Source organism: Zhengella mangrovi (assembly GCF_002727065.1).
Lineage (GTDB): Bacteria > Pseudomonadota > Alphaproteobacteria > Rhizobiales > Rhizobiaceae > Zhengella > Zhengella mangrovi.
Genome location: NZ_PDVP01000004.1, coordinates 114462 through 171443 on the forward strand (window position 1 = coordinate 114462; position 56982 = coordinate 171443).

Annotated in this window: 54 protein-coding genes and 1 tRNA gene (2 of these 55 running past the window's edge); 28 read left to right on the top strand and 27 right to left on the bottom strand. The window is 65.8% G+C overall.

Going from position 1 to position 56982, the window contains the following annotated elements; all coding sequences use genetic code 11:
• The 3 genes from odc2 to CSC94_RS09515 all read left to right on the top strand — a co-directional run.
• Positions 1-207, top strand: the 3' end of a protein-coding gene (gene odc2, locus CSC94_RS09505; protein ID WP_099306094.1) for an ornithine/lysine decarboxylase. It extends 927 nt beyond the left edge of the window; only the last 207 of its 1134 coding nucleotides appear in the window; its start codon lies off the left edge, out of view; the stop codon is at positions 205-207.
• Between the two features lie 99 nt (positions 208-306).
• Positions 307-870, top strand: coding sequence for a GNAT family N-acetyltransferase (locus tag CSC94_RS09510; RefSeq protein ID WP_099306095.1), 564 nt, complete (start codon positions 307-309; stop codon positions 868-870).
• Between the two features lie 118 nt (positions 871-988).
• Positions 989-1696, top strand: a complete 708-nt coding sequence (locus CSC94_RS09515; protein WP_099306096.1) for an outer membrane protein — start codon at positions 989-991, stop codon at positions 1694-1696.
• 72 nt (positions 1697-1768) lie between these two features.
• Here CSC94_RS09515 and CSC94_RS09520 read toward each other — a convergent pair whose 3' ends face one another.
• Complete coding sequence (locus tag CSC94_RS09520) at positions 1769-2050, bottom strand: SCP2 sterol-binding domain-containing protein (protein WP_099306097.1); 282 nt, start codon at positions 2048-2050, stop codon at positions 1769-1771.
• Positions 2051-2182: 132 nt separating this feature from the next.
• Between CSC94_RS09520 and CSC94_RS09525 the strand changes: the two genes are divergently transcribed.
• From CSC94_RS09525 to CSC94_RS09535, 3 genes are all read left to right on the top strand, one after another.
• Entirely contained in the window at positions 2183-3340 is a 1158-nt protein-coding gene (locus CSC94_RS09525; protein ID WP_099306098.1) for an acyl-CoA dehydrogenase family protein, read from the top strand.
• Between the two features lie 160 nt (positions 3341-3500).
• Complete coding sequence (locus CSC94_RS09530; protein WP_165784387.1) at positions 3501-4403, top strand: GGDEF domain-containing protein; 903 nt, start codon at positions 3501-3503, stop codon at positions 4401-4403.
• Positions 4404-4563: 160 nt separating this feature from the next.
• Entirely contained in the window at positions 4564-6588 is a 2025-nt protein-coding gene (locus CSC94_RS09535) for a DEAD/DEAH box helicase (RefSeq protein ID WP_099306100.1), read from the top strand.
• 168 nt (positions 6589-6756) lie between these two features.
• On the opposite strand, the gene CSC94_RS09540 is transcribed toward CSC94_RS09535, so the two are convergent.
• Positions 6757-7449, bottom strand: coding sequence for a Crp/Fnr family transcriptional regulator (locus tag CSC94_RS09540; RefSeq protein ID WP_165784388.1), 693 nt, complete (start codon positions 7447-7449; stop codon positions 6757-6759).
• Between the two features lie 296 nt (positions 7450-7745).
• Between CSC94_RS09540 and CSC94_RS09545 the strand changes: the two genes are divergently transcribed.
• Entirely contained in the window at positions 7746-8267 is a 522-nt protein-coding gene (locus CSC94_RS09545; RefSeq protein ID WP_165784389.1) for a MarR family winged helix-turn-helix transcriptional regulator, read from the top strand.
• Positions 8268-8270: 3 nt separating this feature from the next.
• Here the strand turns inward: CSC94_RS09545 and pyrC are convergent, their stop codons facing one another.
• From pyrC to CSC94_RS09585, 8 genes are all read right to left on the bottom strand, one after another.
• A complete protein-coding gene (gene pyrC / locus CSC94_RS09550) occupies positions 8271-9332 on the bottom strand; it encodes a dihydroorotase (RefSeq protein ID WP_099306103.1) in 1062 nt (353 codons plus the stop codon).
• Positions 9333-9471: 139 nt separating this feature from the next.
• A complete protein-coding gene (locus CSC94_RS09555; RefSeq protein ID WP_099306104.1) occupies positions 9472-10134 on the bottom strand; it encodes a YiaD family glycine zipper/OmpA-like lipoprotein in 663 nt (220 codons plus the stop codon).
• A gap of 170 nt (positions 10135-10304) precedes the next feature.
• A complete protein-coding gene (locus tag CSC94_RS09560) occupies positions 10305-12221 on the bottom strand; it encodes a propionyl-CoA synthetase (protein ID WP_099306105.1) in 1917 nt (638 codons plus the stop codon).
• A 50-nt stretch (positions 12222-12271) separates the two neighbouring features.
• Positions 12272-14407 (bottom strand): methylmalonyl-CoA mutase, encoded by a 2136-nt coding sequence (gene scpA / locus CSC94_RS09565; protein ID WP_099306106.1) that lies wholly within the window; start codon positions 14405-14407, stop codon positions 12272-12274.
• Positions 14404-16410 carry an acetyl-CoA carboxylase biotin carboxylase subunit gene (locus CSC94_RS09570; protein WP_099306107.1) on the bottom strand — a complete coding sequence of 669 codons (2007 nt, stop codon included), beginning with the start codon at positions 16408-16410 and terminating at the stop codon, positions 14404-14406. Before CSC94_RS09570 ends, scpA begins: the two co-directional genes overlap by 4 nt.
• 70 nt (positions 16411-16480) lie before the next feature.
• Positions 16481-16858: a hypothetical protein gene (locus CSC94_RS09575; RefSeq protein WP_099306108.1), complete on the bottom strand. Its 378-nt coding sequence runs from the start codon at positions 16856-16858 to the stop codon at positions 16481-16483.
• 25 nt (positions 16859-16883) lie between these two features.
• Positions 16884-18416, bottom strand: coding sequence for an acyl-CoA carboxylase subunit beta (locus CSC94_RS09580; RefSeq protein ID WP_099306109.1), 1533 nt, complete (start codon positions 18414-18416; stop codon positions 16884-16886).
• Entirely contained in the window at positions 18416-18994 is a 579-nt protein-coding gene (locus CSC94_RS09585; RefSeq protein WP_099306110.1) for a biotin transporter BioY, read from the bottom strand. Before CSC94_RS09585 ends, CSC94_RS09580 begins: the two co-directional genes overlap by 1 nt.
• Before the next feature lie 129 nt (positions 18995-19123).
• Between CSC94_RS09585 and CSC94_RS09590 the strand changes: the two genes are divergently transcribed.
• The 7 genes from CSC94_RS09590 (at position 19124) to glgX (ending at position 31826) form a co-directional block, all read left to right on the top strand.
• A complete protein-coding gene (locus CSC94_RS09590) occupies positions 19124-20545 on the top strand; it encodes a helix-turn-helix domain-containing protein (protein WP_099306111.1) in 1422 nt (473 codons plus the stop codon).
• A 204-nt stretch (positions 20546-20749) separates the two neighbouring features.
• Positions 20750-23215, top strand: coding sequence for a glycogen/starch/alpha-glucan phosphorylase (locus tag CSC94_RS09595; protein ID WP_099306112.1), 2466 nt, complete (start codon positions 20750-20752; stop codon positions 23213-23215).
• Positions 23216-23255: 40 nt separating this feature from the next.
• Positions 23256-25460, top strand: a complete 2205-nt coding sequence (gene glgB / locus CSC94_RS09600) for a 1,4-alpha-glucan branching protein GlgB (protein ID WP_099306113.1) — start codon at positions 23256-23258, stop codon at positions 25458-25460.
• Between the two features lie 22 nt (positions 25461-25482).
• Positions 25483-26754: a glucose-1-phosphate adenylyltransferase gene (gene glgC, locus CSC94_RS09605; protein ID WP_099306114.1), complete on the top strand. Its 1272-nt coding sequence runs from the start codon at positions 25483-25485 to the stop codon at positions 26752-26754.
• Positions 26751-28202, top strand: a complete 1452-nt coding sequence (glgA, locus tag CSC94_RS09610) for a glycogen synthase GlgA (protein WP_099306115.1) — start codon at positions 26751-26753, stop codon at positions 28200-28202. The genes glgC and glgA overlap by 4 nt, the downstream gene beginning before the upstream one ends.
• A 1-nt stretch (position 28203) precedes the next feature.
• Positions 28204-29832 (top strand): alpha-D-glucose phosphate-specific phosphoglucomutase, encoded by a 1629-nt coding sequence (locus CSC94_RS09615; RefSeq protein WP_099306116.1) that lies wholly within the window; start codon positions 28204-28206, stop codon positions 29830-29832.
• Positions 29829-31826 carry a glycogen debranching protein GlgX gene (gene glgX, locus CSC94_RS09620; protein WP_099306251.1) on the top strand — a complete coding sequence of 666 codons (1998 nt, stop codon included), beginning with the start codon at positions 29829-29831 and terminating at the stop codon, positions 31824-31826. Before CSC94_RS09615 ends, glgX begins: the two co-directional genes overlap by 4 nt.
• Here glgX and CSC94_RS09625 read toward each other — a convergent pair.
• Positions 31783-31859: transfer RNA gene (locus CSC94_RS09625), tRNA-Met, on the bottom strand. The two genes, glgX and CSC94_RS09625, sit on opposite strands and share 44 nt — an antisense overlap.
• A 246-nt stretch (positions 31860-32105) precedes the next feature.
• On the opposite strand from CSC94_RS09625, the gene CSC94_RS09630 reads away from it, so the two are divergent.
• The 3 genes from CSC94_RS09630 to CSC94_RS09640 all read left to right on the top strand — a co-directional run bounded on the left by CSC94_RS09630 (position 32106) and on the right by CSC94_RS09640 (position 34348).
• Positions 32106-33059: a Gfo/Idh/MocA family protein gene (locus tag CSC94_RS09630; protein ID WP_099306117.1), complete on the top strand. Its 954-nt coding sequence runs from the start codon at positions 32106-32108 to the stop codon at positions 33057-33059.
• Positions 33060-33123: 64 nt separating this feature from the next.
• Complete coding sequence (locus CSC94_RS09635; RefSeq protein WP_099306118.1) at positions 33124-33855, top strand: class I SAM-dependent methyltransferase; 732 nt, start codon at positions 33124-33126, stop codon at positions 33853-33855.
• 73 nt (positions 33856-33928) lie between these two features.
• The gene (locus CSC94_RS09640) at positions 33929-34348 is read left to right on the top strand and encodes a hypothetical protein (RefSeq protein WP_099306119.1); all 420 of its coding nucleotides are present in this window, start codon (positions 33929-33931) and stop codon (positions 34346-34348) included.
• Between the two features lie 17 nt (positions 34349-34365).
• On the opposite strand, the gene CSC94_RS09645 is transcribed toward CSC94_RS09640, so the two are convergent.
• Positions 34366-34965, bottom strand: coding sequence for a TetR/AcrR family transcriptional regulator (locus tag CSC94_RS09645; RefSeq protein ID WP_099306120.1), 600 nt, complete (start codon positions 34963-34965; stop codon positions 34366-34368).
• 99 nt (positions 34966-35064) lie between these two features.
• Here CSC94_RS09645 and CSC94_RS09650 point away from each other — a divergent pair, with 99 nt between their 5' ends.
• Positions 35065-35523 carry an MAPEG family protein gene (locus tag CSC94_RS09650; RefSeq protein WP_099306121.1) on the top strand — a complete coding sequence of 153 codons (459 nt, stop codon included), beginning with the start codon at positions 35065-35067 and terminating at the stop codon, positions 35521-35523.
• 13 nt (positions 35524-35536) lie between these two features.
• On the opposite strand, the gene mnmA is transcribed toward CSC94_RS09650, so the two are convergent.
• Complete coding sequence (gene mnmA, locus CSC94_RS09655; RefSeq protein WP_099306122.1) at positions 35537-36706, bottom strand: tRNA 2-thiouridine(34) synthase MnmA; 1170 nt, start codon at positions 36704-36706, stop codon at positions 35537-35539.
• A gap of 266 nt (positions 36707-36972) precedes the next feature.
• Between mnmA and sciP the strand changes: the two genes are divergently transcribed.
• Positions 36973-37248, top strand: coding sequence for a CtrA inhibitor SciP (sciP, locus tag CSC94_RS09660; RefSeq protein WP_099306123.1), 276 nt, complete (start codon positions 36973-36975; stop codon positions 37246-37248).
• A gap of 72 nt (positions 37249-37320) precedes the next feature.
• Here sciP and CSC94_RS09665 read toward each other — a convergent pair whose 3' ends face one another.
• Positions 37321-37752: a paraquat-inducible protein A gene (locus tag CSC94_RS09665; RefSeq protein WP_099306124.1), complete on the bottom strand. Its 432-nt coding sequence runs from the start codon at positions 37750-37752 to the stop codon at positions 37321-37323.
• A 153-nt stretch (positions 37753-37905) separates the two neighbouring features.
• Positions 37906-38280 carry a flagellar export protein FliJ gene (locus tag CSC94_RS09670; protein WP_099306125.1) on the bottom strand — a complete coding sequence of 125 codons (375 nt, stop codon included), beginning with the start codon at positions 38278-38280 and terminating at the stop codon, positions 37906-37908.
• A 441-nt stretch (positions 38281-38721) separates the two neighbouring features.
• Here CSC94_RS09670 and ctrA point away from each other — a divergent pair, with 441 nt between their 5' ends.
• Entirely contained in the window at positions 38722-39417 is a 696-nt protein-coding gene (gene ctrA / locus CSC94_RS09675; RefSeq protein ID WP_099306126.1) for a response regulator transcription factor CtrA, read from the top strand.
• 224 nt (positions 39418-39641) lie between these two features.
• Here the strand turns inward: ctrA and CSC94_RS09680 are convergent, their stop codons facing one another.
• Positions 39642-40043, bottom strand: coding sequence for a response regulator (locus CSC94_RS09680; RefSeq protein WP_099306127.1), 402 nt, complete (start codon positions 40041-40043; stop codon positions 39642-39644).
• 123 nt (positions 40044-40166) lie between these two features.
• Positions 40167-40796, bottom strand: coding sequence for a histidine phosphotransferase ChpT (chpT, locus tag CSC94_RS09685; RefSeq protein ID WP_099306128.1), 630 nt, complete (start codon positions 40794-40796; stop codon positions 40167-40169).
• A gap of 343 nt (positions 40797-41139) precedes the next feature.
• On the opposite strand from chpT, the gene CSC94_RS09690 reads away from it, so the two are divergent.
• Together CSC94_RS09690 and CSC94_RS09695 are read left to right on the top strand one after the other, a co-directional pair.
• Entirely contained in the window at positions 41140-41670 is a 531-nt protein-coding gene (locus tag CSC94_RS09690) for a DUF1134 domain-containing protein (RefSeq protein WP_245408315.1), read from the top strand.
• A 152-nt stretch (positions 41671-41822) separates the two neighbouring features.
• Positions 41823-43085, top strand: a complete 1263-nt coding sequence (locus CSC94_RS09695; protein WP_099306253.1) for a coiled-coil domain-containing protein — start codon at positions 41823-41825, stop codon at positions 43083-43085.
• A 38-nt stretch (positions 43086-43123) separates the two neighbouring features.
• Here the strand turns inward: CSC94_RS09695 and CSC94_RS09700 are convergent, their stop codons facing one another.
• The 10 genes from CSC94_RS09700 to CSC94_RS09745 form a co-directional block, all read right to left on the bottom strand.
• On the bottom strand, positions 43124-43930 hold the full coding sequence (locus CSC94_RS09700) for a TrmH family RNA methyltransferase (protein WP_099306129.1): 807 nt from the start codon (positions 43928-43930) through the stop codon (positions 43124-43126).
• Entirely contained in the window at positions 43927-46149 is a 2223-nt protein-coding gene (locus CSC94_RS09705) for a heavy metal translocating P-type ATPase (RefSeq protein ID WP_099306130.1), read from the bottom strand. Before CSC94_RS09705 ends, CSC94_RS09700 begins: the two co-directional genes overlap by 4 nt.
• Positions 46150-46152: 3 nt before the next feature.
• Positions 46153-46365 carry a heavy-metal-associated domain-containing protein gene (locus tag CSC94_RS09710; RefSeq protein ID WP_099306131.1) on the bottom strand — a complete coding sequence of 71 codons (213 nt, stop codon included), beginning with the start codon at positions 46363-46365 and terminating at the stop codon, positions 46153-46155.
• 96 nt (positions 46366-46461) lie between these two features.
• Positions 46462-46764: an ArsR/SmtB family transcription factor gene (locus CSC94_RS09715; protein WP_099306132.1), complete on the bottom strand. Its 303-nt coding sequence runs from the start codon at positions 46762-46764 to the stop codon at positions 46462-46464.
• Positions 46765-46997: 233 nt separating this feature from the next.
• Positions 46998-47741: a HugZ family pyridoxamine 5'-phosphate oxidase gene (locus CSC94_RS09720; protein ID WP_099306133.1), complete on the bottom strand. Its 744-nt coding sequence runs from the start codon at positions 47739-47741 to the stop codon at positions 46998-47000.
• 57 nt (positions 47742-47798) lie between these two features.
• Entirely contained in the window at positions 47799-48563 is a 765-nt protein-coding gene (locus CSC94_RS09725; RefSeq protein WP_099306134.1) for an SDR family NAD(P)-dependent oxidoreductase, read from the bottom strand.
• Positions 48564-48742: 179 nt separating this feature from the next.
• On the bottom strand, positions 48743-49036 hold the full coding sequence (locus tag CSC94_RS09730; protein ID WP_099306135.1) for a hypothetical protein: 294 nt from the start codon (positions 49034-49036) through the stop codon (positions 48743-48745).
• 441 nt (positions 49037-49477) lie between these two features.
• Positions 49478-50557: a choline ABC transporter ATP-binding protein gene (gene choV / locus CSC94_RS09735; RefSeq protein WP_099306136.1), complete on the bottom strand. Its 1080-nt coding sequence runs from the start codon at positions 50555-50557 to the stop codon at positions 49478-49480.
• Positions 50554-51390, bottom strand: coding sequence for a choline ABC transporter permease subunit (gene choW, locus CSC94_RS09740; RefSeq protein ID WP_099306137.1), 837 nt, complete (start codon positions 51388-51390; stop codon positions 50554-50556). The genes choV and choW overlap by 4 nt, the downstream gene beginning before the upstream one ends.
• 61 nt (positions 51391-51451) lie before the next feature.
• Entirely contained in the window at positions 51452-52384 is a 933-nt protein-coding gene (locus tag CSC94_RS09745) for a choline ABC transporter substrate-binding protein (RefSeq protein WP_425356515.1), read from the bottom strand.
• 162 nt (positions 52385-52546) lie between these two features.
• Between CSC94_RS09745 and betI the strand changes: the two genes are divergently transcribed.
• From betI to CSC94_RS09775, 6 genes are all read left to right on the top strand, one after another.
• On the top strand, positions 52547-53131 hold the full coding sequence (gene betI, locus CSC94_RS09750; protein ID WP_099306139.1) for a transcriptional regulator BetI: 585 nt from the start codon (positions 52547-52549) through the stop codon (positions 53129-53131).
• The gene (locus CSC94_RS09755) at positions 53131-53748 is read left to right on the top strand and encodes a thymidine kinase (protein WP_099306140.1); all 618 of its coding nucleotides are present in this window, start codon (positions 53131-53133) and stop codon (positions 53746-53748) included. Before betI ends, CSC94_RS09755 begins: the two co-directional genes overlap by 1 nt.
• A gap of 142 nt (positions 53749-53890) precedes the next feature.
• The gene (locus CSC94_RS09760) at positions 53891-54274 is read left to right on the top strand and encodes a c-type cytochrome (RefSeq protein ID WP_099306141.1); all 384 of its coding nucleotides are present in this window, start codon (positions 53891-53893) and stop codon (positions 54272-54274) included.
• Between the two features lie 150 nt (positions 54275-54424).
• On the top strand, positions 54425-55516 hold the full coding sequence (locus CSC94_RS09765; protein WP_099306142.1) for a coiled-coil domain-containing protein: 1092 nt from the start codon (positions 54425-54427) through the stop codon (positions 55514-55516).
• Positions 55517-55538: 22 nt separating this feature from the next.
• The gene (locus tag CSC94_RS09770; RefSeq protein WP_099306143.1) at positions 55539-56687 is read left to right on the top strand and encodes a DNA cytosine methyltransferase; all 1149 of its coding nucleotides are present in this window, start codon (positions 55539-55541) and stop codon (positions 56685-56687) included.
• 14 nt (positions 56688-56701) lie between these two features.
• Positions 56702-56982: the start of an AAA family ATPase gene (locus tag CSC94_RS09775; protein ID WP_099306144.1), read on the top strand. It continues 1633 nt past the right edge of the window; only the first 281 of its 1914 coding nucleotides appear in the window; it begins with the start codon at positions 56702-56704; its stop codon lies off the right edge, out of view.

The following is a 56982-nucleotide window of genomic DNA, read 5'->3' on the forward strand; positions in this document are numbered from 1 at the left end:
CGCGACGGCGACGCGCTGGAGCCCTGCGTGCTCGCCGGTCCGACCTGCGATTCGGCCGACGTGCTCTACGAGAAGACCCCGTATCCGCTGCCGATCTCGCTGACGATCGGCGACGAGGTCCTGATCGAGGGCACGGGTGCCTACACCACCACCTACTCGGCGGTGGCCTTCAACGGCTTCGAGCCGCTGCGATCCTACGTGATCTGAACGGGGCTTCCCGTTCAGGCCTGCCCGGTCCCGGCGATCCATCGCCTGGACGCGGGCGCTTGCATCCTTGTCTTCCGGATCAGGCCCTGGAGTTCCGCCATGACCGACCTTGCCCACCAGGTTCTCTCCCCCGCCTTCGCGATTGCCGTCGAATCGGCGACGGACGTCGCCGCGCGCGACGTTCTGCTCGACTGTGCGATGGGTCCGCGCTGGCGCCGCAAGGCATCGGAAAAGCTGCGCCGTGGGCGCCGGCCGGCCGAAGGCCTGGCGTTCGTCGCCCGCGATGGCGACGGTACGGTGATCGGGACGGTGCGGCTGTGGAACGTGCGGGCGGGTGAGTGCGACGCGCTGCTGCTGGGCCCGCTGGCCGTCGACCCGTCGCTGAAGAGCAGCGGCGTCGGTTCGGCCCTGATGCGTCATGCCATTGCCGAGGCCGGGCGCCTGGGCCACGGTGCGGTGCTGCTTGTCGGCGATCCCGGCTACTACGAGCGATTCGGCTTCTCGTCCGGGCTGACCGGCGGCCTTGCCATGCCCGGTCCCTACGAGCCGCACCGGTTCCTGGCGCTGGAATTCAGGGCCGGCGCGCTGGAGGGTGCATCGGGCGTGCTGCGCGCGAACGGCCGCAGGATCGAGGCTGCCGGTCGTCAGCGCATGGCCGCCTGACACCCGTGTTGCGTCGCTGCAACAGCGTTTGATGTATTTTCAATGCATATATTAAGGATATTGAATATTTTTTTCACTCCCGGGAAAATAGGAGCATGATTTTCTAAAGGGGTGAATCATGAAGTCCTTTCTCAAGAGTGTCGCTCTTCTTGGAGCGCTGAGCCTGCCGGTCGCGGCACAGGCTGCCGACATGGTCGATGATCCGGCGGGTCTGTCCTGGACGGGGTTCTACGCCGGTGTCCATGCCGGTTATGGCTGGGGTCAGTCCGACCTCCGCAATTCCAGCCCGCCCGGACCGCCCTCGCGGACAGCAGCCGTCGATTCGAACGGTTTCCTCGGCGGCGTCCAGATCGGCTACAACTGGCAGTCCAATTCCGCGGTTTTCGGTGTCGTCAGTGACTTCACCTTCTCCGGCGTCGACGGCACGCTGACCAGCGTTCCGCCGCCCGGACCGCCCTACGTGGCGACTTCGGACGTGAACTGGCTGGCGACGCTGCGCGCCCGCGCCGGCGTCCTGGCGACGCCGGAAACGCTGCTCTATGCCCATGGCGGTCTGGCTCTGGCGGATATCGACGGTTCCTGGACGAATGCCGGTGCGCCGGTCGGTCCCGGTCCGTTCCGCGGTATCGGCTCGAACACCCGCGCCGGCTGGACCATCGGTGCCGGCATCGAGCACATGTTCTCGGAGAAGGTCAGCGCCTTTGCCGAATATTCCTACGTGGATTTCGGAACGGCACGGTTTTCCAACATCTCCGGTCCGGCGATCAACTATACGCAGGACGTGAACTTCCACATGATCAAGTTCGGCCTGAACTACCACTTCTGAGTTCCGGCGGAATGCGCATGAAAAAAGGCGAGGCCCGGTGCCTCGCCTTTCTTTTTCCGGCAGCCGGCGAGATCAGAGCAGCGAAGAGAGCTGCATGGCGACGGACATGTCGCCCTCGATCTTGATCTTGCCCTGCATGAAGGCGGCCGTCGGGTCGAGTTCGCCGGCGATCATGTCCTCGAAATCGGACTTGTCCATCTTGATCGTGCAGTCGGCATCACCGTCCGTCGTGGAGACCGTGGTTCCGTCGATGAGGATGACGCCGTCGCTGCCGCAATCGAACTTGACCGAGCTCGGCAGGCCGCCCGACGCCACCTTTTCCTTCATCTGCGCGGCAATTTCTTCCATGGTCATGGTCGCTGATCCTTCCGGTTCTGGTGATTTGCGTGAATTTGGTCTACCCTAGCCAATGTTTGACGTTTACGTCAACGTGATTTTCGCCATCCGATGACGAATCGGGTGCGGTCCGGTCAGGGGAGGAAGACCATGCTTTTCACCGAGGAACACGAGGCCCTGCGCCGCACCGTGGCACGGTTCATTGAAACCGAGATCAATCCGCATGTCGATGCCTGGGAGGCTGCGGAAGAGTTTCCCTCGCATGTCCTCTTCAAGAAACTCGGCGATCTCGGGCTGCTCGGCATCAAGTACGACCCGGCGCATGGCGGGCTCGGTCTCGATTTCTCCTTTTCGATGGTGATGGCGGAAGAGATGGGTCTGGTCGATTGCGGCGGCATTCCCATGGCCATCGGCGTCCAGACCGACATGGCGACGCCGGCGTTGAACCGCTTTGCCACGGAAGAGCTGAAAAAGAGCTGGCTGGCCCCCACGATTGCCGGCGACATGGTCGCCTGTCTCGGGGTTTCGGAACCCGGCGGGGGATCGGATGTCGCCGCGGTGAAGACGACGGCGCGGCGTGACGGCGGCGACTGGGTGATCTCGGGAACGAAGATGTGGATCACCAACGGCATGAAGGCGGACTGGTGCTGCCTCCTGGCGAACACGTCGGACGGGCCGGCCCATCGCAACAAGTCGCTGATCGTCGTGCCGATGGATGCCAAGGGAATCGACCGGCAGAAGATCCACAAGATCGGCATGCATTCCTCGGACACGGCGCAGCTTTTCTTCGATGACGTCCGCGTGCCGGCCGGAAACCTGATCGGCCAGGAAGGCATGGGTTTCACCTACCAGATGCTGCAGTTCCAGGAAGAGCGCCTGTGGGCCGCGGCCAACACGATCAAGGCGCTCGACCGGCTGATCGACCTGACGATCGAGTACACGCGGGAGCGCACGGTTTTCGGCAAGCCGGTTCTCGACAACCAGGTCGTCCATTTCAGGCTGGGCGAACTGCGCACCGAGGTCGAGGCGCTGCGGGCGCTGACTTGGTCCGCCGTCGAGCAGTACGTGGCGGGCAAGGACGTGACGCGGCTGGCATCCATGGCGAAGCTGAAATGCGGGCGGCTGATGCGCGAAGTGGCCGATTCCTGCCTGCAATACTGGGGCGGCATGGGCTATACCCGCGACAACCCGGTCTCGCGGGCCTTCCGGGACGGGCGGCTGGCCTCGATCGGTGGTGGTGCCGACGAGATCATGCTCGGGATCATCGCCAAGCTCGAAGGAACCGCGCCGGGCACATCCAACCGTTGACCGGCGACCGGCGGCAGCGGAAGTTCAAATCTTAACGTTTTCTAAAACAGCTCCTTAGCCCGGAAGTGGTTTACCGGGAATGCCGGCGGCTGCCATGCCGAGACGGGTCGCTCCGATCCCGGCATGTCCGATCCCAGAATGCATTCCGAACGGAGCCCCCATGTCGATCTTCCGCACGCATTTCATTGCGCGGGTTTTCCTGACCAGTTTCATCTGCGTCCACGTTCCGCTGATCTTCGCGGTTTTCTACAATATCGTCCTCGACCACGTCGTCGACTACTACGCGCTCTCGGGCCTGGTGCTGGCGACGCTCGTCGGCACGGTCGGCTCGATCCTCATCCTGCACCGCGAGCTTCGCCCGGTGGTCGCGGTGTCCCATGCGCTCAAGGCCTACGCGGAACGCCGGGAGCGAGTGCCAATCCTGCACCGGTCGGACGACGAGATCGGTGCGCTTTCCGATGCCGCGAACTGGTCCATCGACACGCTCGACACCCTGCTCAAGGACATCGAGCGCCAGGCCAGCACCGATGCACTGACCGGCCTGCCGAACCGGCGCGCGTTTCTCCGCGTCATCGAAACCGAGAAGCCCGCGATGCTGGCGATCCTCGATATCGACCGTTTCAAGGCGATCAACGACACGCTGGGCCATGATACGGGGGACGCCGTGCTGAAGTCGGTCGCCTCGACGATCCGCAATGCGCTGCGCTCGGCCGACGTGGTGGCGCGCTGGGGCGGCGAGGAATTCGTCGTGCTGCTTCGCCGCTCGTCCGCGGTCGAGGCGATCGAGGCGATGGAGCGGGCCCGCAAGGCCGTCGAACGCAAGCTCATCCTGGAGGATCGGGCGGTGACGTTCTCGGGCGGGCTGGTCCAGATGAGCGGCGATTTCGAGCAGGACCTGGTCCAGGCCGACCGTGCGCTCTACAGCGCCAAGGAATCGGGGCGCAACCGTGTCGTGTTCAGCGCCGGTTCGCAGCGGGCGGCGGCCGAGGCCCCGGCGCTTGCCCCTTCCTTGCGCGATGCGGCAAGCAGACAGAACGAAACCATCCTCCAGGGTGCCGGTTGACAGCGCACGCGGGACCGGACGGCGCATTTGCGCCGGGCCGGCCTCATTGATCATTGACGGGAAGGCCCGGGAAGCATAAAGCTGCAAGCAATGTTATGGGCGCCATTCGCCCACGCTGGCTTGCTCAGAAGCGCCAGCCCTGTCCGAAAGCCTTCAATCGATGACCCTACCCGACACCATCGCCGCGCCCTTGCGCGCAGCGCTTGACGCCCGCGGCTATTCCGACCTCACGCCGGTTCAATCGGCGATGCTGGAAGAGCGCGCCCTCGATGCCGACCTGCTCGTTTCCGCGCAGACCGGTTCCGGCAAGACCGTTGCCTTCGGTCTTGCCCTGGCTCCGCTGCTTCTGCCCGACGGGGTGCGGACCGGCTTCGGCGATGCTCCGCAGGCGCTGCTGATCGCGCCGACACGCGAACTGGCCATGCAGGTGCGCCGCGAGCTGGAATGGCTCTATGCCGACACGGGCGCGCGCTTTGCCTCCTGCATCGGCGGCATGGACTACCGGCGCGAATTGCGGGCGCTGGGCGAGGGCGCGCAGATCGTGGTCGGCACGCCGGGCCGGTTGCGCGATCACATCACGCGTGGCTCCCTCGACCTGTCCGATCTCAAGGCCGCCGTGCTGGACGAGGCCGACGAGATGCTGGACCTCGGGTTCCGCGAGGACCTGGAGTTCATCCTCGACGCGGCACCGGAGGAGCGGCGGACGCTGCTGTTCTCTGCCACGGTCGCGCCGCCCATCGAGAAGCTGGCGAAGACCTACCAGCGCGACGCGGTGCGCATCGCGCTCACCTCGCGCAGCGACAGCCATGCCGACATCGAGTATCGCGTCATGCCGGTGCGGCCGAACGAGCGCGATCACGCCGTCGTCAACACGCTGCTGTGGTTCGATTCCAAGAACACGATCATCTTCTGCCAGACCCGCGAGGCCGTTCGTCACCTGGCATCACGGCTGACCAACCGCGGCTTCCCGGTGGTCGCCCTGTCGGGCGAACTGACGCAGGCGGAGCGCAGCAATGCCCTGCAATCCATGCGCGACGGGCGGGCGCGGGTCTGCGTGGCAACCGATGTCGCGGCGCGGGGCATCGACCTTCCCAACCTCGATCTCGTCATCCACGCCGACCTGCCGGGCAACCCGGAAACGCTGTTGCATCGCTCGGGACGGACGGGACGGGCCGGCCGCAAGGGCGTTTCGGTGGTCATCGCGCCGCATCACCGCCGGCGCAGCGCCGAGCGCGTGCTGAATGCCGCGCGGGTGGATGCGTCCTACCTGGCCGTGCCGGATGCGGCGGCCGTCGAGGCGCGGCAGGTGGAGCGCATGCTGGCGGATGCCAGCCTGTCGCTGCCGATCGAGACCGACGAGGTGGACCTGATCGAGCGCCTGCTGGCGGATCACAATCCCCGCCAGATTGCCGCGGCCTGGATCCGGGCGCAGCGGGCGACCATGCCGACTCCGGAGGAGGTGAACGCGGTTCCGGATGCGCCGCCGCGCCGCGAGGTCGGAGAACGGCCGGACACGCGCTTCCAGAACGGCGTGTGGTTCTCGCTGTCGATCGGCCGCAAGCAGTCGGCCGAGCCGCGGTGGATCCTGCCGATCATCTGCAAGGCCGGCGGTGTCACGCGGGCCGCGGTCGGCTCGATCCGCATTCTGGACCACGAGACCCGGTTCGAGATCGAGACGTCGGTGGCCGATGCCTTCGCGGCCGCGGTGGCCAAGGGCGGAGCGCTGGAAAAGGGCGCGCGGATCGTGCCTGCCGATGGCGAAGGGGCGGGCGCGCCTGCTCGCAAGCCGCATCGCAAGGGCACGAAGCCGCCGGAACACAAGGGCGGCCCGGGCAAGGCGGGCGCGAAGGACTGGGGGGACGCAAAGCGTCCGGGCAAGCGCGAACGCCAGGCGGCGCGGACTTCCCTGGCAGCAGAAGGCGAGGCGGCGCTGGGCACCGACCGATTCCGCAAGCGGCCCTACCGGGACGAGGACGGCTCCGGCGGCGAGGGCGGCCGATGGCAGCGTGGCCCGGGCGGCGGCAAGGAACGGCGCGATGGCGACCGCGAGCCGGGCTCCGGCTATCCGAAGTCGGGGCGGGGTGGCAAGCCGCGCGACGCCGGCGGCGGAAAACCACCGGCCCATGCGCGCAAGGGGGCCGGCAAGGCCAAGCCGTTCAAGAAGCCCGGCAAGAAGAAGAGCTGACCTACCGGCGGCGAAACCCGCCGCCGGAGCATTTCCGCTTTTCGCCCGAATTGCCGGGTCGCTGGCCGCAAGTCCGGACGCGAAACCGGTGCCCCTTTCGCTGGACTTGCCGGGTCCCTGGCCGCAATTCCGGACGCGAAACCGGTGTCCACTTTCGCTGGACTTGCGCTAGAGCTGCAGGGTCGCCGATATGCTTCGCGACAGTTCGTCCGGCTGCGTGAGGATGAGCGCGCCGCGGGTACGCTCCAGCAGGCCGTTCTTCGCCAGGCGTGACATTTCCCGCGAGACGGCCTCGCGGCTCGCCCCGATGTGCTCGGCGAGGTCGGAGTGGATGATCGGCGGCGAGATCACGCGCTGGTCCTCGTTCCCCGGCCTCTGCCGCGACAGGCGCAGCAGCGTGTTGTAGAGCCGGTGGCGGGTGTCGAGAAAGGACAGTTCCGCGATCCGGCGGGTCAGGTCACGGGTCCGTTCCGAGAGGCAGACGAGCAGAAAACGCGCCAGCCTGGGCTGTTCGTCCAGCATCTCGTGAAACAGCTGCTCGGGGATCCGGTAGACATCCGTCTGGACCAGGGCCGTCAGGCTGGCCGAACGGGGCTTGCCGTCGAGGGCGGCCAGTTCGCCGAACAACTGGCCCGGGCCCAGTTCACCCAGGATGATTTCCTTGCCGACGGCGACGCGCAGGATCACGCGCACCTGGCCGGCGGCGATCAGGTAGAGGTCTGCCCGGGAATCATCGAAGTCGACGACTGTTTCCTGCGACTGGAAGCGGATCGGCGTCCAGGCCGACTTGAGCCTTTCCAGCCAATACTCGTCCAGGCACTCCAGAAAAGGCGCGTGCGGAAGCCGCGGTATGCTGTTCATCTTGTCTCCGTTCGGCCCCACGCCGACAGATTGACCGATTGGACAAGAATTCGGGCCAAACATCAAGGCCGTGTGATTGCTGTCACATGATCTTCAGCAAAGCTTTGCTAATTTCGAATCCAGCGATGCAAGTCGCTGCGTTTCAGGAAAAACCGGATGCCTCAATGCCCCAGAGGTGTCTGGTTTTTCCGAAACGTTTGCCCGTTCCCCGTTTCACCAGTTCCTTGAATTCCGCGTTTTGCCGCCCGAGCGGAGCGTGTTATCCTTCCCGACCCCGTGTTTTTGGGAGGAAACACTTGGAGATAAACGTCAAGGACAGGCTGCCGCCGGTCGTGGAGGATACGACCGCCCAGGCCGCCATGGATATCCGGGACCTCGTTTCGTTTCGCCTCGCCAGGCTGGCGGCGGCGAGCGACAAGGTTGCACAGCAATGGTCCCTGGCCCAGTTCGGCATCAGGCTCAACGAATGGCGGGTGCTCGGACTCGCGGCGGCCATGAACCCGGCTGCCTTCTCGGACGTGGCGCGGATGCTTTCCATGGACAAGGGACAATTGTCGCGCATCGTCAAGGCGTTGACCGCTCGCGGCCTGATCTCCCCGGCACCGGACCAGCGGGACCAGAGAGCCCTGAGCCTGTCGGCGACGGCGAAGGGATACGCGCTCTACCGCGAGATGTGCGCCATGGCGGACCGGCGCAACCGGGAGACCATGGCCTGCCTTACCGCGGGCGAGCAGGCCGAACTGCTGCGGCTCCTGGGCAAGGTCGCCGACGAGATCGACGACAGCCTTCGGTTCTCGGCGCGCAGCAACAACGCCTGAGCGTCAGCGGCTGGCGTTCTCGCTGTCCCTGACAGCCCAGTGCAGCGGAAACATCGGATCGAACAGCGTCACCGGTCCGGCGCCGGTCACGATCCTTGCCGGGTAGGCGACCGGCGTCTCGCGACGTTCCAGCGTGATCGTCCGCGGGTTGACCGGCAGGCCGTAGAAGGCCGGCCCGTTGAGCGAGGTGAACGCCTCGAGCCTGTCGAGGGCGCCGTCTTCCTCGAAGACATGGGCCAGGCAGGACAGCGTGTTGGTGGCCGAGAAGATGCCGGCGCAGCCGCAGGCGCATTCCTTGAGGGGATCGACATGCGGGGCGGAATCGGTGCCGAGGAAGAAGCGGCTGTCGCCACCGGTCGCGGCCTTGCGCAGGGCGAGGCGATGGGTTTCGCGCTTGGCCACCGGAAGGCAGTAGTAGTGCGGGCGGATGCCGCCGGCCAGGATCGCGTTGCGATTGATGATCAGGTGGTGGGTGGTGATGGTGGCGGCGAGGTTGCCGCTCGTATCGGCGGCCACGTAATCCGCCCCATCCTTCGTCGTGATGTGTTCCATGACCACGCGCAGGCCAGGGATACGGCGGCGCAGCGGGTCCAGAACCCGGTCGATGAAGACAGCCTCGCGATCGAAGATGTCGATGTCGCTGGCGGTCACCTCGCCATGCACGCAAAGCGGCATGCCGATCCCGGCCATGCGCTCGAGGACGGGATAGACCTTCTCGATGTCGCGCACACCGGACTGGGAATTCGTCGTCGCACCGGCAGGGTAAAGCTTCACGGCCGTGACCAGGCCGCTCTCGTGGGCGGCGGCGACATCGTCTGCATCCGTCCCCTCGGTCAGGTAGAGCGTCATCAGCGGCGTGAAGTCGTGGCCCTCGGGCAGGGCGGCCAGGATGCGGTCGCGGTAGGCCCGGGCGTCGTCGCTGGTCACCACCGGCGGCACCAGGTTCGGCATGATGATGGCGCGGGCGAAATCGGCCGAGGTGTGCGGCAGAACCCCTTCCAGCATGGCGCCGTCGCGCAGGTGCAGGTGCCAGTCGTCCGGGCGGGCAATGGTGATGGTCTTCATCGGAAACCTCGTCTCGATCCTTGGCCGAGGCTGTACACAGGCCCGGCCGCGGCATCAAGCGCGTGGTCCATGATTCGACGTGAAAACGGCGCGCCTGGCAGGACGCGCCGTCGTGTCACGGGTCGTCTCGCCGGTGCGATCAGCCCTGCTCGGTGATCGGTACCAGCTTGATCTCGACGCGGCGGTTGAGCGCGCGGCCGTCCGGCGTGGCGTTGGAGGCGACCGGCTGGCTTTCGCCGAGACCGGCGATGTAGAAACGCCGGTCGTCGACGCCGCGGCCGCTCAGGTAATCGGCAACGGAGCTGGCGCGGCGCTGCGACAGGGCGAGGTTGTACTGGTCATCGCCGGTGGAATCGGTGTGTCCGTAGACATCGACCAGGGTGCGGTTGAACTTCTGCAGCACGATCGCGACGGAGTTCAGCGTCTGGTAGAAGGACGGCTGAACCTGGTCCTGGTCGGTGGCGAAGGTGATGTTGGACGGCATGTTGAGGATGATGTCGTCGCCCACGCGGGTGACGGAGACCCCGGTGCCCCGCAGCTGGGCGCGCAATTCGGCCTCCTGCTGATCCATGTAGTTGCCGATGCCGGCGCCGGCGAGCGCGCCGATGCCTGCGCCGATCAGGATGGCGTTGCGCTGGGCCACCTTCGAACCGCCGACCGCCGCTCCGGCCAGGGCGCCGACGCCGGCACCGAGGGCCGTGCCGAGCGCGGTGTTGGAGACCTTCTGCTGGCCGGTATACGGGTCAGTCGTACAGCCGGCGGCGAGACCCGCCACGGCCATGACGGCGATCAGTTTCTTCATGCGAATTACCCTCTCTTGCTATTGGGTGCCGGCAGACCCTGCCGAATCTTCCATCGAAGCATGCCGTTAGATGCGGGTTTTGTCGAATTTCGGGCAGCGGACGGCCGTTGATCCATAAAAAAACGGCCGCCCTGTCCGGGCGGCCGCGAAATTGTCCGATCGAGGCCGGATCAGGCGAAGACGCCGACCTTGCGTCCGGTCAGCGTGTCGGTGATCTCCTCCAGGATGGCGGGATCATCGATGGTCGCCGGCATGTTCCATTCCTCGCCGTCGGCAATCTTCTGCATGGTTCCGCGCAGGATCTTGCCGGACCGGGTCTTCGGCAGCCGATCGACGGTCAGGACCGTCTTGAAGGCAGCGACCGGGCCGATCTTCTCTCGCACCAGCCTGACCACCTCGGCCTCGATCTCTTCGGGGGGACGGTTCACGCCGGCCTTCAGGATGACGAAGCCGACCGGCATCTGGCCCTTGAGCTTGTCGGCGATGCCGATGACAGCGCATTCGGCGACATCCGGATGGGAGGCGATGACCTCCTCCATGCCGCCGGTGGACAGGCGATGCCCGGCGACGTTGATGATGTCGTCGGTGCGCGCCATGATGAAGAGGTAACCGTCCTCATCCTTGATGCCGGCGTCGGCCGTCTTGTAGTAGCCCGGGAACTCGGCCAGGTAGGCGTCGTGGAAGCGCTGGTCCGCGTTCCACAGCGTCGGCAGGCAGCCGGGCGGCATGGGCAGCTTGACGACGATGTTGCCGAGCGTTCCGGCCGGCAGCGGATGGCCGGCATCGTCGAGCACCTGGATATCGTAGCCCGGCAGGGCGACCGTGGGCGAGCCGAGCTTGACCGGCAGGGCGCCGAGGCCGATCGGGTTGCCGGCCATGCACCAGCCGGTCTCCGTCTGCCACCAGTGATCGATCACGGGAACGCCGAGCTGGTTCTGTGCCCAGACGATGGTGTCCGGATCGGCGCGCTCGCCGGCGAGGTAGAGCACGCGCAACGACGAGATGTCGTACTTCTTCAGGTACTCGCCGTTCGGGTCTTCCTTCTTGATGGCGCGGAAGGCCGTGGGGGCGGTGAAGAAGGAAGCGACCTTGTGATCGGCGATCACGCGCCAGAAGGTGCCGGGATCCGGCGTGCCGACCGGCTTGCCCTCGAACAGGATGCTGGTGCAGCCTTTGATCAGCGGGCCGTAGACGATGTAGGAATGGCCGACGACCCAGCCGACATCCGACGCGGCCCAGAAGGTTTCGCCGGCGTCGACATTGTAGAGCGCCTTCATCGACCAGTTCAGCGCCACCATGTGGCCGCCGTTGTCGCGCACGACACCCTTGGGCTGGCCGGTCGTGCCCGATGTATAGAGGATGTAAAGCGGATCGGTGGCGGCGACGGAGACGCATTCGACCTGCGTGCCGGTGGCCATGTGGGCCTCGACAGCGGCGCGGTAGTCGACGTCGCGGCCTTCCGTCAGGTCGCAGGTCTGCTGCTCGCGCTGCACGATGATGCAGGTTTCGGGCTTGTTGGTGGACAGCTCGATCGCCTTGTCGAGCAGCGGCTTGTAGGCGATGACACGGCCCGGTTCGATGCCGCACGAGGCGGAGATGATGGCCTTTGGCGAGCAATCGTCGATACGGGTTTTCAGCTCGTTGGCAGCAAAACCGCCGAAGACGACCGAGTGGATCGCGCCGAGGCGGGCGACCGCCAGCATGGCAAAGGCGGCCTCCGGGATCATCGGCATGTAGATGAGGACACGGTCGCCCTTGCCGACGCCCTTGTCGCGCAGCACGGCGGCAAGCGCCTCGACCTCGGCCTTGACCTCGGCATAGGTGAATTTCTTCAGCGCGCCGGTGATCGGGCTGTCATAGACGAGAGCGACCTGGTCGGCGCGGCCGCCGGCGACATGGCGGTCCACCGCGTTGTAGCAGGTGTTGCATTCGGCACCGACGAACCAGCGGCCGTAAGCGCCGGCATCCTTGTCAAACACCTTGTCCCAGGGCTTGAACCAGTCGATGTCGGCAGCCGCTTCGGCCCAGAAGCCTTCCGGGTCCTTTTTCCAGCCTTCATAGACGTCGTGATATCGGCTTTCGGTCATGGCTTCTCCTCCAGATGGCGGGAGGGCCGGAAACTCCGGCCCCCAATGGGTTAGCGATTGCGTCGCAGGCCGGAAACCTGTCCCAGGACCGCTTGCGCCGCGTCGATGACATTGGTGCCCGGGCCGAAGATCTCGGCCACGCCCGCTTCGCGCAGGAAATCATAATCCTGTTCGGGGATCACTCCGCCGCACACGACGATGATGTCGTCTGCGCCGCGTTCCTTCAACTTGGCAATCAGTTGCGGAACCAAAGTCTTATGTCCGGCGGCGAGGGACGAGACACCGACCACGTCGACGTTGCCGGACACGGCCTTGGCCGCCACTTCCTCCGGCGTTTCGAACATGTCGGTCATGGCAACGTCGAAGCCCATGTCGGAAAAGGCGGTGGCAATGACCTTGGCGCCGCGGTCGTGACCGTCCTGGCCCATCTTTGCGACCAGGATGTTGGGCGCCTTGCCGCGCTCGTCCTTCAGGGCGCCGATGCGGGTTTTCAACGCCGCCATTTCCGGATCGTCCTTGTAGGCATCGCCATAGACACCGGAAATCACGCGGGTCGTGGCGTGATGGCGGGTGAAGGCGCGCTCCATGGCATCGGAAATCTCGCCCAGGGTCGCGCGCTGGCGGGCGGCCTCGACGGCGGCTTCCAGCAGGTTGCCTTCGCCGGAGCGGGCGACCTGCTCGAGGCGGCCCAGGGCGGCGTTGCAGGCGTCGGCATTGCGCATGGCGCGCACCCGCTCGAGCCGGGCGATCTGCGCGGCGCGGACCCTGGCGTTGTCGATGTCGAGAATGTCGATGGGCGTCTCGTCCTCGAGGCGGAACTTGTTGACCCCGACGATGACATCCTCGCCCTGGTCGATGCGGGCCTGGCGGCGGGCGGCCGCCTCCTCTATGCGCATCTTGGGAAGGCCGGCCTCGACGGCCTTCGTCATGCCGCCCATCGCCTCGACTTCCTCGATCAGCGCCCAGGCCTCATCGGCGAGGTCCTTCGTCAGTGCCTCGACATAGTAGGACCCGCCCAGCGGATCGACGACCCTGGTGACGCCGGTCTCGTTCTGGAGAATGAGCTGGGTGTTGCGGGCGATGCGGGCGGAAAATTCCGTCGGCAGCGCGATGGCCTCGTCGAAGGAATTGGTGTGCAGCGACTGGGTGCCGCCGAGCACGGCGCTCATCGCCTCGAAGGCGGTGCGCACGACGTTGTTGTAGGGGTCCTGCTCGGTCAGCGAGACGCCCGATGTCTGGCAGTGGGTGCGCAGCATTTTCGAGCGTTCCGACTTCGCACCGAAGTCCTCCATGATCTTCGACCACATCTGGCGGGCGGCGCGCAGCTTCGCGGCTTCCATGAAGAAGTTCATGCCGATGCAGAAGAAGAAGGAGAGGCGGCCGGCAAAGGCATCCACGTCGAGGCCCCGGGCCATGGCGGCGCGCACGTATTCCATGCCGTCTGCCAGCGTGTAGGCCAGTTCCTGGGCCAGCGTCGCGCCGGCTTCCTGCATGTGGTAGCCGGAAATCGAGATCGAATTGAACTTCGGCATCTCGGCCGCCGTGAAACCGATGATGTCCGCGATGATCCGCATGGAGGGTTCCGGCGGATAGATGTAGGTGTTGCGGACCATGAACTCCTTGAGGATGTCGTTCTGGATGGTGCCGGACAGCAGCTTGCGGTCGACGCCCTGTTCCTCGCCGGCAACGATGAACATGGCCAGCACCGGGATGACCGCGCCGTTCATGGTCATCGACACGCTCATCCGGTCGAGCGGGATGCCGTCGAAGAGGATCTTCATGTCCTCGACGCTGTCGATCGCCACGCCGGCCTTGCCGACATCGCCGACGACGCGGGGATGATCGCTGTCATAGCCGCGATGGGTGGCGAGGTCGAAGGCCACCGACAGGCCCTTCTGCCCGCCGGCGAGGTTCTTGCGATAGAAGGCGTTGCTTTCCTCGGCCGTGGAGAAGCCGGCATATTGCCGGATCGTCCAGGGCTGGCCGGCATACATGGTGGAGCGCACGCCGCGGGTGAAGGGTGCAAAGCCCGGCAGTTCGGCCGCCGCGCCCTGCGGCAGGTCCGCGGCCGTGTAGAGCGGCTTCACGGTAATGCCTTCCGGCGTTTCCCAGTTCAGGGCGGACGGGTCCTTGCCCTTCAGGTCCTTCGTGGCGAGGTCGATCCAGTCGCGGGCGGTCTTGGTCACTTCTCGAACTCCATGATCACTTCGTCGACGGCAAGGCTGTCGCCCGCCTTGACCGGAATTTTCTTCACCACGGCCCTTTTTTCGGCGCGCAGCACGTTTTCCATCTTCATGGCCTCGACGATGGCCAGCGTCTGGCCCTCCTGCACCTCCTGGCCTTCTTCCACGGCGATGGAGACGATCAGGCCGGGCATCGGGCAGAGCAGCAGGTTGGAGGTGTCGGGCGCAGCCTTTTCCGGCATCAGGCGGTTCAGTTCGGCGGCGCGCGGGTTGAGCACCATGACCCGTGAATCCAGTCCGCGCTGGCGCAGGCGGAAGCCGCCCGGTGCCCGCTCGACCTTGACGGCATGGCGCTCGCCGCCGATCTCCAGGTCGGCGAGGCGGTCGCCGGGGCGCCAACGGGTGGTCACGGTGACGGCCTTGCCGCCTTCCGGCGTGACGGTGAAGGCGTCGCCCTCCTGGGTGATGGAAAGGGGATAGTCGGCGCCGGCGAGGACGGCGACGCGGCGCGTGCGCATGTCCTCGTTCGACTGGTTGAAGCGGGCGCCGGAAATGCCGGCACGGCGTTCGTCGGCAATGCGCTGGAGCACGGCGGCGACGATGGCGAAGCGGCCGGCGGTCTGCGGGTCCGGCGCGGCGTTCTCGAAGCCGTCGGGATATTCCTCGGCGATGAAGGCGGTGGACAACCGTCCCTCGCGCCAGCGCGGGTGCTGCATCAGGGCGGCGCAGAAGGGCAGGTTGTGGCCGATGCCCTCGACCTCGAAACGGTCCAGCGCGTCGGCCATGGCGTCCACGGCCTTCTCGCGCGTCGGCGCCCAGGTGCAGAGCTTGGCGATCATCGGGTCGTAGAACATCGAGATCTCGGACCCTTCCGTGACGCCGGTGTCGTTGCGCACGACATGGTCGCCGTGGCGGCCTTCTTCCGGCGGACGGTAGCGCGTCAGCCGGCCGATGGACGGCAGGAAGTTGCGGTAGGGGTCCTCGGCATAGAGGCGGCTCTCGATGGCCCAGCCGTTGATGCCGATGTCGGCCTGCCTGAGGTCCAGCTTTTCCCCGGCGGCGATGCGGATCATCTGCTCGACGAGATCGACGCCGGTGATGAGCTCGGTGACCGGATGCTCCACCTGCAGGCGGGTATTCATTTCCAGGAAGTAGAAGTTGCGGTCCTTGTCGACGATGAATTCCACCGTGCCGGCCGACTGGTAGTCCACCGCCTCGGCCAGCGCCACGGACTGTTCGCCCATGGCCTTGCGGGTGGCCTCGTCGAGGAAGGGCGAGGGGGCTTCCTCGACGACCTTCTGATTGCGCCGCTGCACGGAGCATTCGCGCTCGTTCAGGTAGATGCAGTTGCCGTGGGCGTCGGCCAGCACCTGGATCTCGATGTGGCGCGGTTCGACCACGAACTTCTCGATGAAGATGCGGTCGTCGCCGAAGGAGGAGGCGGCCTCGGACTTGGAGCGGTCGAAGCCCTCGCGCGCCTCGGCGTCGTTCCAGGCGATGCGCATGCCCTTGCCGCCGCCGCCGGCGGATGCCTTGATCATGACCGGATAGCCGATCTCGCCGGCGATCTTCACCGCGTGGTCGGCATCGTCGATCAGGCCCATGTAGCCGGGCACCGTGTTGACGCCGGCTTCCGCCGCGATCTTCTTTGAGGTGATCTTGTCGCCCATCGCCTCGATGGCCTTCACCTTCGGACCGATGAAGACGATGCCTTCGCGTTCAAGGGCCTCGCAGAACGACGCGCGCTCCGACAGGAAGCCGTAGCCCGGGTGCACGGCCTCGGCGCCCGTCTGCCTGCAGGCAGCGATGATCCGGTCGGCCAGGAGATACGACTGCGCCGCGGGCGGGGGGCCGATATGCACGGCCTCGTCGGCCATCTTGACGTGCTCGGCGTCACGGTCGGCATCGGAATAGACCGCCACGGTGGCAATGCCCATCTTCTTCGCCGACTTGATGACGCGGCAGGCGATCTCGCCGCGGTTGGCGATCAGGATCTTCTTGAACATCAGGTTCTCTCCCCTCGTGGGCTGCGCTTGTTCGCGCCCGGAATTGTCGTGTTGGTGCAAACTGGTTTCATCACACCTCCAGCACGTCGGCGAAGGCCTCGGGCATGGTCCGGCGCGCCACGTCCTCATCGATCCTCAGCATGGCCTCGTAGGACTGCGGATCGAACGGGGTTTCGGCCGGCACGATCTCGCGGCCGAACAGCCAGTTGATGCGGCCGGCGTCGAGATTGCCCCGTTCGAAGGGCTCGCCGCCGAAATGGTGCCAGATCGCGTGGAGGAAGGCCGTGTCCGCCAGTTTCTCGATCTCCGCGCGGTCGTGGTTGCGGGCGCGCTCGAAGATGCGCGCCACGCCCTTCGGGTTGGCGCGGCGGATCGTGAACTGCAGACCGGTCCCCGGCAGGCCCGAGGGAAAACCGCGATGCTTCGTCATGTCAGGCAGTCTTGGCATCAGCGCCTCCTCACCGCGCGGCCCCTCACAGCGGAATGTTGTCGTGCTTCTTCATCGGCGTCTCGACCTTCTTGGTCTTGAGCATCTCGAAGGCACGCAGCACGCGGCGGCGGGTGGAATGCGGCATGATGACCTCGTCGATGAAGCCACGCTCGGCCGCCACGAAGGGATTGGCGAAGCGGTCCTCGTATTCCTTCGTGCGCGCGGCGATCTTCTCCGGGTCGCCCAGTTCGGAACGGTAGAGGATCTCGGTGGCGCCCTTGGCGCCCATCACGGCGATCTGCGCGGTCGGCCAGGCATAATTGACGTCGGCGCGGATGTGCTTGGAACTCATCACGTCGTAGGCGCCGCCATAGGCCTTGCGGGTGATGACGGTGACCTTGGGCACGGTCGCCTCGGCATAGGCGAAGAGCAGCTTGGCGCCGTGCTTGATGATGCCGCCGTATTCCTGGCTGACGCCCGGCAGGAAGCCCGGCACGTCGACCAGGGTGAGGATGGGAATGTTGAAGGCATCGCAGAAGCGCACGAAACGGCCCGCCTTCTTGGAACTGTCGATGTCGAGGCAGCCGGCCAGCACCATCGGCTGGTTGGCGACGACGCCGATGGTGGAGCCGTTCAACCGGATGAACCCGCACAGGATGTTCTTCGCATGGTCCTTCTGGACCTCGAAGAAATCGCCCTCGTCGGCGATCTTGGCGATCACCTCGTGCATGTCGTAGGGCTTGTTGGGATTGTCCGGGATGATGGTGTCGAGCGCCATTTCCAGGCGGTCCGGCGTGTCGGCGGTCGGCAGCACCGGCGGCTTCTCGCGCGAGGACAGCGGCAGGAAATCGACCATGCGACGGACTTCCAGGAGCGCTTCGACATCGTTCTCGAAGGAGCCGTCGGCAACGGAGGACTTGCGGGTGTGGGTGGAAGCACCGCCCAGTTCCTCGGCCGTGACGATCTCGTTGGTGACGGTCTTCACCACGTCCGGGCCGGTGACGAACATGTAGGAGGTGTCCTTCACCATGTAGATGAAGTCGGTCATGGCGGGCGAATAGACCGCGCCGCCGGCGCAGGGGCCCATGATGACCGAAATCTGCGGCACCACGCCGGATGCCTGGACGTTGCGCCAGAAAACCTCGGCGTAGCCGCCGAGCGAGGCGACGCCTTCCTGGATGCGCGCGCCGCCGGAATCGTTCAGGCCGATCACCGGGCAGCCGTTCTGGACTGCCAGGTCCATGATCTTGCAGATCTTCTCGGCGTGGGTTTCCGACAGCGAACCGCCGAAGACCGTGAAATCCTGGGAAAAGACATAGACCGGGCGGCCGTTGATCGTGCCCCAGCCGGTAACCACGCCGTCACCGGACACCTTGGTGTCGGCCATGCCGAAATCGGTGCAGCGATGCGTCTTGTACATGTCGTACTCCTCGAACGACCCTTCGTCGAGGAGGATGTCGAGGCGTTCGCGCGCGGTCAGCTTGCCCTTGGCGTGCTGGGCGTCGATGCGCTTCTGGCCGCCGCCGAGGCGGGCCTGTTCACGGTGCTTTTCGAGCTGGTCGAGAATGTCCTGCATCATGCGGCTCCCTTGTTGCGGATCCATGCCCATGCGGCCGGGAAAACGGCTGCCGCGAGCGCGGCCTTGAGAATGTCGCCATAGACGAACGGCCACAGGCCGAAGGCGAGGACGGGCTTGTCCCAGCCGATGATCGTGCCGAGCCAGGCCAGGCCCGGCAGATAGATCAGCGCGCCGGCAAGGAGGGCGGCGGCAAAGGCGGTCAGCGGGTGGCGATCCCAGCCGCGCCCGGCAAGCTGCCCGGCGACGACGGCGGCAAGCAGGTAGCCGGCGAGATAGCCGCCGGTGGGTCCTGCCATGTAGGCGAGGCCGATGCCCTTTTCCGGCGTGCCGGCGAAGACGGGCAGGCCGGCGGCACCTTCAGCGAGGTAAAGCGCGACGGCGGCGAGGCCGAGCCGCGGACCAAGCGCCAGGCCAAGGCCGATGACCACGAAGGTCTGCATGGTCATGGGAACGGGCCAGAACGGCACCTGGACCTTTGCCGACAGGGTCAGCAGCAGCGAGCCGGCAAGCGCGGCGAGGGCCGCACGGGCGAGGCTTTCGCCCCGGCCCCGGTGAAGGGCGGAAAACAGCGTCATGGCGATGAAGACTCCTCCGGACAATTCTTTCCGGTTGCATACGCCTTCCGGAGGGCTTCCGGCAGGGTTGAAATTGTGACAAAGTGAAAGAAGTAAAATTGTGTTTTGCAGAAAGCGAAATTGCGAACAATGCGCGCCAGGAAACTCTTCGCCGGGCGGAAGATCCGCGACATCCGCCTTCGCCAGGGGCTGACCCAGGCCGCTTTCGCCGGACAACTGGGCATCTCGACCAGTTATCTCAACCAGATCGAGAACAACCAGCGCCACCTGACGGCCGCTGTGCTGCTGGCCCTGGCAGAAAATTTCGCTGTCGATATCGCCTCGCTGTCGGAGAATGACGGCGACCGGCTGCTGGCGGACATGGCCGAAGCGCTGGCCGATCCGCTGTTCTCCGGCCAGCAGCCGACCTCGGCGGACCTGCAACTGGTGGTCCAGAACGCGCCGGGCCTGGCGCGGGCCTTCCTCTCCATGCACCAGGCACTGCGGCGGGCCGGCGAGCAACTGGCGGAACTGGACGACACGCTGGAGCGGGCCGGGGCCATGAGCGAGCCGACGCCCTATGACGAGGTGCGCGACTTCTTCCACTATATCGACAACTACGTCCACGAACTCGACCTGGCGGCCGAGGACCTGGCCGAGGGCATGAGCGGGCAGACCCGCAACCGGGTGCGGCTGATGGCCGACCACATCGAGCGGCGCCACCGGGTGCGGGTGATGATGAGCGCCGATCCGGCCGGCGGGCCGGCACCGATGCGCCGGTTCGACCCGGCCGCGCGGGTGCTGACATTGAACGCGCGGGCCGACGCGGCGACCAATGCCTTCCAGATCGCCCACCAGATCGGACTCTTGGAGCATGACGGCGCGATCCGCCAGATCATCGAGCGGGCCGACCTGCGCTCGGCCGATGCGCGCGCGGTCTGCCGGATCGGGCTTGCCAACTACTTTGCCGGTGCAGTGATGCTGCCCTACGGCCAGTTCGCCTCCGCGGCGCGCGAACTGCGCCACGATCTCGACCTCCTGGCCGACCGCTTCGGCGCCTCCATCGAGCAGGTGGGGCACCGGCTTTCGACACTGCAGCGGCCGGGCGCCAAGGGCGTTCCCTTCTTCTTCGCCCGCGTCGACCAGGCGGGCACGATCACCAAGCGGCACTCGGCGACCAAGCTGCAATTCGCCCGATTCGGTTCGGCCTGTCCGCTGTGGAACGTCCACCGCGCCTTCGAAACGCCGGGGCGCATCATCCGGCAACTGGCCGAGACGCCGGATGGCGCGCGCTATCTTTGCCTGGCGATGGCCGTTTCGAAACGGGCCGGGGGGTTCCGCGACCCGGTGCAGCGCCACGCGCTGGCGCTCGGGTGCGAGATCAGCCACGCCGGCGAACTGGTCTATGCCGACGATCTCGACACGGCCCGCGACGAGGCGTTCGAGCCGATCGGCATCTCGTGCCGCATCTGCGAGCGGCGCAACTGTCACCAGCGGGCAGTGCCGCCACTCAAGCGCAAGCTGACCGTCGATCATAACCTGCGCAACACCATCCCCTACGCTTTCGAGTAGGCGCCGGCCTGCCATGCGTCCTGCAATCCCGGGCGGGAAACCGGTTCCCGCTTTCGCTGGAATTGGCTTGTCCCTCGCCGCAATTCCGGCCGCGAAACCGGTTCCCACTTTCGCTGGAATTGCTTGTGGCAAACTTGTCTGCTGACAAGGGCGGAGGATTCGGCTAAGATTGAATTTCAATCGATTTAAACAGTCGTGGCCCCGATGATCGAAAACCCGAACCTTCTGCCCAAGCCCGAACCCCGGCCCGTGACCCCGGAGGCGCTCGCCAACGAGATCGTCGACAAGCTGACCTATGGCACCGGCAAGGATGCCAAGGCGGCGACGCGGCACGACTGGCTGACCGCGACGATCCTGGTCATCCGCGACCGCATCATCGACCATTGGATGGCCTCGACGCGGCGCGCCTACGCGGAAAATTCCAAGCGGGTCTACTACCTGTCGCTCGAGTTCCTGATCGGCCGGCTGATGCGCGACGCGGTCACGAACCTGGAACTGCAGGGCGCGGTGCGCCAGGCCCTGGCGCGGCTCGGCGCGGATTTCGACGTCCTGGCCGAGCTCGAACCCGACGCCGCGCTCGGCAACGGCGGTCTCGGGCGGCTGGCCGCCTGCTTCATGGAGTCCATGGCCAGCGTCGACATCCCGGCCTACGGCTATGGCATCCGCTACCAGAACGGCCTGTTCCGCCAGGAGATTTCCGACGGCTGGCAGGTCGAACTGCCGGAAACCTGGCTGGAACACGGCAACCCGTGGGAATTCGAGCGGCGCGAAAGCTCCTACGAGGTCGGCTTCGGTGGTTCGGTGGAGCCCGTCGGGCAGCGCACGGATGGCGAGATGGCCTATCGCTGGGCGCCGGCAGAGCGCGTGATCGCGACGGCCTACGATACGCCGGTCGTCGGCTGGCGGGCCAAGCGGGTCAACACCCTGCGGCTCTGGTCGGCCAAGCCGATCGACCCGATCCGGCTGGCCAGGTTCAACGCCGGCGACTACACGGGCGCGCTGGAGGAATCCAACAAGGCGGAAACGCTGACCCGGGTGCTCTACCCGGCCGACAGCCATATTGCGGGGCAGGAACTGCGGCTCAGGCAGGAGTTCTTCTTCTCCTCGGCCTCGCTGCAGGACATCCTGCGCCGCCATGTCCAGCAGCACGGCAGCCTGCGCAACCTGGCCGACTACGTGTCCATCCAGTTGAACGACACCCATCCGGCGATCGCGGTCGCCGAACTGCTGCGCCTGCTGATCGACGAACACGAATGGACGCTGGCGGATGCCTGGGGCGCGGCAAAGGCGGTGTTCTCCTACACCAACCACACGCTTCTGCCCGAAGCGCTGGAGAGCTGGCCTGTGCCGCTGATGGAACGCATGCTGCCGCGCCACATGCAACTGGTCTATGCCGTCAATGCCATCGAGTTGCGCCGGGCGCGCAAGAACGGCATGGAAGGCGACGTGATCTCGCGCCTGTCGATGATCGACGAGAACGGCGAACGGCGGGTGCGCATGGGAACGCTGGCCTTCCTGGGCTCGCACTCGATCAACGGCGTGTCGGCGCTGCATACCGACCTGATGAAGGAAACGGTTTTCGCCGACCTGCACCGGCTCTATCCCGACCGGATCAACAACAAGACCAACGGCATCACCCCGCGGCGCTGGCTGATGCAGTGCAACCCGGGCCTCTACGACCTGGCCCGCGAGGCGCTCGGCGACCGGATCATGGACGACGCCGAGGCGCTGGACGGGCTGGCGAAGCTCTCCGGGGATGCCGCCTTCCGGGACCGGTTCGCAGCGGTCAAGCGGGCCAACAAGGACCGGCTGGCGCGCCTCGTGCGCGACCGGGTCGGGGCGCGCATCGACCCGACGGCCCTTTTCGACGTCCAGATCAAGCGCATCCACGAATACAAGCGGCAGCTTCTCAACATCATCGAGGCGGTCGCGCTCTGGGACCAGATCCGTTCGCACCCGGAACGCGACTGGGTGCCGCGGGTCAAGCTGTTCGGCGGCAAGGCGGCGCCGAGCTATCACAATGCGAAGGTCATCATCAAGCTGGCGCATGACGTGGCGCGGGTGATCAACAACGACCCGGCAATCGACAACCTGCTGAAGGTCGTTTTCGTGCCGAACTACAATGTTTCGACGGCCGAGGTCATGGTGCCGGCGGCCGACCTGTCGGAGCAGATCTCGACGGCCGGCATGGAGGCGTCCGGCACGGGCAACATGAAGCTGTCGCTCAACGGCGCGCTGACCATCGGCACGCTCGACGGGGCCAACGTGGAGATCCGCGATCATGTCGGGGCGGAAAACATCTTCATCTTCGGCCTGAAGGCCGACGAGGTGGCGCAGCGTCAGGCGGGTGGCCGCGATCCGGCCGCCAACATCGCCGCTTCGCCGGAACTGGGCCAGGCGCTGGCGGCGATCGAGGGCGGGATCTTCTCGCCCGGCGAGCCGGACCGCTACGCCGATCTCGTCGCCGGGCTGCGCGCGCATGACTGGTTTATGGTGACCGATGACTTCGATGACTATTGCCGAGCGCAGCGTGAGGTGGATAGGCTGTGGCTGGAGCCGGAGGCATGGACGGCGATGGCGATCCTGAACACGGCGCGGGTCGGCTGGTTCTCGTCGGACCGGACCATACGCCAGTACGCCGGCGATATCTGGAACGTGCCGACGGACTGACACCGTCAGGCAGTGGAGGAGCAGGGGGGAAGCGAAGCGGATGACCGCCAGGCGAGACAAGACGGCCCGGAACAAGGGCCTGCCGTCCCTGTCCGACCGGGATGTGCATGCCATCGCCGAGGCCACGCATTCCGATCCGTTCTCCGTTCTCGGCCTGCACGAAACAGCCGACGGGTTCTCGGCGCGGACCTTCATTCCCGGCGCCGAGCGGGTGGCGGCGCAAACCCTGTCAGGCGATCCGGCCGGTGACCTGCAGCCGCGCGGCGAGGGCCTGTTCGAGGGACCGGTCAGCATCAAGGCCCGCCAGCCGCTGCGGTTCCTGGCCGAGGCCAAGGGGCAGAGTTGGACGGTGACGGATCCCTACACGTTCGGTCCCGTGCTCGGCCCGATGGACGATTACTACCACTCGGAAGGCTCGCACCTGCGCCTGTTCGACAGGCTCGGCGCGCATGTCATCGATCACGAGGGCGCGCGTGGCGTGCATTTCGCGGTCTGGGCCCCCAATGCGAAGCGGGTCTCCGTGGTGGGCCATTTCAATCACTGGGACGGGCGGCGCCATGTCATGCGGCACCGGCGCGATTCCGGCATCTGGGAAATCTTCGTGCCCGATCTTGGCCGCGACGAGCCCTACAAGTACGAGATCATCGGCAAGGACGGCCGGCTGCTTCCACTGAAGGCCGACCCGTTCGCCTTCCGCTCCGAACTGCGCCCGGCGACGGCTTCGGTCACCACCGATCCGCCGGTACACGAGTGGGGCGACGCGGACCACCGGGCCTTCTGGGCGAAGGCGGATGCGCGGCGGCTGCCGATCTCGATCTACGAGGTTCATGCCGGGTCCTGGCAGCGCGGCCGGGACGGCGGCTTTCTCTCCTGGGACGAACTGGCCGACCGGCTGATCCCCTATTGCGTCGAGATGGGCTTCACCCACATCGAGTTCCTGCCGGTTTCGGAACATCCCTACGATCCCTCGTGGGGCTACCAGACCACCGGGCTCTACGCGCCCTCGGCGCGTTTCGGCGAGCCGGAGGGATTCGCCCGTTTCGTCGATGGCGCCCACCGGGCCGGGCTCGGCATCCTGATCGACTGGGTGCCGGCGCATTTCCCGACCGACGCGCACGGGCTTGCCCGGTTCGACGGCACCGCGCTCTACGAGCACGAGGACCCGCGCAAGGGTTTCCACCCGGACTGGAACACGGCGATCTACAATTTCGGGCGCACGGAAGTAGCCGCCTTCCTGACCAACAACGCGCTGTTCTGGGCGGAGCGCTACCACGTCGACGGGTTCCGCGTCGACGCGGTCGCCTCGATGCTCTACCTCGACTATTCGCGCAAGGAAGGCGAGTGGATCCCGAACGAGCGGGGCGGACGGGAAAACCTCGAGGCGGTGGCCTTCCTGCAGGCGATGAACAAGGCCGTCTACGGATCCCATCCCGGCATCGTGACGATCGCGGAGGAATCGACCTCGTGGCCCAAGGTCTCGCAGCCGGCGCACGAGGGCGGGCTCGGCTTCGGCTTCAAGTGGAACATGGGCTTCATGCACGACACGCTGACCTACCTGCAGCGTGACCCGGTGCATCGCAAGCACCATCACAACGATCTGACGTTCGGCCTGCTCTACGCGTTCTCGGAGAATTTCGTGCTGCCGCTCAGCCACGACGAGGTGGTTCACGGCAAGGGATCGCTGCTGCACAAGATGGCGGGCGACGACTGGCAGAAGTTCGCGACGCTGCGGGCCTATTACGGGTTCATGTGGGGCTATCCGGGCAAGAAGCTGCTGTTCATGGGCCAGGAATTCGCCCAGCGCAGCGAGTGGTCGGAGGAGCGGTCGCTGGACTGGGATCTCGTCGACCACCACGCCCATGACGGCGTGCGGCATCTCGTGCGCGACCTCAACATGGCCTACCGGGCCTATCCGGCGCTGCATGCGCGCGATTGCGAGCCGGAAGGGTTCGAATGGCTCCAGGCCGACGACGCCGACAATTCGGTCTATGCCTGGCAGCGCAAGGCGCCGGGGCACAAGCCCGTCGTCGTGGTGTCGAACTTCACGCCGCAAATGCTGACAGGCTATCGTCTGCCGATGCCCGGCGACGGAACCTGGAAGGAAGTCATGAATACCGATGCCGCGATCTACGGCGGGTCCGGCGTCGGCAATCTGGGGGTGGTCACCGCCAAGAGCGGCGAGGCGCGGCTGACGCTGCCACCGCTCGCCACACTGATTCTCGTCCAGGCGGACGAGGAGACCTGATCGGGCCTGGGAGGAGGAAACCATGGTCGTTGAGCGCAATGCACCGCTGGCCAGAAATGCAATGGCCTACGTGCTGGCCGGCGGGAGGGGAAGCCGGCTGCACGAACTGACAGACCGGCGCGCCAAACCGGCCGTCTATTTCGGCGGGAAGACGCGGATCATCGATTTCGCGCTGTCGAATGCCATCAATTCGGGCATCCGCCGTATCGGCGTGGCGACGCAGTACAAGGCGCATTCGCTGATCCGCCACCTGCAGCGCGGCTGGAACTTCCTGCGGCCGGAGCGGAACGAGAGCTTCGACATCCTGCCGGCCAGCCAGCGCGTGTCCGAGCACCAGTGGTACGAAGGCACGGCCGACGCTGTCTACCAGAACATCGACATCATCGAGGATTACGGTGTCGAGTACATGGTCATCCTGGCGGGCGACCACATCTACAAGATGGACTACGAGATCATGCTGCAGCAGCACGTCAGCCAGAGCGCCGACGTGACCATCGGCTGCCTGGAAGTGCCGCGCGCCGATGCGACGGGCTTCGGCGTGATGCACGTGGACCACGACGACCGGATCGTCGATTTCGTCGAGAAACCGGCCGACCCGCCGGCCATTCCCGGCAATCCCGACATGTCGCTGGCCTCGATGGGCATCTATGTCTTCTCGACCCGGTTCCTGATCGAGGAGTTGAAGCGCGATGCCGCCGACCCGGAATCCAGCCGCGATTTCGGCAAGGACATCATTCCGCACATCGTCAAGAACGGGAAGGCGGTGGCGCATCGCTTCACCCAGTCGTGCGTGCGGGCCTCGACGGAAAACGAGGCCTACTGGCGCGACGTCGGCACGATCGACGCCTACTGGCAGGCCAATATCGACCTCAACGACATCCTGCCGGAACTCGACCTGTTCGACCGCTCGTGGCCGATCTGGACCTATGCGGAGATCCGTCCGCCGGCCAAGTTCGTTCACAGCGAGGAGGGCCGTGTCGGCCAGGCGATCTCGTCGCTGGTGTCGGGCGACTGCATCATCTCGGGGTCTTCGATCCATCGCAGCCTGCTGTTCACGGGAACCCTGGCACGGTCCTATTCGAAGCTGAGCGAGGCCGTCGTGCTGCCCGAATGCGTCATCGGCCGGCACGCGCGCCTGTCCAAGGTCGTGATCGACCGCGGCGTGAAGATCCCGTCGGGTCTCGTCGTCGGGGAAGACCCGGAACTGGATGCCAGCCGGTTCCGCCGGACGGCCAGCGGGGTCTGCCTCATCACCCAGTCCATGCTCGACAAGGCAGGTCTCATCTACGAATGAACGTTCTGTCCGTCACGTCCGAGATCTTTCCGCTGATCAAGACCGGCGGGCTGGCCGACGTGGCCGGCGCGCTGCCGCCGGCGCTGGCCCGCCACGGGGTCAAGGTGCGCTCGATGCTGCCGGCCTATCCGTCGGTCAGGGCACGGCTCGGAAAGACCAAGCCGAAGGCGGTGGCGCATTTCGACGCGCTCTTCGGCGGCAAGGCCGACCTGCTGGCCGTGCGCCACGGCGGGCTGGACCTGCTGCTGCTGGACGCGCCGCACCTGTTTGACCGCGACGGCGGACCCTATTCGGACCACTCCGGGAACGACTACAGCGACAACTGGAAGCGCTTCGCGGCCTTTTCCCTTGTTGCCGCCGCTGTGGCACAGGGCGCGGTGAAGGGCTACCAGCCGGACATCGTGCACGTCCACGACTGGCAGGCCGCGATGGTGCCGGTCTACCTGCGCCATTCCGGCAAGCCGCATCCCGCCACGGTCATCACAGTGCACAACCTCGCGTTCCAGGGGCAGTTCGCGCCGTCGGTCTTCAGCGAGCTTGGACTGCCGCCGCAGGCCTGGTCGCTGGAAGGCGTGGAATACTACGGCACGGTGGGCTTCCTGAAGGCCGGGCTTCACGCGGCGGATGCCATCACCACGGTCAGCCCGACCTACGCGCAGGAAATCCGCACGGCGGAATTCGGCATGGGCCTCGAAGGCCTGATCAACGGGCGTGCCGATGCGCTGCACGGGATCGTCAACGGCATCGACACCGAGATATGGAACCCGGAAACCGACGATGCGCTGGCCAAGACCTTCTCGGCGCGCACGCTGAAGGGGCGGAAGGCGAACCGCCGGGTGGTGGAGGAACGCTTCGGGCTGGACGGGGACAATGCGCCGCTGTTCTGCGTGATCTCGCGGCTGACCTGGCAGAAGGGCATGGACGTGCTGGCCGGCGCGCTGGATGAACTGGTCGCGATGGGCGGCAAACTGGCCGTGCTCGGCTCCGGCGACAAGGGGCTGGAAGGGCTGATGCTGGCCGCGCAGGCCCGCCACAAGGGCCGGATCGGCGTGGTCGTCAGTTATGACGAGCCGCTGTCGCACCTGGTGCAGGCCGGCTCGGACGCGATCCTCGTGCCGTCCCGGTTCGAACCCTGCGGGCTGACGCAGCTGTGCGGCCTGCGCTATGGCTGCATTCCCGTAGTCACGCGAACCGGCGGGCTGGCTGACACGGTGATCGACGCCAACCATGCCGCCCTCAATGCCGGCGTCGCGACCGGCGTGCAATTCGCGCCGCTTTCCCATGACGCGCTGGTTGCGGCCCTGGCGCGCACGATCGCGCTGCACGGGGACACGAAAACCTGGGCCACCATGCAGAAGCGGGCGATGGCGGCCGACGTCTCCTGGGATGCAAGCGGTCTGCGCTACGTCGACCTGTTCGCGTCCCTGATCCAGAAGGGAGCCTCCTGACGTGACCCTGACCATAGCCACCAAGCCCTTTGCCGACCAGCGGCCCGGCACATCCGGTCTGCGCAAGAAGGTCCCGGTCTTCGCGCAGGAGAATTACGCGGAAAACTTCATCCAGTCGGTCTTCGACAGCCTCGAGGGTTTCGCCGGGCAGACGCTGGTGATCGGTGGCGACGGCCGCTACTACAACGACGTGGTCATCCAGACCGCGATCCGGATGGCCGCGGCGAACGGCTTCGGACGGGTTCTGGTGGGGCAGGGCGGACTGCTCTCGACCCCGGCCGCCTCGCACGTGATCCGCAAGAACAAGGCGTTCGGCGGGCTGGTGCTCTCGGCCAGCCACAATCCCGGCGGGCCGACGGAAGACTTCGGCATCAAGTACAACATCTCCAACGGCGGGCCGGCGCCCGAGCGCATCACAGAGGCGGTGTTTGCCCGTTCCAGGGTGATCGACCGCTACCTGACGGTCGAGGCGGACGACATCGACCTTTCGGCCATCGGCCGGCACGAGGTGGCCGGCATGGCGGTCGAGGTCATCGACCCGGTCGCCGACTATGCCGACCTGATGGAAAGCCTGTTCGATTTCGATGCCATCCGGGCGCTGTTCGCCACCGGCTTCCGTGTCGTCATGGATTCCATGAGTGCGATCACCGGTCCCTATGCCCGCGAGATCCTGGAAAACCGGCTCGGCGCGCCATCCGGCACCGTGCTGAACGCGGTTCCGCTGCCGGATTTCGGCGGCCATCATCCGGACCCCAACCTCGTTCATGCGCGCCATCTCTACGACATGGTGATGAGCGCCGACGGACCGGATTTCGCCGCCGCGTCGGATGGCGACGGCGACCGCAACCTGATCCTCGGCAAGGGCATGTTCGTCACGCCCTCGGACTCGCTGGCGCTGCTGGCCGCCAACGCGCATCTCGCACCGGGTTATGCCAGGGGACTTGCCGGCATTGCCCGCTCGATGCCCACGTCGGCGGCGGCCGACCGCGTTGCCGAAAAGCTCGGCATCGAAATGCACGAGACGCCGACGGGCTGGAAGTTCTTCGGCAACCTCCTGGATGCCGGGCGGGTGACCATCTGCGGCGAGGAAAGTGCCGGCACCGGGTCCGACCACGTGCGCGAGAAGGACGGGCTGTGGGCGATCCTGCTGTGGCTGAACATCCTGGCCGTGCGGCGCGAGCCGGTGAAAGCCATCGTGGAAGGCCACTGGGCGGAATACGGGCGCAATTTCTACACGCGGCACGACTACGAGGGCGTCGAGAGCGACAAGGCGCAGGCCCTGATGAGCGATCTCGAGGCGCGGCTGTCCGGCCTGGCGGGGCAGGCCTTCGACGGCATGGCGGTGGAGCGGGCGGACAGCTTTTCCTATACCGACCCGGTCGACGGTTCGGTGGCGAGCAACCAGGGACTTCGGGTGTTCTTCGAGGGGGGCTCGCGCATCGTCTACCGCCTTTCCGGCACGGGCACGTCCGGCGCCACGATCCGGGTCTACATCGAGCGCTACGAGCCGGACGCATCGCGTCACGGGCTGGAGACGCAGGAGGCGCTCGCGCCCCTGATCCGGGCAGCCGACGCGTTTGCGGGGATCGTGGCGCACACCGGCCGCACCGCGCCTGACGTCATCACATGACCGGCAGCCGGCTGACCGGCACGGGAGCCCGTTTCGCGGTTCCCGCGCCGGATGCCACGGCGGTCCGGCTCTGCCTTTTCGACCGTCAGGGCCGCGAAACCGGGCGCCACGCCATGACGCCGGGCGACGACGGCTGGTGGCGGCTGGACATGGCCGGTATCGCGGCCGGCCAGGCCTACGGCTTCCGGGCCGACGGGCCGTGGCAACCGGACGCGGGCCACTGGTTCGATCCCGATCGCCTGCTGGTCGACCCGTGGGCAACACGCATCGACCGGCCCTACCGGCACGACGCGCGGCTGCTCGGGCGGGGGCGCGGCGCTGGCGGGGACACCGCCGGCCTGATGCCGAAGGCGATCCTGGAGCCGCAGGCCGGGGATGGCGTGCCGCCACCGGTCTCGCTCGCGCCCGGCGGGCTCGTCTACGAAGTGAACGTGCGCGGCTTCTCCATGCTCCATCCGGACATTCCGGCCGAGGAGCGGGGAACGCTGTCGGCTCTCAAGCATCCCTCGGTGATCGCGCACCTGCATTCCATCGGCGTCACGGCGGTGGAGCTGATGCCGGTGACGGCGTGGATCGACGAGCGCCACCTGCCGTCGCTCGGCCTGGCCAATGCCTGGGGTTACAACCCGGTGACCTTCATGGCGCTCGATCCGCGGCTTGCGCCGGGCGGGATCGGCGATCTGCGGGCCGTCAGCGATGCGCTGCGGGCCGCGGGCATCGGGGTCATCCTCGACCTGGTGTTCAACCACACCGGCGAGAGCGACGAGGACGGGACCATCCTGAGCCTGCGCGGGCTGATGGGGGCCCGCGCCTTCCGGCGCGACGCGCAGGGACGGCTGGTCAACGATACGGGCACCGGCAACACGGTCGCCTGCGACGATCCGGCGATCATCGGCCTCATCCTCGATTCCCTCAGGCATTTCGTCCTGGCGGGTGGCGTGGACGGGTTCCGCTTCGACCTGGCACCGGTGCTGGGGCGGACGGCAGAGGGGTTCTCGCCGGATGCGCCGCTGCTGCAGGCCATGCTCGACGATCCGGTGACCGGATCGCGCGTTCTGATCGCCGAACCCTGGGACATCGGTCCGGGCGGCTACCAGCTCGGCCGGTTCCCGGACCCGTTCCTGGAATGGAACGACGCCTACCGCGACGACATGCGCCGCTTCTGGCGCGGGGACAGCCACATGCTCGGACGCTTCGCCACGCGCCTTGCCGGCTCGCAGGACGTGTTCGGCGGGCATGAAAGCCGCGGCGTGAGCTTCCTGGCGGCGCATGACGGGTTCACGCTGGCCGACCTGGTGTCGCATGCGCACAAGCACAACGAGGCCAACGGCGAAGGCAATCGCGACGGCCACGACCACAACATCTCCTGGAACAATGGCACGGAGGGCGACAGCGACGACACAGGCGTTCGCTCGGCACGCCGCGCCGACGTGACCGCACTGCTCTCGACGCTGTACCTGACGCGCGGCACGATCATGCTGACGGCCGGCGACGAGTTCGGGCGCAGCCAGCGCGGCAACAACAACGCCTATGCGCAGGACAACGAACTGACCTGGATCGACTGGACGAACAGGGATGACCGGGTTCTCGCCCATGCCCGCGATCTGGCGCGGCTCCGGACACGGTTCCCGGCGCTGGCTGCGCCGGCATTCCTGACGGGAGCAGCAACCGCGGCCGGGATCGCCGATGTCACCTGGCTGCGGCCCGATGGCGCAGCCATGACCCCGGCCGACTGGGAAGCGGAGGACGGCAGCCAGTTGACCATGCTGCTGGCGACCGGTGCGCAGGACGAACCGCTGCTGGCCGTCTGCGTTAACCGCTCGCATGGCGACTCAACATTTCAGCTTTTGGTTGAAGAATGTCCGGAGGTCATTGCATCGACCAGGCAACAGGTCGCAGCGCGCCAAATCGCGGTGCTGGTGCTGAACATGGAGAAAAAAGCCTGGTCGTTGGTAGCAGGGGGCGGGATTGAACCGCCGACCTCCGGGTTATGAATCCGGCGCTCTCACCAGCTGAGCTACCCTGCCCCGTCGACCCGCCGCTGACATGCCAGCGGCTGTGAACGCGCGGATATAAGGGCGGGGTTGCGTCGCTGTCAAGCAAGGTTTTCCTTTCCTGGCGCATGTTTTTTTCGCGCGATGAGGGAAAGCGTGACCGGCGGACTTCCAAGCGGGGTTGAGTTCAACCCTGAGCGTCGATATGACAACTTCGTCACGAGTGGCCTGTGGCCGAAGGGTGGCGAAGAACAGAGCGACAGACGGAAGTTTCCAAGAATGGCGCCGCGCATAGCAGTACTCGGGTGCGGATACTGGGGCAGCAATCATATCCGTACCCTGAAGGGGCTCGGAGCGCTTCATGCCGTCTCCGATGCAAATCCTGCCAGGGCGGAGGGGTTCGCCGCCGAGAATGACGTCGAGGCCATCGCTCCCGACGACCTGTTCGGGCGCGAAGACATCGATGCCATCGTGATGGCGCTGCCGCCGCAGTTCCACGCCGAGATGGCCATTCGCGCCGTGGAGGCCGGCAAGGACGTGCTGGTCGAAAAGCCTATCGCGCTGTCGGTGCCGGATGCCGAGCGGGCCGTGGCCGCGGCGCGCGCACATGGCCGGGTCTTCATGGTCGGCCACGTGCTGCGCTTCCACCCGGCCTTCGAGCTGCTCAAGTCGCTGATCGACGAGGGCGAGCTGGGCGAGGTGAAATACATCCATTCGCACCGGCTGGGCCTTGGCAAGTTCCACACCGAGAACGATGCGCTCTGGGACCTGGCACCGCACGACCTGTCGATGATCCTCGCCGTGACCGGCGCGCCGCCGCTGGAGGTGCGCGGGGAGGGGGCGGCCGTGCTCGACCACCTGTCGGACTTCGCCCACGTCCACATGCGGTTTCCCGGCGGCATCCGCAGCCACCTGTTCTCCTCCCGCCTGAACCCCTATCGCGAACGCCGCCTGACGGTGGTGGGGACGCGCGCCATGGCGGTGTTCGACGACGTGGAGACCTGGGATCGCAAGCTGGCGATCTACCGCCACGCGGTCTGGCAGGATTCGGGCCAGTGGGCGTTCACAACCAACGAGCCGTCCTACCAGCCGGTCGCCGAAGGCATGCCGCTGACGCGGGAACTGCAGAACTTCATCCACGCCATCGAGACGCGCGAGGAACCGCGCACCGGTGGCGACGAGGCGATCCTCGTCCTCAAGATCCTGACCGCGGCGACCGTCAGCCACGACTGAGCCGGGGCATGGGATCCGCGCGCGCCCGGATGGTGCGGTTTCACCCGAAAAGCGAGAGCAGGCCGTGACCGCCGCATACGATGTCATCGGGCTCGACTATGCCAACCTGCGAAGACCGGATCCGCGCATTGGCGCGATGATCGACGAGGCACTCGGCGATGCGGAGCGGGTTTTGAACGTCGGCGCCGGATCGGGTTCCTACGAACCGGCCGGGCGGCTGGTGACGGCGGTGGAACCGTCCGTTGCCATGATCCGACAGCGCGCCGCTTCGGCGGCACCGGCCGTTGAAGCTTATGCCGAGGCCCTTCCTTTCGAGGACCGGTCCTTCGATGCGGCCATGGCGGTCAACACCGTCCACCACTGGTCGGACAAGGCCAGGGGCATGGCGGAAATGCGGCGGGTCACGCGGGGGCGCATCGTGGTGCTGACATCGGACCCGTCGTTCCGAGATCCCTGGCTGCTGGACTATTTTCCCAGACTGGCGACGCTTGACGACGCCCAGATGCCATCCATGTCGGATTACGCGCGCTGGCTCGGCCCCGTCGATGTCTTGCCCGTTCCCGTGCCGCACGACTGTATCGACGGGTTTCTCTATTCCTACTGGCGACGTCCGCACGCCTATCTCGATCCGGCGGTGCGCAGGGCAATGTCATCCTTTCACGCGCTGGGCGATGTTTCGGCCGGGCTCGAGCGGCTCGCCGCCGATCTCGACAGCGGCGCCTGGGCCGACCGCTACCACGCACTGCTGGACCTTCCCGACCGCGATGTCGGCTATCGGCTCGTCGTGACCCGCTGACGGCCCTGCGACCAGGCGTTCAGGTCCACGCAAGCAATTCATGGCTATTGTCGGCCTCGGAAGGGGAAAAGCCATGACCATCTCATCGATCGGTTCCTCGCATCGCCCGATGCCCGAGCGGACCAAAGCGGAAGCCGGGGACGCGACCAGCAAGGCGGCCAACAGCGTTGGCCACCAGGCCAAGGCGGCCATCGCGGCGGCCGGAAACCCGGACCTGCCATCCAACATCCAGGGCAAGGTTTCATCCGCGATTGCGCGCGGCATCGACTTCACGCCCCTGCTCGCCATCGACAAGACCGATCCGCTGCCTGCCGGCACCAACGAGACCCCGGCGGGCGAACCGGTGTCCGCCGAGGGCGCGTCTGCCGGAGAGGAAGCCGGTGCGGTGCCCGCTTCCGAATCGCCGTCGGCAGGCGAGACGGGCGCAACGGATGACGCCCAGATCGCGGCCGATCTCTTGGCCGGGTCTTCGACGGGCGGCGAAGAGACCTGATCTTTCCTGCCGTCCGGTCAGGGCCGGTCGGCGGTTCTCCCCGTCAATGCCCTGCACAGGGTTTCGATCATGTCGGCTGCCCCGTGCTTCAGCGGATCCCGGATGGCGTCGCCGAGCGCGAAGACGAGGACCAGTCCCAGCACCGACGCATGGATGGCCAGGGCCTCGCGCCGCGCTTCGTTCCGGTCTCCGGGCAAGTGCGCGGCCAGGGTCGCATAAAGGCTGTCGGTGACCGGGTGAACGTGGTCCAGGACGGGTCCGGCCTGACGCTTCGTCGCGGACGTTCGCGCGGTCTGCGGTAGAAGATACATCATGCGAAAGCGTTCGAGGTCGGTGAAATGGAATCCGGCGACCGCGATCACGAATGACCGGATTGCCTCGTCGCGGCCCGTCGCCGTTTCGAGGGAGGCAGTGGCCGCGCCGGCTTCCGCTGCAAGCCATGGCACGAACATGGCGGCCAGCAGCGCCGGCTTGTTCGGAAACCAGTACAGAACTGCCTGTTTCGATCGCCCGAGCTTTTGCGCGATGGCATCGAAGGACACGGCGTGCAGGCCGTTTGAGGCCACGATGTCGCGCGCGATCGAAAGGATGATTTCCCGCGTGTCTGATTCCGCCATCAGTCCCGTCCGTTGACAACTTACCAGCGGTAAGGTAATTGCTTACCATTGGTAAGTAAAGGTCGGATCGCGGCCAAGGAGCAGGGGACGTTCAGGGCCATGCTGAGTCTGGAGAACCCGGTTTTCGAAACCTATGTCATTGCTGCCGCGCTGATGGTGCTGAAGATCATGGGGCAGGGCTGGATGACGGTCTACCGGATGATGAAGAGCAAATCCGGCCTTGCCAGCCCCGAGGATGTCCGGTTCGGCCTGCTCAACAGGAGCCCCGGCGAGGCGCAACTCGCGGTCAACGATTACGTCGACCGCTCGCGGCGCATGCATCGAAACGACCTGGAGAATATCCCGGGCTTCCTGGCCGCCGGGCTGCTGTTCGTGGTCATCGACCCCGCACTGTGGCAGGCGCAGGTGCTGATGTACGGTTTCGTTGCCGCAAGGATGGCGCACTTCGTGGCCTATACGACGAAGCAGAGCCACGAGGTGCGCGCCACGTTCTACACGATCGGGTCACTGATCGTGATCTTCATGGCGCTTCGCGTTCTCTGGGCGGTTCTCGCCTGAGAGCGCCTCGCGCTCACACCGATTCCAGATGGCGGAGCATCGCCTCGGCGGTCTTCTCACGCTCCGAACGGGCGATGAAGCCGCCTCCGAAGACGCGGGCCTCGTTGCCGGGATCCGAATAGAGGACGCAGGCCTGGCCGGGCGCCACGCCCAGTTCGCCATCCAGCAGTTCCACTGTCGCGGTGCCGTTTTCCATGCGCAGCAGGGCAGGCGCTGGCGGGCGGGTGGACCGCACCTTGGCGTAGAGTTCCATGCCTTCGGACGGCAGCGCCGACAGCGGACCGTCGCCAAGCCAGTTCATGTCGCGCAGCCAGAGCTTGCGCGTCTCCAGCGCCTCGCGCGGACCGACAACGATCCGGGCGCGGGCCGGGTCGATGTGGACGACATAGAGCGGTTCGCCGGCGGCGATGCCGATGCCGCGGCGCTGGCCGATCGTGAAGCGCAGGATGCCCTCGTGGCGTCCAAGCACGCGGCCGTCGATATGGACGATCTCGCCCGGCTCGGAGGCCTCCGGCTTCAGCTTCGCGATGATGTCGGTGTACTTTCCCTGCGGCACAAAGCAGATATCCTGGCTGTCCTGCTTGCCGGCCACTTCGAGGCCCATGCTTTCGGCAAGCTCGCGGACCTGGGGCTTGGACAGGCTGCCCAGCGGGAAGCGCAGGTAGTCGACCTGCTCCTGCGTCGTGGCGAACAGGAACCAGCTCTGGTCGCGGTCGGCATCGACGGGGCGGTAGAGCGCCCTGTGTTCGCCGTTGACGCGCGAGCGGATGTAGTGCCCGGTCGCCAGCGCCTCGGCGCCGAGATCGCGTGCCGTCTGCAGCAGGTCTTCGAACTTGACGGTCTGGTTGCAGGCCACGCAGGGCACCGGCGTCTCGCCCGCCATGTAGCTTTCAGCGAAGGGATTGATCACCGCTTCCTGGAAGCGCTTCTCGTAGTCGAGCACGTAGTGGGGAATGCCGAGACGCTCACAGACGCGCCGGGCGTCGTCGATGTCCTGGCCGGCACAGCACGAACCGGGCCGGTGGGTGGCTGCGCCATGGTCGTACAATTGCAGCGTGACGCCGACGACATCGTAGCCTTCGCGTGCCAGCAGGCCGGCAACGACGGAAGAGTCGACGCCGCCCGACATGGCGACAACGATACGGGTGTCCTCGGGGCGTCCGGGAAGATCTAGACTGTTCATCGCATTTCCGCCGGTTTCAAGGGCCGGGTTCCATTCATTCAGCCCTATATAGGGCAAGCGACCGCAAAGCGCGAGGGCCATGGCGCCGGTTCCTTGCCGCGACTGGCCGGTCGGTGCACCGGCCTGCCGCAACGCCGGCCCATGCAGTGATTCGGTAAACAGCAATTTACCAAGATTACCCCAGCGTTACCTGTAGTTTAGGCTTTTTTTAAAGATGCGGCGGTAGTGTGTCCGAGTAAGGTCCTTGAGTTTGTGTAGAGAGTACAATGACCGATCTGGCGAGACCACGCGTCAAATATGTCATCGGCCCGGACGGGAGCCCCCTGACGATTGCCGATTTGCCCCCCACCAATACCCGGCGGTGGGTGATCCGCCGGAAAGCGGAAGTCGTGGCGGCAGTCCGCGGCGGTCTGCTGAGCCTCGAGGAGGCCTGCAGCCGGTATCGGCTCACGGTCGAGGAATTCCTGTCCTGGCAGGCTTCCATCGACGATCACGGCCTTGCCGGGCTGCGCACGACGCGCATCCAGCAATACCGACACTGATCCGAAAAGAAATCGCGTCTTCCAGAGGCCGGGTTCATTCGAACTCCGGCCTTTCGGCTGCCGGGCGCGGCCCTAGCGGTCGGCCAGTTTCGCGGCCGTTGCCGTCAGGATGACGGAAGCCGCAAAGCACCACAGGCCCGGCTTGGTGATTGCCGTCGCGAGGCCCGAGGTCTTGGCCGCGAAAACGACGATGGCCACCAGCAGCACATCCAGCATCGACCAACGCGACAGGCCATGTAGCCAGGACGGGGCCCGGGAGCCGGGGCCTTTCGCCGCGGCAATCTGCAGCAGCAGGAGCTTGGATGCCGGCGTGACGATGGAAAAGAGGGCGATCAGGGCTGCCAGCGCCATGTCGCCGCGCTGCCAGAGGCCGGTCACCATCTGCACCAGCGACGGTTCATCGGAAAAGACGATCAGGCGTTCGATCTCCACCAGCGGCAGGGTCACGCCGAGGACGAAGCTCGCGGTCGCAGCAAAGAGGCAAAGGGCAAGGGCGGTTCGCATGACACCGCTTTAGACGAGTGCGCGCGGAATGGAAATGAAGGATTGTCCGGAAGGAGACCCGGGGGCCGGGCCGGCCTGCGCGCGCCGGACGGCGGTTCCAGGCACAACAAAGCCGCCCGGGCGGGCGGCTTCATGACCTTGATGTTGCGGAGATCAGCCGATCATGGCGCGGCGGTTGCCGGCCGGTTCGCGCGACCTGACGTCGCGGTTCTCCAGCATTTCCGCCTTTCCCAGTTCAGACTCGGCTTCGGCGAGCGCTGCCTCGGCCGCATCGCGCTGGGATTTCAGATCGGACTGGGACGCCATGAGATTCTCGCGGCGCTGCCGTGCGGCCTTGGCGAAGGTCGGGTAGGCGAAATGCGACTGGTCGGTGATGCCGGCCTTCGTTTCTTCGTGGCCGATCTGGATTTCCAGCTCCGCCGCCTTGCGATCGAATTCGGCGATCATCATGTCGAGCTGGGCAAGCTGACGTCTTTTCTCGTTGACCTGGAAAAGCTTCAACCGGACCAGGTTATCGCGTGATTTCATGACTCGATACTCCACAACAAAACCACCCGGCCATATACACAAAGCCGGTCTTCACTCCGTCCGCAGGCGAAAGGACCGATTCGGGACCTGCTAATCTGCCCGTCCCATGCCGTCCCGGTAACCTTTCGTTTACGGGCATCATTAATCATAGAGGTCGGAACTTAAGGCGCGGTAAAAAAAATCTGTCGTCTTGGTTAAGGCCTGCAAGATGAGTCTTCTGAATCGCTTGGCGGAAAAAGTTAACGTTTCCCGGTTCGTCTCAGGTCACGGAAAATGAAGTTAAAACAGGTGGTTGGCTATTTTACTTTGCGTTGAAGTGGGTCACTTGCAAATCCGATTCGGATTTTGTTAACCATTTCATGCCAGCCTCCGGATCAGGCAAGGACTGTTCCGCTCGTCATTGGCGCCAATGCCTGATTCGGGTGCGAGAAGGGGATCGAAATGCGCGTTCTGCTTATTGAAGACGACAGCGCTACCGCACAGAGCATCGAACTGATGCTCAAGTCGGAAAGCTTCAATGTCTATACGACGGATCTCGGGGAAGAGGGGGTCGACCTCGGGAAGCTGTATGACTACGACATCATTCTTCTGGACCTGAACCTCCCCGACATGTCGGGCTACGAGGTGCTGCGGACCCTGCGTCTGTCGAAGGTCAAGACACCGATCCTGATCCTCTCCGGCATGGCCGGGATCGAGGACAAGGTTCGCGGCCTCGGATTCGGCGCCGACGACTACATGACCAAGCCGTTCCACAAGGACGAGCTGGTCGCGCGCATCCATGCCATCGTCCGCCGCTCCAAGGGCCATGCCCAGTCGGTCATCACCACGGGCGACCTGGTGGTCAACCTCGACGCCAAGACCGTGGAAGTCGGCGGCCAGCGCGTTCACCTGACCGGCAAGGAATACCAGATGCTCGAGCTCCTTTCGCTGCGGAAGGGCACGACGCTGACCAAGGAAATGTTCCTGAACCACCTCTACGGTGGCATGGACGAGCCGGAACTGAAGATCATCGACGTGTTCATCTGCAAGCTTCGCAAGAAGCTGGACGCGGCATCCGGCGGCCAGAACTACATCGAGACGGTCTGGGGCCGCGGGTATGTCCTGCGCGAACCGGACGACATCCGCGAAAGCGCCTGAGCCGTATCGCCTTTCCCCTTTTTGACACGCCATCGCGGCCCGCCACCGGCACAGACCGGCTGGCGGGTTCTGCATTTCCCGGCCGGGGCGGCGACGTGCGGATCCCTTTCGCGGCATGGACCCGGACGGCGCGGGCCTCTTGCTGCCGCGCGCAAAGCCGCGGCCAGGCTTTTTACGCCTGTTGGCCATACGAAACGGGAAACGGGGACGGGGGGCGCCGCCGGTCAGGCGGCGCGGGAGGGCTTCCGGGCCTGCCTTGCCTTTTCCACCTGCTCGAAGAAACGCGTCGTCAGGCTTTCGCGGTCGAACGGCTTGAGCAGGTAGCCGGCGGCACCGGCGCGCTTGGCGCGCATGATCGGGACGATGTCGAGCTCGTGCAGCAGCACGAGGATGACCGGCATCCGGTCGGCCTCGACCCAGCCCTTCAGGGTCGTGATGAACTCGGTCGGCGTGTAATCCGGCAGCGTGGCGTCCAGGATGATGTATTCGGGGAGCTCGGAACGGCACACGGCGAGGCCCATGGAGCCGTTCTCGGCTTCCAGGATCCGAAGCGTCTCGGACGACAGGATACGCTTTGCGACCTTTCGGATGACTGTGGAATCATCAACGATCAGGCAACGCTTCATTGTTGAGCCTCACTTCGGGCAATTCACCTATTCTTGTTTCCCCTGCCACGTTCAAGGCTAGGCCAGATAGGTAAACAACCGCCAAATGACGGCCGCAATTTTTCCGGATACGCGAATTCAACCTCAGGAGGCGGTCAGGACAACTTCTTCGCCGGTGGCGCGAATGTCGATCGTCATGCCGGCCTCGCGGGCGAGGAGAAGCGTGTAATAGGGCTGGACCGAGTGGGCGTCGATCGGCTCTGAGGGCGTGTTGCCGCCATGCAGTTCGAGGAACTTCGGCGGGACTCGGATCATCTTGCCGGTCGAGGTCAGCGTGAAGCGCGGGCTGGTTTCGAGGTCTTCCAGTTGCACGACGATCTTGCCGCCGCGCGGGATGGCGCCATTGGCGATCAGGATGAGATTGAGCAGGAGCTTGACCTTGTTCTTGGGCAGCAGGGCGCGGGCGCCGACCCATTCGAACTCGGGCTTCTCGTTGGCGATGAATGCCTTGGCTACCGCCTCGGCGTCGCCGGTGTCGATCTGCATGCCGGCCGAGCCGGCCGCGCCGAAGGCGATGCGGGCAAACTGCAGGCGGGCAGAGGCGTTGCGTGCCGAGGCCCGGATCAGCGCCATGGCATCCTCGTCGGCACCGCCCTCGTCGAGCAGTTCCAGGCCATTGTTGATGGCGCCGACCGGCGAGATGATGTCGTGGCAGACGCGGCTGCACAGAAGCGCGCCCAGATCAGTCGCGGAGAGCGTGAAAATATCCGCCATTGCTTAACCCCTTCCCGTCAAGAACCCGCCCCGCCTGCCGGATGCGAATCATCATTTTCATGCCGTCCAGAAGCGATACACAGCGTATCCGCCGCGGGCAAGGAAAGAGGGGGAAATGGCGGGTTTTTGCCACCGTAAGGCCATCATTCGCGGTCATCTTAATCATGCAAAAAGATTTGCGGCGCTAAGGTTCGACGCGCCGCAGGATGGGAAGGACACGGCCGCCGAACGAGCCGTCATCCATCCGACAGGACGGGTCATGCAGGATGCGCTCCGCACGGAGACGCAGGAAATGTGGAATTTCATGACAAGACAGTTTGCGGCGCGGCTGGCAGCCGCCTTGATGCTGGCCGTCGCGGCGATCGGATTCGCGGCGCCGGCACGGGCGGCCGACAATTACGGCGCCCAGGAAATCGTCGATGCGGGCCACCGCTTCTTCGGCTCGACGACCGGCGGCCTCGCGACGCTGGTGGAACGGATCTTCTCGCAGTACGGGCTGCCCAACGGCTACGTGCTCGGCGAGGAAGGGTCGGGCGCGATCATCGGTGGCCTGACCTACGGCGAGGGCGTGCTCTACACGAAGAACGCGGGCGATCACAAGGTGTTCTGGCAAGGGCCCTCGATCGGCTGGGATTTCGGCGGCCAGGGCTCGCGCACGATGATGCTGGTCTACAATCTCGACAATGTCGACGAGCTCTATCACCGCTTTCTGGGCGTGTCCGGTTCGGCCTATGTCGTCGCCGGCGTGGGCTTCCACGTGCTGAAGAACAACAGGCAATTGCTGGTGCCCATCAAGACCGGGCTCGGCGCCCGGCTCGGCCTCAACGTCGGATACCTCAAGCTGACCCACCAGCCGACCTGGAACCCGTTCTGACGGCGCGGTCCGCCGACCGTCATCCGGTCTGGCGGGCCATTTAACCTTAACCAGAGGTTGCCGGTCTTTCGGCTGGATTCAAACCCCGTAACCATGGCACGATGAGATCATGCGGGCAGGGCGCGGTGTCCTGCCCAGGGATGGGGATTCCAGTGATCGAGTCGGCCCTGTTTTTTGGTCTCGGGTTTCTGTGCGCGGGGTTCCTTGCCCTCATGCTGGCGCCGGCCGTCTGGCGCCGCGCCGTGGCGCTGACGCGCAAGCGCATCGAGGCATCCGTTCCCCTGACGCTCAACGAGATCGAGGCCGACAAGGACCGCATGCGCGCCGAATTCGCGATGTCGACCCGGCGGCTGGAAATGAGCGTCAAGGCGCTCAGGGACAAGGCGGCCGTGCACGTGGCCGAGATCGGCCGCTACCGCGACGAGATCCGCCGTCTCGGCGACGAACGCGACGAGAAGACCGCGATGGTGGCCGAACTGGAGTCGCGCGGTGCCTCGCTGCGCTCCCAGCTCGAGGCGCGCGAGCAGCAGCTGGAAGACGCGGCCGACAAGTTGCGGCGGCTCGACGCGAAACTGGAAGCCAAGGCGCTCGAATACGAGCGGATGCGCGAGCACGCCGAGGAGCTGTCGGTGACCTCGTCGGAGCAGCAGGTGGAACTCGTGGCCCGCGATGCCGACCTCGAGCGGCTGTCCGGCGATATCGACGGGCTCCGGGCGCAGCGGCGCGAAAGCGAGGCGCTGGCGCGCGAGCACGAGAACCAGGCCAAGTCGCTCCGCCAGGAACTGGCGGCAACGCTCAGCCGCCTTGAACTGGCCGAGAACAAGGTCGAAAGGCTGATGTCCACGGTTGCCGACCGCGAGGACAAGCTGGACCGGCGCGAAAAGGATATCGCGCGGCTGCGCGAGGAACTGAAAGCCAACCGTTCGCAGATCGACGAGGCGACGCGCGAGGCGGTCGATTCCCACGAGGAAAAGGCGCAACTGGCGGGCGATCTCGCTGGAATGAGCCTGCAGATGTCCAGCCTGCTCGAGAATGCCACGGGCGGCGAGGTGGAGAAGGCGGTCGGCCTGCTGGGCAAGGACCGCGAGCGGGTATCGCAGAAACTCGCCGAGGCCGAGGACCTGAACGAGCGGCTGCAGCAACAGATCGCGGCGTTCGAAAAGTCCAAGAGCGACGACTGGCAGGAACAGAAGCAGCAGAACGCGCTGCTGCGGGAGCAGATCAACGACCTGACTGCCGAGGTGGTGCGTCTCACCGCAGACATGGAAGGGCCGGACTCTCCCATCCATGCGGCGCTGGCCCGGCCGAGCCGGCTGCAGGAAACCGGCCTCGACACGGCGGCGGGCGACCGCGTCGTGAGCCTCGCGGACCGGATCCGCGTGCTGCAGAAGTCGGCTTCGGCCAAGGTGGACTAGCACGACCCTGGTGAAACGGCACGCCCCACCCGGCGTCCTCAGCTCTCCTCATCCCTGAAGACATGGCCGAGCGCGATGGCACCGGCGGTGGCGACATTCAGGCTGTCGAAGTCCCGGCGCATGGGGATGCGGACCGTTTCCAGCCGTGCCATGAGGTCCGACGGCAGGCCTTCGCCCTCGGTGCCGAGCAGGATGGCTGTCCGCTCCCGCGGCGCGATGTCACGAAGGCTTGTGCTGCCCGATGGCGAAAGGGCCAGCAACCGGTACCCCGCCGCGAGAACCGTGTCCGCCATGGCGCTTGCCGTTCCGGCCCGTGCGAAAGGAACCTTGAGCGCAGCGCCGACCGAGACCCGTATCGCCTTGCGGTAAAGCGGATCGCAGCACTCGTCGTCCAGCAGCACGGCATCGGCGCCGAAGGCGGCGGCATTGCGGAAGATGGCGCCCATGTTGTCGTGGTTGGCAATGCCGGCCAGCGCGACGATGCGGGAGGCTGCACCTGGCGGGGGCAGGATACCGGACGGGCTTTCGCCATCGCGGCGTTCGCCGAGCGCAAGGATGCCGCGATGGACCGGGAAACCGGCAATGGCGTCCATGACCTGGCGCGACGCGACATGGACGGGCATGGCCGGATCGGCCATGGCGAGCGTGTCTTCCATGCCCGCAAGGCGGTTTTCCAGGATGAGGGCCGAACGGGCGCGAAACCGGCGGGCGCCGAAGAGCACGTTGAGGACGACCTTGCCTTCGGCGATGAACAGCCCGTCGCGTCCGGCAAGATCCCGTTCGCGGATGTCGCGATAGGCGGCGATCCTTGGATCGTCCGGCGTTTCTATCCGGACGAGGTTCATCGCTTTCCGCGCGGCTTCCAGCGGGCGAGCAGCGCCGAGTTGGTCACGACCGAGACCGAGGAAAAGGCCATGGCGGCGCCGGCGAAGACCGGCGACAGGATGCCCAGCGCAGCCAGCGGAATGCCGATGACATTGTAGACAAAGGCCCAGACGAGGTTCTGGGTGATCGTCCGCTTGGTCTTCGCGGCGATGTCGAGCGCCGCGGGCACGAGCGTCAGGTCCGGGCGCATCAGCGTGATGGCGGCTGCCTCACGCGCCACGTCGGTGCCGGACGACAGGGCGATGCCGAGCTTGGCGGCTGCGAGCGCCGGTCCGTCATTCAGGCCATCACCGACGAAGGCGACCCCGCCCTTGCGGTTCGTGTCCATGGCCCGGACTGCGGCCACCTTCTCTTCCGGCGCCAGCGCGGCGCGAACGTCATCGATGCCGATTTCCCCGGCGACCCGGCGCGCCGCGGCCTCGTTGTCACCGGTCAGCATGACGGCCTCCAGGCCGGTTTTCCGCAGCCGGGCCACGGCTTCCGCGGCTTCCTTGCGGGGCAGGTCGGAGAAGGCGATGGCGCCGGCAAGCTGGCCATCGACGGCCACGCCGGCAGTGGTTCCCGCTGCCGGCAGGGCGGCAAACAGGTCTTGGGCGGCGGCTTCCCCGATGCCCTCCGCGGCCATGAGGCGCATGTTGCCGACCGCGACCCGCCTGCCATCGACCGTGCCGATCAGGCCCTGGCCGGCCCGTGCCGTGACACCGGAGGCCGGCTTCAGCGCGAGATTGGCGGCCTTGGCCTTGATGACCAGCGCCTCGGCGAGCGGGTGCTCGCTGGAGGCTTCGAGCGACGCCGCGAGGGTCAGCAGTTCAGCCGCGTTGATGTCCGTCCTGGCGACATCCGCCGGTTCGATGGCGGACACCTGGGGCTTGCCGAGGGTCAGCGTGCCGGTCTTGTCGAAGGCGATGGCGCCGACATGGCCCGCCGTCTCGAGCGTTTCGATGTCGCGGATGAGGATTCCGGCCCTGGCGGCCGCGCCGGTGCCGGCGGCAAGCGCGGTGGGCGTGGCAAGGCCGAGGGCGCAGGGGCAGGCGATGACCAGCACGGAGACCGCGGCGACAAGACCGCCTTCGGCATCGCCGGCGATCAGCCACCAGCCGAGAAAGGTGAGGGCGGCCGCCACGAGAATGACGGGCACGAAAACGGCGGAGATTCGGTCGACGAGGCGCTGGATCGGCGCATTGCCCTGCTGGGCCTCCTCGACAAGCTTCGTCATGCGCGCCAGCCGCGTGTCGGCGCCGACGGCGGTGACCTCGACCTCGACGGCGCCGGACCCGTTGACCGTGCCGGTGATGACGGGGTCGCCGGGCTGCCGCTCGACGGGGAGGCTCTCGCCGGTGACAAGCGATTCATCGACCGATGTGGCGCCCGAGCGGATGGTGCCGTCGCAGGGCATCTGCTTTCCCGGCCGGACCAGCACGCGGTCGCCCGGGCGAAGATCTTCGGCGGCAACCGTTTCGGGTCCGTCCGGGCCGATGCGCTCGGCACTTCGGGGCTGCAGCTTGCCGAGCGCCGCCAGCGCGGACGACGCGCCCTGGCGGGCGCGGGCCTCGAGATACTTGCCGAGCATGACCAGCGTCAGCACGACGGCGGCGGCCTCGAAGTAGAGATGGCCATGGCCGTGACCGGCAAGGACCTGCCAGAGCGACCAGGCAAAGGCCACGGTCGTGCCGATGGACACGAGAACGGCCATGTTGGCGCCACCGCCGCGAACCGCCGCGAAGGCTTCGCGGTAGAAGCGGGTTCCGGACACCGCCATGACGCCGGCGGCAAGGCCGGCCTGGGTCCAGGGACCGATCAGCGTTTCGCCAAGCCCCAGCATGGCCGGCGCCGTTCCGATGACGAGCGGGATCGAAAGGGCTGCCGAGACCAGCGTGCGCAGAAGCGTCTGGCGTTCCTCGGCGCGCCGGCGTGCCGCCAGCGCCTCGTCGGCCTCGCGCTGGCGGGCCATGTCGGACACGCGCAACTGGGCGCCGTAGCCCGCCTTCTCGATGGCCGCGACCAGGGCCTCGGGGCTTGCGTCGCCGGTGAAATCGATCGCGGCCCGTTCAAGCGCGAGGTTGACCTGCGCCTTCTCCACACCCGGGACGCGCGAAAGCACCTTCTCGACGCGTGCCGCACAGGCGGCGCAGGTCATTCCGGTGACGTCGAACTCGGCATGATCAGGGTGTGTCGTCATGACTCAGGCGTTTTCCGCCAGAGCGGCGTCGAAACCGGCATCCTCGACCGCGGCGATCATCGCGCCGGCCGCCGCGCCATCGTGGGAAACCGTCGCAAGGCCCGCCTCGAGATTCACGTCGACATTGGTGACAGAGGGAACCGATGAAAGCGCCGCGGAGACGGACTTGACGCAGCCGCCGCAATGCATGCCCTCGATGGTGAGTTTCGTCTGCATGAAAGGACCTCCTTTGTGTCTGGAGGCCGATATGGTGCTTCCAGCGACTGGAAGGTCAAGCCCTGGCCGGAAATATCCGGACAGGGCTGCTTTCGGTCAGTGGGTCAGTTGCTGCTCGTCATCCTGCATCATGGTCAGCAGGCGTGTCGCAAGCGGGCAGGCCAGGCGGTAATAGATCGTCTGGCCGTCGCGGCGCGTTGCAACCAGTCCCTGGCTGCGGAGCTTCGCGAGGTGCTGGGAGAGGGCCGACTGGCTCAGGTGAACCTTGTCGGCCAGCGCACCGACGGAAAACTCCGAATCCTCGAGCAGGCAAACGATTTCAATCCGCTTGGCGTTGGCAAGCACGGTGAGATAGGCCGCAGTTTCCTCGGCCTTCTGATAGACGTTGTTTAAAGACATATGCCCCGGTACCACCCGTTTCTAAAGGCTGTTTCCATTACAGGACCCCGGGGGCAAGGGTCCCAGTTCGCACACACAAAATTTAGAAAACACGAACCGATAATTTACGCAAGGGAAAATTGCATTGCCCTGCGGAGTGTTGTAAAAATCCGGTTAAATATTTGAAGTTATTGCCTTTTGAAGTTACAGTCATTTCGGCCTGAAATTGCATTGCTGTAACATTTTATGCCGAACTAGCCGTTGGCCATGCTGCGCAACGCCTTCTCCACCGCGTCTGTGGCATGCATCGATTCGGGAAAGGCGAGGCGCTCGGTGCGGCTGCCCCGGGCAAGGTCCAGTCCACGGGGATCGATGCCGGTCACGGTCCAGGACGATGTTTCCAGGCCGGCGGCCATGGCGGCAGCGCGGAGCAGCGTGGCGCCACGGCCGTTGAGCCAATCCAGCAGTTCCTGCTGCGCGCCGGCGAAGGCCCGGGCCGCCTCGGGCGGGCAGAGCAGGTCATCCCGGGCAAGCCGGTAGGCGCGGCCGAAGCCGCCGTTCAGGCTGGCCGATTGCAGGTCGAGCGCGAAGAAGGAGAAGTCCGCGAAACCGGCATAGAGCGTTGCCTTCGGGTTGGCGGCCAGATAGCGCCGGCGCGCGCTTTCCTCTTCCTCGCCAGGCGACCGGATGCGTCTTGCGCGGCAGGCCAAGGTGACCCGCGGGTGGGCGAGCGGGTCGCCCTTTCCCGGTTCCCCGACCAGGAGGGAGCATCGTCCGTCGGCCAGAAGCCCGCGCGTGTGTGCGGCCAGGGTCGAGACGAGGACAAGCGGCGTGCCGTCGACCGCGGTGGCAAGGCCGACGCGGCTGACCGCGGGGCCGCCCGTTTCCGGGTCGAGGACGGCGAGCGCCGCATGGCGGGCGGTCCGCACCAGCCTGTCGACAAGCTGGCGGGACTCGTCATCGGCCGGCCGGACCGGGTCGCGCTTCTGGTCGGTCATGGTCGCATCGCCCGCCTGCAGGGCAGCACTGCGCCTTGCAGGCGGGACGTTCCCGGCTCAGCGCGGGGCCATGCGGATGGCGCCGTCAAGGCGGATCGTCTCGCCGTTGAGCATCTGGTTCTCGACGATGTGGACGGCCATGGCGGCATATTCGGCCGGGTCGCCGAGGCGCGGCGGGAAGGGGACCTGCTGGCCGAGCGAGATCTGGGCCTCTTCGGGAAGCCCGGCCATCATCGGGGTCTTGAACAGGCCCGGCGCGATGGTCATGACGCGAATGCCCGAGCGGGACAGGTCGCGGGCGATCGGCAGGGTCATGCCGACGACGCCGCCCTTGGACGCCGAGTAGGAGACCTGGCCGATCTGGCCATCGAAGGCGGCCACGGATGCCGTATTGACGATCACGCCGCGCTCGCCACCCTCCAGCGGGTCCATGTCCTGACACTTCTCGGCCATCAGCCGGATCATGTTGAAGGTGCCGACGAGGTTGACGTTGATGGTGCGCTGGAAGACCGCGAGGTCAAGCGCGCCTTCCTTGCCGACGGTCTTGCCGACAGTGCCGATGCCGGCGCAGTTGACGAGGATGCGGGGCCAGTTGCCAAGCTGCTCGTGGACCTGCGCCATGGCCGCGACGCCGCTCTCGGCGCTCGACACGTCGCAGTGAATGGCGGCACCGCCGATGTCGGCCGCGACGGCCTCGGCGCCCTTCATGTTGACGTCAAGGCACGCCACCCTGGCTCCCTTGGCGGCCAGGGCCCGGGCGGTGGCTTCGCCAAGACCGGATCCGCCGCCGGTCACCGCGGCCACAACTCCATTGATCTGCATGGTGTCTCCTCCAAAGGCGATCAGAATAGTTATGCTATGTAACAATGGGATTGTAGGACGGACCGGGCGGCTCTTGCAATGGCCGAGCGGCCAGATGCCCCGCCTTTGTTCGGGGCTTCCATCGTGCGTGGAAGAATCGCTAGCAGATCGAGCGGCACGTCGTCCGCCACCTGCCAAGGTCAGCCGGATTGCCGCCGGGCGATGAGAAATGCCGAATAGCCGCCGAGGAGTGCAAAGCAGGCGATCCCGATGGCAGATGCGATCAACATCGGCACGTCCACGGGCAACCCGAAGGTTTCCCGACCTTGAGTCGTTTCCACTATGCGCCAGACAACTCCAATGACGGCAACAGCCGCGATTCCCAGTTGGTTCTGCTTCGTTCCTGCAACTGCGGCAAAAACGACCGCCAACCAAGTCGACGTGTCGTGAAGCAGGCCGGCCACCGCCCCTGCCAACAAGGCCGGATCATCCATCGTCACAATCCTCAATTCTGCGGGAAGCAATGGCGTCCCGACGAGTCCGCCGCCGGTTGCTTCGCATCTCAAACGATTTTCACATGGCAGAGGATGGATTCGTCACCACCGCAACAGGCTGGTTGAACGTCACGCATCGCGTGCCCCCTGGGTTCGGTGCCGGAAGTCTCGAAGCATGACAGCGATGAGAGGGCTGCGGGCATAATCAGCGGGTTGCTGCCAGCGAGCAAAGCCGGCAACAGCCAGAAATTGCGGCCCATCCCATTTCCCCTATTTTCACTTCCTGCACACGGCCCTGCATTAAACACGCCTGACGTGTTTGTGGAGTCCGGAAATGCAAGTAAAGCATGTGATGCCCGAGGCGCGCATTCGTGTGCGGGCGAACCATGCCTGGCAGACGTGCCATGCACGTCCATCTTTGCCGCAGGTTCCGGGGTGCGGTCAGGTCTTGTCGGCGGGAGCGGATCCGAGGCTGTCGCTTCGCTGGTAGCGGGCGATGGCCGCGACGATGGTCTCCGCGTCGACTTCGCCGATGACCTTGCCGCGCTCGATAACGCCGAAGACGCCCTTGCGGCTGGCTGCCAGGTCGATCAGCTCGCGAAGCCCGGTCTGGGGCGTCACCGTGCCGGCGGCGGCCTGGCCGGACTGGCTCAGGCCCGGACGCATGACATCGCGCGCGGTCAGCACCGAGACCGGGTTCATGTGGGCGACGAAATCGGAGACGTAGTCATTGGCCGGCTTGAGCAGGATGTCCTGCGGCGTGCCGCACTGGATGATGCGTCCGCCCTCCATGATGGCGATCCGGTTGCCGATCTTCATGGCCTCGTCGAGATCGTGGCTGACGAAGACGATCGTCTTCTTCAGGCGCGACTGGAGATCGAGCAACTCGTCCTGCAGGCGGTTGCGGATCAGCGGGTCGAGGGCGGAGAAGGGCTCGTCCATCAGCAGGATGGGAGCGCCGGTGGCAAAGGCGCGGGCAAGGCCGACGCGCTGCTGCATGCCGCCGGAGAGTTCGGCCACCTGGCGGTCGGCCCAGGCGGAGAGGCCGACGAGTTCCAGCTGGGTTGCGACGGCGGCTTCGCGTTCGGCGCGCGGCAGGCCGGACAGTTCCAGGCCAAGGCCGACGTTGTCGGCGACCGTGCGCCAGGGCAGGAGGGCGAACTGCTGGAAGACCATCGAGACGTGGTGGGCGCGGATCTCGCGCAGCGTCTTCTCGTTGGCCGCGCGCACCTGTCGCGGGGCGTCGTCGCACCACACGGTCACCTCGCCGCGGGTGATGGGGTTGAGCCGGTTGATGGCGCGGAGAAGCGTCGACTTGCCGGAACCCGACAGGCCCATGAGGACAAGGATCTCGCCCTTGGCGATGTCGAGGGAGCATTCGTGGACGCCGAGCACCTGGCCGGTCTGTTCCTGGATCTCGGCCCGGGTCATGCCCTTGTCGGCAAGCGCCATGGCACCTTCCGGCTTGTCGCCGAACATGATGCAGACGCGGTCGATGCGGATGGCAGGATGATCGCTCATTTTTCGCGCCCCGCGCGGAACATGCGGTCGAGCAGGATGGCGACGACGACGATGACGAAGCCGGATTCGAAGCCGAGCGCGGTGTTGACGGTGTTGAGGGCGCGGACCACGGGGACGCCGAGGCCATCGGCGCCGACGAGCGCAGCGATGACGACCATGGACAGCGACAGCATGATGGTCTGGGTCAGGCCGGCCATGATCTGCGGCACGGCCCAGGGAAGCTCGACCTTCCAGAGAAGCTGCCGGCGCGAGGCGCCGAAGGCCTGCCCGGCCTCGAGAAGCTGCGGCGGCGTGGACGAGACGCCGAGATGCGTCAGACGGATCGGCGCCGGCAGAACGAAGATCGCCGTGGCGATCAGGCCCGGTACCATGCCGATGCCGAAGAAGACGATCGCCGGAATGAGATAGACGAAGGTGGGCAGGGTCTGCATCAGGTCGAGCAGGGGGCGCAGGGCGGCATAGAGGCGCGGTCGATGGGCCGCGGCGATGCCGATGGGAACGCCTACACCCATGCACAGGATGCAGGAGGAGACGACCAGCGTCAGCGTCTCCAGCGTTTCACCCCAATAACCCTGGTTGATGATGAAGAGAAAGCCGGCGGCGGTCAGCAGCGCGACCGAGACCGAGCGGCGCAGGGCATAGGCGAGCGCGACGAAGACCGCGGTGAGCACGAGCGGATGGGGCCAGGACAGGACGGCCAGCAGGCCGTCAATCAGTCCGTCCATGATCCGGGCGAGGCCGTCGAAGAACCATCCGAGATGGTCTGTCATCCAGTCGACAACCATTCTGGCGGTGCGGCCGACCGGAATCTTGTTTTCCGTCAGGAATTCCATGGTTCCGTCTTACCGGTAGGGGATGGGAGACGGGCCCGGCCGAGGCCGGGCCCGGCGCCGATCACATGCCCAGGGCCGACTTGACGGCAGCGGCGGCATCGCCGCCATCCTTCGTCGTGACGCCATCGAGCCAGGACATGACCATGTCCGGATGACCCTTCATCCAGGCCTTGGCGGCGTCCTCCGGCTTCTTGTTGTCATCCAGGATGGCACCCATGATCTCGTTTTCCATGGCCAGCGAGAACTTCAGGTTCTCCAGAAGCTTGCCGACGTTGGAGCATTCCGAGACATAGCCGGCGCGGGTGTTGGTGTAGACCGTCGCGCCACCGAGGTTGGGGCCGAAGTAGTCGTCACCGCCGGTCAGGTAGGTCATGTTGTAATTGGCGTTCATCGGGTGGGGTTCCCAACCGAGGAAAATGATCGGCTCGTCGCGCTTCGAGGCGCGGCCGACCTGGGCCAGCATGCCCTGCTCGGAGGATTCGGCCAGTTCGAAGCCGGAGAGGCCAAAGGCGTCCTTCTCGATCATGTCGAGGATGAGACGGTTGCCGTCATTGCCCGGCTCGATGCCGTAGATCTTGCCGTCGAGCTCGTCCTTGTGCTTGGCGATGTCGGCGAAGTCCTTGATGCCGAGATCGGCGCCGGCCTTGTTGGTGGCCAGCGTGTATTTCGCGCCTTCGAGGTTCTCACGCACGGTGTCGACCGAGCCGTCCTCGCGATAGGGCTTGATGTCGCCTTCCATGGTCGGCATCCAGTTGCCGAGGAAGACGTCGATGTCCTTCTTCTTCATCGAGGCATAGGTCACCGGAACGGAGAGGACCTTGATGTCGGTTTCATAGCCGAGCGCCTTGAGAACCTCGGTCGTCGCCGCCGTCGTCGCGGTGATGTCGGTCCAGCCGACGTCGGAGAAGCGGACGGTCGAGCAGCTGTCCGGTTCGGCGGCAAGGGCCGGTGCGGCGACGGCACTGGCGGCGAGCAATGCAGCGGCGAGGATCATTCGCATGGTGGTCTCCCATTTCCTGTTCATTGATGGCGCGCACTATTACAGAAGCTTGCGCGCTCGGTTAAGTTTTTTACCAACCCGCCACAAACGGGCGCGATTTGCAAGTCGTTATTGAACGGCTATTCAAGATACGGCGATGACGAACGGGAGAAAGCGGTGCCCAAGGTCGGGATGGAGCCCATCAGGCGCAGGTCGCTGATCGAAGCGGCGATCGCCGCGATTCACGACAAGGGATCGCTCGACGTGACGATCAGCCAGATCGCGCGCCATGCCGGCGTCAGCCAGGGTCTTGCGCATCATTACTTCGGGTCCAAGGAAGGCCTGCTGCTGGCGGCCATGCGCCACCTGCTGTCGGAATACGGTGCCGCCGTGCGGCAGGCGCTGGCCGGCGCCGGAACCGCGCGTGAGCGCGTGTCCGCCATCATCGCCGCCTCGCTCGCGCCGGAGCAGTTCCGGCCGGAGACGGTGTCGGCGTGGCTGGTCTTCTACGTGCATGCGCAGGGCTCGGAGCCGGCGCGGCGGCTGCTTGCCGCCTATCACGGCCGGTTGCGCTCCAACCTGCTCGATGCCCTGCGCCCGATTTCCGGAAAGCGGGCCGGCGAGATCGCCGAGGGCGTGGCGGCGATGATCGACGGGTTCTATATCCGGGCGGCTCTGGGCGCGCTGCCCGAAACCGCGCTTCCGGCGCAAGTGATGGTGGAAACCTACGTGGACAGCATGATCGGCGCGGAGCCTCGGTGATGGCGAAACTCTATTTCCACTACTCGACGATGAACGCCGGCAAGTCGACGCTCTTGCTGCAGGCGGCGCACAACTACCAGGAGCGGGGGATGACGGTCATGCTGTTCACCGCCGCCCTCGACGATCGCGCCGGGCTCGGGCGGATCGCCTCGCGAATCGGCCTTGCCCGGGACGCGGAACGGTTCGCCGACGGCGACGACCTCTTCGAGCGGGTGCGGCAGCGGCTGGAGGATCACGGACCGCTGCATTGCCTTTTCGTCGACGAGGCGCAGTTCCTCGCCCCTGAACAGGTGTGGCAACTGGCGCGGGTGGCCGACCGCCTGGACGTCCCGGTGATGGCCTACGGGTTGCGGACCGATTTCCGTGGTGCGCTGTTTCCAGGGTCGCGGGAACTGCTGGCGATCGCCGACGACCTGCGCGAAGTCCGCACGATCTGCCGCTGCGGCCGCAAGGCCTCGATGGTGGTGCGGCTGGGACCCGACGGCAAGGTGATGCGCGACGGCGCGCAGGTGGTCATCGGCGGGGAGGAGCGCTATGTCTCCCTGTGCCGACGCCACTGGGAAGAGGAAATGGGGCGCTGGAAGGCCGAGGACCTGGTCGGTTTCACCGGCAACTGAAGCGATCCGTTTGATGAGCAGGCGCTGCAATTCCTGCGGGAAGAAATGCCCGTCTACTGCCAAAATGTCTCATGGCGTTTTATCGCATCGCGTGTAAGGTGCGCGGCGAAGGACGACCGAAAAACCCCGCAAGGAGGAAACCATGAAGATTCGTACCGCACTTGGCCTTTCCGTTGTCGCCGCGATGACGGCGCTCGCCATGCCTGCCCACGCCGATGGCGACGCGGCGGCCGGCAAGAAGGTCTTCAACAAGTGCAAGGCCTGCCACGACGTGAAGGGCAAGAACAAGGTCGGACCGCATCTCGATGGCGTGATCGGCCGGACCGCCGGCACCGTCGAAGGCTTCAAGTATTCCGACGCCATGAAGGCGAAGGGCGCGGAAGGGCTTGTCTGGAACAACGACACCCTGGCGGAATACCTGAAGGACCCCAAGGGCTACATCCCGGGCAACAAGATGGCGTTCGCCGGCCTCAAGAAGGACGAGGACGTCGCCAACGTGATCGCCTACATCGATGCCGAGCAGTGATCGCAGCGACAGGCTGTGACGCCTGTCACGGGCGGGGCGCGAGCCCCGCCCTTTTCTTTTGCCTTCGCTCCCGGTCAGTCTTTCAATCCATGGGGGTCATACCTATAGTCTATGCAATCGCGGCACCTGCCAGCCTTGAGGGGAACATTCATGGCCCAGCTTCAGAACTTCGACCAGGAAATCGAACGGACCCGCCAGCAGGTGGAGAGCATGCGTTCGAAGATCGAACAGTCCGGCGTCATCCTTGAAAAATTCGCCAAGGCGGATGCCAAGATCGGCGAACAGGACTTCGATATCGAGAACGCGCGCATCCAGGACGTGCTGAAGCAGCAGAAGACCATGGAAGGCAATATCGCCGACCTGATCATCGGGCTGGAGGATGCGACCAACGTCTTCGGCGCCGAGTTCGAGAGCATGAAGAGCTACACGGGCTGGGAGAAGTTCATCGGCATCTTCTCCAAGCAGAACATGCAGCGCATGCGCACCGAGCGCGTCCGCAACATGTCGCTGGCCGGAAACCTTCAGGAACTGCTTTCCAAGTCCGACACGATCGTCGGCATCCTGAAGAGCCAGAAGCAAGTGCTCGACAGCCGCTACACCACCTCGGAAACGAGCCTCAAGCAGGTGCTGGAGCGGCGCAAGGACGCCATGGCGCGGCTGGAGGAAACCCAGAAGAAGATCATGGAACTCAACCCGATGCTGCTCGACCTGGAAAACCAGATCGCGGCATCGACCGACCAGAAGACGCGGACCTCGCTGGAGAGCGAGCGTTCGAAGCTGGCGACCGAGTACAACGAGGCGCAGGCCAAGGAACAGGAACTGCTGGCCGAAAGCCAGACGCTTGAACGCTACACCTCGATGTTCCAGACCTTCGTCGACTCGCTGAACAACCAGAAGGCCGCCCAGCAGACGCTGATCAACAAGCTGACGATCGATACCGAACAGCGCATCGTGCTCTACAAGGCGCTGGAGGATTCGCTGAAGACGGCCGCGCAGCAGGACGTCGCGCACAAGATCAATACGCTGGGCAGCCAGGTGGACAACACGGCGGAAGAGACCATGGCCGGCATCGGCGCGGCGGCGCAGAAGCACATCGGCGACCTGCTGGAGATGCACGAGAAGAACATGGTCGTGACCGCGGACATCCAGCGCCGCAAGAAGCTGGCCGACGAGGATTTCGCACGGCGGTTCGACGAGGTCATGCGCAAGCACAATGCGGCGGACTACGTGAAGCAGGGCTGACGCGACGGAGGGCATGGGGGCCATGGCCGACATCGCCGACACGCCGGCGGAGCGTTACTTCACCGCCATCCGGTCTGCGCTGGAAGGGCTCGACACCTTCCTGCGCGACGATTCCTCGCCCCTGTACCGTCACGGAATCGTGGCAGACGTGCTGGTGGAATATCTCGCCCGCCTGGAGACGTCGTTCGACTGCTGGCGCAACCGGCTGGGCTTCGCCGACCGGTTCCGCATCAGCCGGGCCGAGAGCGGGTACCCGGTGTTCCAGAACGTGCTGGAACTGGAAAACGACAAGGCACGGGCCGGCGAGCGGCTGGCCGCCATTCCGCAGGGCGACGAGCTTCGTTCCGAGATGGCCGACTTCATCCTGCGGCACAAGGCGATGCCGACGGCGCTGCAGCAGTCGATGGCCGAGCGGCTCTACCTGGAAAGCCTGAAGGACGGCCAGGTGTTCTCGCCGCTGGTGCTGCCGCGCACGATCCGGGTTTCGGTGAACCCGAAGGCGATGCGGCCCTATTACCTGGTTCACTGGGGCGCCTTCGACGGGACCGCCAACCTGCCGATGGTCTACATGGCCGCGGTGGAGGACAGTTCGGACGCCATGGTCCGCGACCTCGTCGACAGTAAGGGCAAGCTGCGCAAGGACGTGCCGATTCCGCTCCCGGTCGAAGGCCTCCTGAATCCGGACCTGGCCCATGCCTTCGACGATTTCTGCGCCCGCAATTCGGCCTATTCGCTGTCGCCGGCGACGATCGCCACCAACATGGACAAGGATTTCGACACGCTGCACCCCAAGCAGGTTCGCCGGATCGTGCTCGGACCGTTCTACTCGGCCGGCATCACGGAGAACAATTCCATCGTGTCCGACGTACTGTCCAAGGTGTTCAAGCCGGAAAACGCGTGGCTGCTGACCTGGACGATCCAGGAGGTCCAATCGAAGGCGGAAGTGCCGGGCGAGCGCGGGTTCTGGTCCTCGACGCCGGCGCGGCAGGAATTCCTGATCGACACGGACGACCTGGAAGCCGCGCGCATGGGCGTCTCGGCCTACGAGAAGCACGCGCTGCTGCCGCACGAAGCCTACCAAGCGCTCTACGCCGCCGGAGAGGCGCAGAAAATCTTCAATGGCTATACGGTGCACACCATCGCCGGCGGGCAGGTGATCTCCGATGTTTAAGGACATGCACTGACATGGATACCGGCCTGACCACGATTCACGAAGACGACATTGCCAAGCACCTGTCGACGGCGCAGAGCTTCGTCACCCGCATGGTGGTGATGGAGGATGGCGGCGGCCGGTCCTCCACCGCGCTGGCGGGTACCGGTCGGCGGTTCGTCTCCACCGTTTCGACGGGCGGGGCGCGGCGCACGCGCGAAGTGGAACTGACGCGCACGATCCAGTCGATCGGCAAGGGTGACGAACTGCTGTCCATCCCGGCGCACACGCTGCTGTTTCGTGCCCGGCGGGGCCT

Bases quoted from the DNA above. Each gene is read 5' to 3' on its own strand.
- CSC94_RS09585 (WP_099306110.1), bottom strand. From the start codon at position 18,994: ATGACGCTGTTTTCCGCCCTTCACCGGGGCCGGGGCGAAAGCCTCGCC.
- choW (WP_099306137.1), bottom strand. From the start codon at position 51,390: ATGGAATTCCTGACGGAAAACAAGATTCCGGTCGGCCGCACCGCCAGA.
- CSC94_RS09765 (WP_099306142.1), top strand. From the start codon at position 54,425: ATGGCCCAGCTTCAGAACTTCGACCAGGAAATCGAACGGACCCGCCAG.
- CSC94_RS09755 (WP_099306140.1), top strand. From the start codon at position 53,131: ATGGCGAAACTCTATTTCCACTACTCGACGATGAACGCCGGCAAGTCG.
- glgC (WP_099306114.1), top strand. From the start codon at position 25,483: ATGGTCGTTGAGCGCAATGCACCGCTGGCCAGAAATGCAATGGCCTAC.
- pyrC (WP_099306103.1), bottom strand. From the start codon at position 9,332: ATGAAGACCATCACCATTGCCCGCCCGGACGACTGGCACCTGCACCTG.
- CSC94_RS09745 (WP_425356515.1), bottom strand. From the start codon at position 52,384: ATGATCCTCGCCGCTGCATTGCTCGCCGCCAGTGCCGTCGCCGCACCG.
- chpT (WP_099306128.1), bottom strand. From the start codon at position 40,796: ATGGCGGATATTTTCACGCTCTCCGCGACTGATCTGGGCGCGCTTCTG.
- CSC94_RS09650 (WP_099306121.1), top strand. From the start codon at position 35,065: ATGCTGAGTCTGGAGAACCCGGTTTTCGAAACCTATGTCATTGCTGCC.
- CSC94_RS09630 (WP_099306117.1), top strand. From the start codon at position 32,106: ATGGCGCCGCGCATAGCAGTACTCGGGTGCGGATACTGGGGCAGCAAT.
- CSC94_RS09525 (WP_099306098.1), top strand. From the start codon at position 2,183: ATGCTTTTCACCGAGGAACACGAGGCCCTGCGCCGCACCGTGGCACGG.
- ctrA (WP_099306126.1), top strand. From the start codon at position 38,722: ATGCGCGTTCTGCTTATTGAAGACGACAGCGCTACCGCACAGAGCATC.
- mnmA (WP_099306122.1), bottom strand. From the start codon at position 36,706: ATGAACAGTCTAGATCTTCCCGGACGCCCCGAGGACACCCGTATCGTT.
- CSC94_RS09520 (WP_099306097.1), bottom strand. From the start codon at position 2,050: ATGACCATGGAAGAAATTGCCGCGCAGATGAAGGAAAAGGTGGCGTCG.
- CSC94_RS09700 (WP_099306129.1), bottom strand. From the start codon at position 43,930: ATGAACCTCGTCCGGATAGAAACGCCGGACGATCCAAGGATCGCCGCC.
- CSC94_RS09555 (WP_099306104.1), bottom strand. From the start codon at position 10,134: ATGAAGAAACTGATCGCCGTCATGGCCGTGGCGGGTCTCGCCGCCGGC.
- CSC94_RS09760 (WP_099306141.1), top strand. From the start codon at position 53,891: ATGAAGATTCGTACCGCACTTGGCCTTTCCGTTGTCGCCGCGATGACG.
- CSC94_RS09680 (WP_099306127.1), bottom strand. From the start codon at position 40,043: ATGAAGCGTTGCCTGATCGTTGATGATTCCACAGTCATCCGAAAGGTC.
- CSC94_RS09770 (WP_099306143.1), top strand. From the start codon at position 55,539: ATGGCCGACATCGCCGACACGCCGGCGGAGCGTTACTTCACCGCCATC.
- CSC94_RS09640 (WP_099306119.1), top strand. From the start codon at position 33,929: ATGACCATCTCATCGATCGGTTCCTCGCATCGCCCGATGCCCGAGCGG.
- CSC94_RS09510 (WP_099306095.1), top strand. From the start codon at position 307: ATGACCGACCTTGCCCACCAGGTTCTCTCCCCCGCCTTCGCGATTGCC.
- glgX (WP_099306251.1), top strand. From the start codon at position 29,829: ATGACCGGCAGCCGGCTGACCGGCACGGGAGCCCGTTTCGCGGTTCCC.
- CSC94_RS09715 (WP_099306132.1), bottom strand. From the start codon at position 46,764: ATGTCTTTAAACAACGTCTATCAGAAGGCCGAGGAAACTGCGGCCTAT.
- CSC94_RS09575 (WP_099306108.1), bottom strand. From the start codon at position 16,858: ATGCCAAGACTGCCTGACATGACGAAGCATCGCGGTTTTCCCTCGGGC.
- CSC94_RS09530 (WP_165784387.1), top strand. From the start codon at position 3,501: ATGTCGATCTTCCGCACGCATTTCATTGCGCGGGTTTTCCTGACCAGT.
- choV (WP_099306136.1), bottom strand. From the start codon at position 50,557: ATGAGCGATCATCCTGCCATCCGCATCGACCGCGTCTGCATCATGTTC.
- CSC94_RS09590 (WP_099306111.1), top strand. From the start codon at position 19,124: ATGCGCGCCAGGAAACTCTTCGCCGGGCGGAAGATCCGCGACATCCGC.
- glgA (WP_099306115.1), top strand. From the start codon at position 26,751: ATGAACGTTCTGTCCGTCACGTCCGAGATCTTTCCGCTGATCAAGACC.
- CSC94_RS09515 (WP_099306096.1), top strand. From the start codon at position 989: ATGAAGTCCTTTCTCAAGAGTGTCGCTCTTCTTGGAGCGCTGAGCCTG.
- CSC94_RS09710 (WP_099306131.1), bottom strand. From the start codon at position 46,365: ATGCAGACGAAACTCACCATCGAGGGCATGCATTGCGGCGGCTGCGTC.
- CSC94_RS09670 (WP_099306125.1), bottom strand. From the start codon at position 38,280: ATGAAATCACGCGATAACCTGGTCCGGTTGAAGCTTTTCCAGGTCAAC.
- CSC94_RS09580 (WP_099306109.1), bottom strand. From the start codon at position 18,416: ATGCAGGACATTCTCGACCAGCTCGAAAAGCACCGTGAACAGGCCCGC.
- CSC94_RS09705 (WP_099306130.1), bottom strand. From the start codon at position 46,149: ATGACGACACACCCTGATCATGCCGAGTTCGACGTCACCGGAATGACC.
- glgB (WP_099306113.1), top strand. From the start codon at position 23,256: ATGACCGCCAGGCGAGACAAGACGGCCCGGAACAAGGGCCTGCCGTCC.
- CSC94_RS09595 (WP_099306112.1), top strand. From the start codon at position 20,750: ATGATCGAAAACCCGAACCTTCTGCCCAAGCCCGAACCCCGGCCCGTG.
- CSC94_RS09540 (WP_165784388.1), bottom strand. From the start codon at position 7,449: ATGAACAGCATACCGCGGCTTCCGCACGCGCCTTTTCTGGAGTGCCTG.
- CSC94_RS09570 (WP_099306107.1), bottom strand. From the start codon at position 16,410: ATGTTCAAGAAGATCCTGATCGCCAACCGCGGCGAGATCGCCTGCCGC.
- CSC94_RS09730 (WP_099306135.1), bottom strand. From the start codon at position 49,036: ATGGATGATCCGGCCTTGTTGGCAGGGGCGGTGGCCGGCCTGCTTCAC.
- CSC94_RS09665 (WP_099306124.1), bottom strand. From the start codon at position 37,752: ATGCGAACCGCCCTTGCCCTTTGCCTCTTTGCTGCGACCGCGAGCTTC.
- sciP (WP_099306123.1), top strand. From the start codon at position 36,973: ATGACCGATCTGGCGAGACCACGCGTCAAATATGTCATCGGCCCGGAC.
- CSC94_RS09725 (WP_099306134.1), bottom strand. From the start codon at position 48,563: ATGCAGATCAATGGAGTTGTGGCCGCGGTGACCGGCGGCGGATCCGGT.
- CSC94_RS09535 (WP_099306100.1), top strand. From the start codon at position 4,564: ATGACCCTACCCGACACCATCGCCGCGCCCTTGCGCGCAGCGCTTGAC.
- CSC94_RS09560 (WP_099306105.1), bottom strand. From the start codon at position 12,221: ATGACCGAAAGCCGATATCACGACGTCTATGAAGGCTGGAAAAAGGAC.
- CSC94_RS09720 (WP_099306133.1), bottom strand. From the start codon at position 47,741: ATGACCGACCAGAAGCGCGACCCGGTCCGGCCGGCCGATGACGAGTCC.
- CSC94_RS09690 (WP_245408315.1), top strand. From the start codon at position 41,140: ATGCTGGCCGTCGCGGCGATCGGATTCGCGGCGCCGGCACGGGCGGCC.
- CSC94_RS09645 (WP_099306120.1), bottom strand. From the start codon at position 34,965: ATGGCGGAATCAGACACGCGGGAAATCATCCTTTCGATCGCGCGCGAC.